The sequence below is a fragment of the Aquimarina macrocephali JAMB N27 genome (assembly GCF_000520995.1).
In the GTDB taxonomy this organism is placed as follows: Bacteria; Bacteroidota; Bacteroidia; order Flavobacteriales; family Flavobacteriaceae; genus Aquimarina; species Aquimarina macrocephali.
In genome coordinates this window covers 1-53,907 of the sequence record NZ_JACA01000056.1, presented here as the reverse complement: position 1 = coordinate 53,907, position 53,907 = coordinate 1, and the positions used below count along the sequence as shown (strand labels likewise).

The following is a 53,907-nucleotide window of genomic DNA, read 5'->3' as shown; positions in this document are numbered from 1 at the left end:
CGAATAATAGCAATTATAAACTAGAGCGAAAATCAATTATAAGTATCTGATAATATGTGGTGTAGTGAGATTGAAGTTGATTTTAAGATTACGCCTTTGGGATACTATTTTTTGTATCTTCACAAGAATTACCCTTACGAAATTTAGATTTTAGGCATCTATTAAAATGTAGATCATCTCTCATGATCTTACAAAGATGTGCATGTTTATCTATATAATATGTATAGAAAACAAAAATTGATATACCAGATATTTAGTTTTTACTAAACATGTTTAGAGAATTTTGCGTTTAGTTATAAACTATTTGATACTTAACCTTCTGTTTTAAAATAGAAGTTGACCCAATACAAAAATCTATAAAATATAAACAAATGAAAACAATACGTTACCGTTCGAACGGACAGGATGTTTATTTTTTGGAAGAAATTTTAACCATACTGGGATATCAAGTATATGTGTCTAATTTTTTTGGAAAAGATACGGATGCAGCCGTCAGAGATTTTCAGACTAGACATAATCTTGTAATAGATGGTATAGTAGGACTTAAAACCTGGTCCAAACTTATCGAAATCAAAAATGACTTTATTGCATTTAATGATAAACTCTTGTCCGAACAAGATGTGAAGGATTTTGCAGATCAGTTTGAATTAGAATTAGCAATGGTAAAAGCGGTTAATGAAATAGAAAGTAATGGAAAAGGGTTTTTGGTATCTGGCAGGCCAAGAATTTTGTTTGAAGGCCATATTTTTTGGAAAGAACTGGATAAACGGGGAGTAAATCCATCTCAGTATGTTTCAGAATATACTAAAAACGTATTATATGAAAAATGGACCAAAACATACTATAAAGGGGGAGCTGGTGAGTATGATCGTTTAGAAAAGGCTGCAGGAATGTCTGATGAACCAGCTTTTCATGAAGCAGCATATAGCTCGGCATCATGGGGAGCTTTCCAAATCATGGGGTTTCATTATGCGAACTTAGGTTTTTCTTCTGTAGATCATTTTGTTTCAGAAATGTATGATCATGAAAGAGAGCATCTTAAAGCTTTTGGTAAATTTATAGAAACTACATCTTTTAAAGGTAAAAAACTATTGGATTGGATAAAAGAAAAGAACTGGGCAAGATTTGCCGAAGGATATAATGGATCGGGGTATAAGAAAAATAAATATGATACTAGACTAAAAAATGCTTACATAAAATATAGCAATAGTTAGTTGTGATTGTATATTAGAATTAAATTTATTTTAGGTTTTTCAACTATATCTCAGTTTTTCTATTTTTGCTCTATGATTGATAATTTCGAGAATGAATTTTTTGGGATCGGTATTCAAAATGGTAAAACACCAGAGAATCTAGGTGTATTATGGCGTTCTGCACAAAATATGGGAGCTAGTTTTATTTTTACGATAGGCAATCGATATGCAAAACAAGCCAGTGATACTCATAATGCGGTAAAAGCCATGCCGTATTTTCATTATGATACTTTTGAAGATTTTTATCGACACTTACCTAAAGGAGCAATGTTGATAGGAGTAGAATTAACAGATAATGCGCAATCTCTCGAAACTTTTAACCATCCGAAACGTTGTGTGTATTTACTAGGAGCCGAAGACCATGGGTTGTCCAAAAATGCTATCGAGAAATCACAGTTTTTAATCAAATTTAAATCAGAACTAAGTATTAATGTTGCTGTAGCAGGAAGCATTATTATGTATGATCGTGGAGTTGATAAGCCAAGGTTTATAAGAACATAGTTCCTGTAATTTTTAAAATGAAGGTTTCATATATAATTTTTGTCACTACATTTATAACCACTATCCGTATTGTTTATGTTTAAAATAGTAGAAGATTTTATTGCTGGTTTTAGCTCCTGGGTATGGGATTGGCCTTTATTGGTATTGCTTATTGGAGGAGGAGTATTTTTTCTTATTTATTCTAGGTTTACACCTTTTTTCTATTTTAAACACGCGATCAATGTATTGCGAGGTAAATATGATAATGAGGATGCTCCTGGACAGCTTAGTCATTTTCAGGCCTTGTCTTCTGCTATTGCTGCAACGGTGGGCATGGGTAATATTAGCGGCGTGGCGGTGGCAATTGTCATGGGTGGACCTGGAGCTGTTTTCTGGATGTGGATCAGTGCTTTAATCGGTATGGCAACCAAGTTTTATACCTGTTCATTAGCGGTAATGTATCGATCTGAAGATGAGGAAGGGTCTTTGCTTAGTGGTCCGATGTATGTGATCACCAAAGGTCTGGGTGCTCAATGGAAGCCTCTGGCTGTACTTTTTGCCTTGGCAGGATTGGTAGGCACACTCCCTGCGTTTACGGCAAACCAACTCACTCAAACATTAGTAGATGTTTTAGATTGGAATGATGACTATAAATGGTATATCGGGATTGTATTAGCAGGTTTCGCTTCGCTGGTTATTATGGGAGGAATAAAAAGAATTGGTGTTGTAGCTAGTAGACTGGTTCCTTTTATGGTGGTTTTATATTTTATCACAGTGATCACTATTCTGGTTTTACAAATAGAAAAAATACCAGATATGTTTATGTTAATTTTCTCGGATGCATTTTCTGGAAAAGCAGCGGCAGGAGGAGCTTTAGGGTATTTGATTAAAACAGGAGTAAAAAGAGCCGCTTTTTCTAACGAAGCAGGTATAGGAACTGCGCCAATGATGCATGGTACGGCAAAAACTAATGAACCTATTAGAGAAGGGCTAGTGGCAATGATTGGTCCCGCAATAGATACATTACTGGTATGTACATTAACCGCTTTGGCAATACTTTCTACTGGGGTATGGCAAAGCTCTAATGGTAATGGAATATCTCTTACTTTAGAAGCTTTTAATTCTGTTCTTCCATATGGATTAGGAGATATTGTAGTGGTTGTTATGGTTTTGGTATTTGGGCTTTCGACACTGTTTTCATATTCGCATTATGGGACTACATGTTTAGGGTTTTTAACCAAACCGAAGTATGGTAAATATTATAACTATTTATATATAATGTCGATTATAGTTGCTGCAGTAGTAAAAATAGAATTTGCAATTAATCTTATTGACAGTGCTTTTGCTATAATGGCAATCCCTACAGTGATTTCTGGATTATTATTAGCCCCTAGAGTAAATGCCAGAGCTAAAATGTATTTTGAAAAGTATAAGATCTAATATCATTTTTTTGTATTACATTAGACCAGGTCTTTGCTTTACTTTATTTTCATAATGATAAACTCACTTCTCCTGTTTTCCTGATGCTCTTCCTCTGTACAATCTATTCCATCAGCACATTTGTTGATCAACCTTCTCTCTCCATAGGCTTTTCCGGGTATACGTCGCCAATCAATATTTCCTTTTCGCACGATATATCTTATTGTGGCTCTCATTCTTTTTACACTTAACTTTTTGTTGTACCAATGACTGGATCTACTATCGGTATGTGAGCGAACTTCAATCTTTAATTCTGGATATTTATTCATCGCCGAAATTATTTTTTGGAGTTCTACTTCGGCATTTGGACTAATCTCATAATCATCCAGACTAAAATAAATAGGTTCTAGTTGTAAAATTTCCCCAAGATCATCACCAACAGTAATCTTTACTGTAGAGGATAATAATTTTTCTGCATCAATATTTGTTAATGAAATTGGCAGATTATGAATAAATTCAAAAACATCTGTAGTTTCTAATGTAACTTCTTTTGGGATAAAATTTTCCAGCTCTGCCCGTATTACATATGGTTCATTGCAAGGAACTTTGATTTTGTATTTGCCTTTTAAATCAGAAACAGCCTGATGTGCTATGTTTCCATTTTTATCGAATACGATAACATCTGCTCTTATAAGTGGCTCCCCGGTTGCAATATCTGTGATCGTGCCTTCTGCATATTGCATACAAGAAGTGATCAGTTCCCCGACTTGCTTAAAACTGTAGATATCATCATTGCCTTTACCTCCTTTTCTGTTACTTGCAAAATATCCTATTTTGGTTTCTTCATTTAATACGAAGGTAAAGTCGTCTTTAGAACTATTTACAGGTTTGCCAATATTAAAAGCATTAGAAAAACCAGATTCATTAGGTACAGAAATAAAAATATCTAACCCTCCCAAGCCTACATGACCATCACTAGAAAAGTATAGTCTTCCACTGTCGCTGATGTAAGGAAAAGTTTCTCTACCCTCTGTATTAATCTTACTTCCTAAGTTTTTTGGTTCACCATATTTTCCATTTTCTAATACATCTACCACAAACAGATCAGACTGTCCCATAGTGCCTGGCATGTCACTGGCAAAATAGAGTTTAGTTCCATCAGCACTTAATGAAGGATGGGATACAGAATATTCGTCACTAGAAAAAGGTAATTCTACGATGTCAGTCCATATTCCACCTTTGAGGGTGGCCATGTACAATTTTAGTAAAACAACCCCCTTTTTACTTGTCCCTAATTTGTTGTTGGTATAGTTATTTCTCGAAAAGTATACTGTTTCTCCATCTTTACTAAAACTGGTGGATGACTCATGAAATTTTGTGTTTATTTTTCCTTTTAACTTAACAGGGTCTTCCAGAGTAATCTGATCTTCTTTAATGTTTGAAGAGAAGATATCTAAAAAAGGCATTTTGTTCCATTTATGAAGTTTTGAATCATTAGTGTTTTTACTTCTTGACGAAGCAAATACGATTTGATTTTTGTTGTTGAAACTAGGAGCGTATTCTGAATTTTTTGAATTAATACTAAGGGGGAATATGTCATATTTACCCGATTGCATTTCGATGAAATCTAGATAGTTCCTCTTTTCTATGAAAGATTTAGCACGTTTGTCATTTCCTGTAATAGCATAGAATTGATCCATAATATTATCGGCTTCCTTGTAACGTTCAACACTTTTTAAGCTTTGTGCATATCTAAATAAATATTCGGGATTTAAATCCTCTGGATAATTCTGGATTAATTTTTCATACCATACTACAGAATCTTCAAGATCCCCTGTGAAATAAAATGAATCTCCTAGTTTAGAATATAGGTTTTGAGAAGAATATCCACGTTGAGCCACATCTGTATATATTGCTCTGGCATCGATATACGCAAATGCTGTAAAACTTTGATCTGCTTTAGTTATACGTTTATCCTGATCTTGAGAAAAAAGCTGCGACGATGATAAGAGAATAAGTACCCAGAAAGAAATAAAGTTTCTTTTTATAAAGATTGAAGCAAAAAATAACATGTGATTTTTCAAACGATCCCAGAATTTAATGTTAAAAACTTGTTTCCACGGGGTATTTGAAAACATACTGGAACTAAATTTAAGAAAAATTCAATTAAAAAGTCAATTCAATACCTTTATTTTAATAACTACTTTTTGTAGGAAAATGTTAATAAGACAAGGATGTATGTAATAATTCTATGATCTGTTGTTTTCTTGTTTAATATTCGTCTACCTTTGTATTAAAATCAATCATATGGCTCATAAAGCTGGCTTTGTAAATATTATAGGTAACCCTAATGTAGGTAAGTCTACATTGATGAATGCTTTTATTGGTGAGAAGCTATCTATTATTACTTCTAAAGCGCAAACCACAAGACATCGTATTTTAGGAATTGTAAACGGGGATGATTTTCAAGTGATTTTATCAGATACTCCTGGGATTATAAAACCTGCTTATGAACTTCAGGAATCAATGATGGATTTTGTTAAATCTGCTTTTGAAGATGCAGATGTATTGATCTATATGGTAGAGATTGGTGAAAAGGATCTAAAAGATGAAGCTTTTTTTAATAAAATAACAAATGCAAAAATTCCTATTCTTCTACTCATAAACAAAATAGACCAGTCTAATCAGGAAAAATTAGAAGAACAGGTTCAATTTTGGAGTCAAAAAGTACCCAATGCAGAAATATATCCTATATCTGCTTTAGAGAATTTTAATGTAAAAGAAGTTTTTGGTAGAATAGTAGAGTTATTACCAGATTCTCCACCTTTTTATCCAAAAGATCAGTTAACAGATAAACCAGAACGCTTTTTTGTAAATGAAGCCATTCGAGAAAAAATATTAGTGCACTATAAAAAAGAGATTCCTTATTCTGTAGAGGTAGAGACAGAGGAATTTGTAGAGGATGATGATATTATTAGAATTCGTTCGGTAATTATGGTGGAGCGGGATTCTCAAAAAGGAATAATTATTGGTCATAAAGGATCTGCTTTAAAAAGGGTAGGTACTGAGGCACGTAAAGAACTGGAAAAGTTTTTCGGAAAAAAGATACATATAGAACTTTATGTAAAAATCAATAAAAATTGGCGTAGTAATGAACGTCAGTTAAGGCGATTTGGATATAATAATTGATTGCTACTGCCCTAATTAATATTACTTTAGTTACTATTTTTTATACCTTCTTCATTACCTGTAAGAAGATTATTTATTGATCGATGTTTATAATTTATCCTTAGCATAACGTTAAGGATATATATGTTGTTAACATTTGAAGCCTTAATCACAAAACAAGATCAATAATGAAAACTTTTAACAAGACTATTCTTATTTCCGCAGTTGCATTAAGCCTTTTTAGCGCATGTGATCCTGATGATTATCATGGTGGAGGGAATACTAATAAACTAACGTTCAAGAAAATTGGAGGGTTTACCAATGGAACGGGAGGTGAGGGATTTGCAGAGATTTCTGCTTTTGATCCACAAACAGATAAACTTTTTGTTGTAAATCCAAAAGAATCAGAACTTTCGGTTTGGGATATTTCTGATCCAGGCGCACCTGTACAGGGAGTAGATATATCTTTGATTGGTAACCCCAATAGCGTAGCTGTGAACAACGGAATGGTAGCTGTGGCTTTAGAAAATTCTTCAAACAAACAAGCCAACGGAACGATTGCAATTTATAATTCGGATTCACAAGAACTGCTACATACTTATCCAGCAGGAGCATTACCAGATATGGTAACTTTTAGCCCTAATGGAAAATATATTGTAGCAGCAAATGAAGGAGAACCTGATGATTTGTATACAGATGATCCAGAAGGATCAATAACTGTTATAGAGGTTGCTACCGGGCAGGTTTCGAACATCAGTTTTACAGCTTTTAATGATCAGACTATTGGTAATGATTTTCGGGTTTTTGGACCAGGAGCATCTCTGGCAAAAGATGTAGAACCAGAGTATGTTGCTATTTCTCATGATTCGAAAACAGCATATGTTACATTACAGGAGAATAATGGATTGGCAATCGTTAATCTAGAAACTAAAACGATTACTGATATTATTGGACTGGGGGTGAAAAATTATGGATTAACAAATAATCAAATAGACGCTAGTGATAAAGATGATATTGTAGGAAATTTTCAAAATTGGCCGGTTTTAGGGTTTTATCATCCAGATGCTATAACGTATACTAAGATCAGAGGAGGGCGATACTTAATAACAGCAAATGAAGGAGATTCTAGAGATTACGATGGGTTTTCTGAAGAAAAGAGAGTAAAAGACCTTACACTTGATCCTGTTGCTTTTTCTGATGCAGCTACTTTACAATTAGATGAGAATTTAGGAAGACTAAAAGTTACTACTGCAAATGGAGATGTTGATGGTGATGGAGATTATGATATGATTTATACTTATGGTGGAAGATCATTTACTATATGGTCTACATCTGGAGCAGTTATTTATGACAGTGGAGATCAAATAGGAAAAACGATTTTTGACTTGGATCCGAGTGCTTTTAATAATAACGAAGGAAGTGCAGCCGATAAAAGATCTGATGATAAAGGAGCAGAGCCAGAAGCTGTAGAAACCCTTAAAGTGGGAAGAAAAACACTGCTTTTTGTTGGGCTAGAGAGAACAGGAGGAGTTTTGGTGTATGATATATCCAGCCCCTCTAATCCGAAATTTTTAGAATGGTTAAAGAATGAAACAGATATTTCTCCAGAAGGATTGATTGTGGTAGAAGCAGAAGATAGTCCAACAGAAAATGATTTGATAATAGTAACTAATGAAGTATCTAATACAGTCGCTATTTATGAAATAAGTAAAAAAGATTAAATCAATATCGATAGAGGAATCCCTGTCATAATGCTGGTGAGAGGCTAAAAAACCTCGTTTTTTCACTAATAACAATAAAAACTTTGTTGTTTTACAGTAACCAACTTGACTGCAATACGTGGTATATTTGACTAAGTAATTATTTCACTGACTGACTATCAATTATGAAAAGTTCCATCGGCCTGAAACATTGGCCTTTGGGCTTTTTATTTTTACTTTCTTTCCTATTGTTAATCAAATCAAAACATTTATAGTATTGCTAAAATAAAAAGTCTAATTTTGCACAAAATTTAGAATAGATATCAATGAGTGGTATAGTGGCAATTGTAGGAAGACCTAATGTTGGGAAATCAACGTTCTTTAATCGGTTAATTCAAAGAAGAGAAGCTATTGTAGATGCTGTTAGCGGGGTAACTCGTGATCGACATTATGGAAAGAGTGATTGGAATGGAGTAGAGTTTTCATTAATTGATACCGGTGGTTATGTTGTGGGTAGTGATGATGTTTTTGAAGCCGAAATCGATAAACAGGTAGAATTGGCTATCGATGAAGCAGACGCTATTATCTTTATGGTTGATGTAGAATCAGGAATAACGGGAATGGATCAGGATGTTGCTAATCTACTTCGTAAAGTTGATAAGCCTGTTTTTTTGGTTGTAAATAAAGTGGATAATGGGCAGAGAGCTACAAATGCAGTAGAATTTTATAATTTAGGCCTTGGCGAATATTATACTATTGCCAGTATTAATGGGAGTGGTACAGGAGAACTTCTGGATGAGTTAGTAAAAGTACTGCCCGAGAAAGAAGACGATGAATCTAGTGAATTACCGCGATTTGCAGTAGTAGGAAGGCCTAATGCTGGTAAATCTTCTTTTATTAATGCTTTGATAGGAGAAGATAGATATATCGTTACCGATATTGCAGGAACTACCCGGGATGCAATTGATACCAAATATAATCGTTTTGGGTTCGAGTTTAACCTGGTAGATACTGCAGGAATACGACGTAAATCTAAAGTGAAAGAAGATCTGGAGTTCTATTCTGTAATGCGATCAGTTCGAGCGATTGAGCATAGTGATGTTTGTTTAATAGTTTTGGATGCTACCAGAGGTTTTGACGGACAAGTACAAAATATTTTTTGGCTAGCAGAGCGTAATCGTAAGGGAGTAGTGATCTTAGTTAATAAATGGGATCTTGTAGAAGATAAAGAGAGTAATACCTTAAAAGATTTTGAAAAATATATACGTAAAGAAACAGAGCCATTTACCGATGTTCCTATTGTATTTATTTCGGCTTTAACAAAGCAACGTATATTTAAAGCTATCGAAACTGCTGTAGAGGTATATAAAAACAGATCTAAGAAGATCAAAACCAGTGAGCTTAATGATGTTTTATTGCCGATAATTGAACGTAACCCACCGCCAGCCTATAAAGGTAAGTATGTGAAGATAAAGTATATTACGCAATTGCCAACACCACAACCTCAATTTGCGTTTTTCTGCAATTTACCTCAGTATATAAGAGATCCATATAAACGATTTCTCGAAAACCAACTTCGTAAAGAGTTTGATTTTCATGGTGTGCCAGTTTCGGTGTATTTAAGAAAGAAGTAGAGGCTTAGTTTTCTGATTCTGCTTTATAAAGTCTTTTGGGAATTATTTGTTGCATAATTACTTTTTCGTTCTGAATTTAGTTATTCAAACGATTTACTGCATTTTTTTTGCTTTTGATTATGCAATTTGGAACTAAACAGAAATAAAAATGATTACCAACTTCCTCCAGCACCACCGCCACCGAATCCACCACCACCGAATCCGCCGCCAAAACCACCACTAGAACCACTGCCAAAACTTCCTCCGCCATAACCTCCACGACCCATGTTGCTTAGGATAATTATATCCAGAAGACTACTTCCGGACTGGTTTCCTCGATTTCCTTTTCCACCATTGCCATTATTTTTTTTTGAAAAAGCTCTTATGATGATTATAAAAAAGAATACCATCAAAATTATTTCTAGTATAGGAAAGTCATTCTTGCTATTCTTTCTAGAGCCTTTAAAAGTGCCATCAAGAACCTGAAAGATAGCTGTTGTTCCTTTATCTAAGCCATTATAAAAATTCCCTTTTTTAAACTCAGGAGTAATGATTTGATCAATAATGGTTTTGGATGTAAAATCTGTGAGTTTTTCTTCTACTCCATATCCCGTAGCAATCCATATTTTTCGATCATTTTTGGCAACTAGAATAAAAACTCCATTGTCTTCTTTTTTTTGCCCAATCCCCCATTCATGAGCCCATTCTGCAGCATATAGACCAATATTCTCACCCTGTAATGAAGAAATAGTGGCTACTACAATCTGCGTTGAGGTTGTGTCGGTGTATCGGATTAATTTTTCTTCGAGAAGCTTTGCTTGAGGCGAAGAAAGCATTGTAGCTTCATCATATACTGATGTTTGTTTTTTTGGTTTAGCGGGGATTTCTCTTTGTGCATGTATTGTATGGAAGGGTATAGAAAATATTCCCAAAAACAATAAAGGCAATATGAATTGTTTTATTGTATTCATCTATCCTTTTGAGATTTCATCAGAGAGTTCATTGATATCGGTATGATCCCAAGGAAAATATTTCTGTAACTGTTCTCCGGCAAGAAGAACTCCGTCAATTAACCCTTGAGTGAAACCTCCTTTTTTAAACTGCTCAAGTATAGCATCTTTTGTGCTTTCCCAGAAATTGTCTTCAACAACATCATTAATGCCTTTATCTCCAAAAATAGCAAAACTGCGATCTTCTACAGCAACATAGATGAGCACTCCATTACGTTGGATAGTATTGTCCATTTTTAACCAATGAAAAACTTCGGTAGCTCTTTCTAAAATTTCTATTTCAGTATGTTTTTCAAGATGCACACGAATCTCTCCGGATGTCGTTTTTTCTGCACTCCTAATTGCAGCAACGACTTGTTGCTCTTGATCATAAGTGAGAAAATTTTCTACCTTAGACATTATTTAAAATTAAAATCAACATCTGGTGCTTTTTCTGCACCTCTATCAGCTTCAAACCGTGCCATTTCCTCAAGGCTTCCAAAAACACTTAAAATGATATTATTAGGAAATTTTCTCATAAATTTTGTATAATCACCTACAGCTTCGTTGTATCTGTTGCGCTCTACATTAATCCTATTTTCTGTTCCTTCTAGTTGTGTTTGCAGATTAAGAAAATTTTGATTTGCTTTTAGATCTGGATAACGCTCTACGGTTACTAATAATCTTGATAAGGCAGAGGTTAGTCCTCCTTGTGCCTGTTGAAACTGTGCTATTTGATCTGGTGTAATATTACTAGGGTCAATATTTACTGCAGTTGCTTTGGCTCTGGCTTCGATTACTTCTTTTAAAGTATTACGTTCAAAATCTGCAGCTCCCTGAACAGTTTTAACTAAGTTGCCAATAAGGTCACTACGTCTTTGGTAAGCACTTTCTACATTAGACCACGCTGTTTTTGCATCTTCTTGAAATGTAACGGCAGTGTTATAACGACTTCCAAAAAAGAAATACAGAATTACAATGATTCCTACGATTATTAATACTGGTATTAAAAGTTTTTTCATAACTCAAATTATAATAAGATGACTTTTTACAATTGTTCTTTAATCTTTAGCAATTGTCCTTTGATAGATTCTAGTTTTCTAATGATATCAAAACTGTCTAAGGCTTCTTGTTTTTGTTCTTTAAGATGAATTTTAGCACCTTCCAGAGTAAATCCACGCTCTTTTACCAGGTGATAAATTAACTCGAGATTCTTGATGTCCTCTGGAGTAAATTTTCGATTGCCTTTAGCATTTTTTTTAGGCTTTATAATATCAAATTCCTTTTCCCAAAAGCGAATTAAAGAGGCATTTACATCAAAAGCATCGGCTACCTCACCAATACTGTAATACATTTTTTTTGGTAAGTCTACATACATACTTATTCTTTTTGTTGTGTAAAACTTCCATCATCTTCAAAAATGAGCTTACTTTCAGGGAAATCCTCTTCTGTTAATAATTTAATTTCCTTTAATGCTCTTTTTTTCTCATCAATAAATGGATATACTTCATCGATCTGCTTTGCAGAATGTAACTTACCTTTAATAAAATTACCATCGGTATCAATCTCAACTTCTGCAATAGGAGCATATCCTTTAATGCCACTTAAATTAAACCGGGAGTAGGTACAGAAATTACCCAAACTGTATGCTATAAATTTATTTTTGTATACTTCAAAAGCTCTTGAAACATGTGGTCCATGTCCAATAATAATATCAGCACCAGCATCAATCATAGTATGTGCAAAACGATAAACATCACCACGATCTTCACCATAAAAACGTTCTGTTTTTCTGGGAACATGAGTGTATTTAAGGCCTTCTGCACCTCCATGAAAAGAAACAATCACGATATCTACTTTTTGTTTGAGTTCGGTTACGATTTTTTTAGCATTGGTTAAGTTATGAATTTTTATGCAATCCTTGTTAGGGGCAAAAGCACAAAATCCATACGTGATACCATCTTTTTCAAAAATTGTAGAAGGCTGAGCAAATACTCCTGCATAAGCAATATTGTGCTTTTCGAGAGTTTTAGAAGTGTTCTTAATTCCTATTTCACCAAAATCACCAATATGATTATTAGCGATACTCATTACATCAAACCCTGTTTCTTCAAGATATTTTCCAAAATATTCTGGTGATCTAAACGAATAACATTTTGATGGATCAGAACAGCGTTTCGCATTTTCTCCTTCATCAGTAAGCGTACCTTCTAAATTACCAAAAAGCAAATCTGCTTGACTAAGTATCGTATTAACATCATCAAAAGGACCTTTGCCTTCGGGAGGTAAATAACTGTCATTAGGGAAATCGGTTCCCATCATGATATCACCAACGGCCATGATTTTAATATATTTAGGCTTTGCTAATTTTTGTTGGGTATTTTGGACTATTACGTACATCGAGTCCAATACTTCTTTTGAATATTTTTGAGCTTGTATAGAAGAACAAAAACCAAAAACGAAGACAATAAGAAATAGTTTGCGCATCAATATTTAATCTAGAGTTTCATTAATAAGATTAGAAGCTTTAAGCATTTGATCAAATTCTTCAGAAGTTAAACTTCCATAATAAAAATTTCTAGGATTAATCTTTTCTCCATCTTTAAAAATCTCATAATGTAAGTGAGGAGCAACAGATCTTCCTGTACTTCCTACATAGCCAATAACATCTCCTCGTTTTACTTTCTGGCCTTTCTCTACATTATATTTACTTAGATGTGCATATAAACTAACATAATTAAAGCCGTGATCAACACGTATATGTTTTCCATAACCAGAAGAATTAGCATCTGCACGGGTTACTACACCATTACCAGAGGCATAAACAGGAGTTCCTGTACTAGCCGAAAAATCCATTCCATAATGAAATTTTCTTGCTTTGGTAAAAGGATCACTTCTCCATCCATAACCAGATGCCATACGTTTTAAATCCGAGTTTTGTATGGGCTGTATAGCAGGAATTGTAGCTAACAGTTCTTCTTTTTTCTCTGCCAAAGATGCAATTTCATCAAGGGATTTTGATTGAACTACAATCTGTTTGGTTAATTTGTCAATACGTTCACTGCTTTCAACAATAATATCAGAATTTTCAAAACCTTCTAGATTCTTATACCTGTTCACACCACCAAATCCGGCATTACGTAATTCACCAGGAATAGGGTTAGCTCCAAAATAAAGGCGATATATATTATCGTCACGTTCTGCGATTTCTTTTAAAATATTTTCATCACGCTTCAATCTTTGATTCATTAAATCATATTGAAGCTGCATATTCTCAAGCTCTCTTTTATAAGCTTTTTCTTTAGGAGTCTCTAATTGAGGGATGTTAAGATAAATAAGAAGAAGGACAAAACCAGCTAAAAAAGAGCTAATAACTCCTAATGCAGCTATACCAAATTTACGCCCTTTCTTTTGCTCTATTCTTCGATAAGAAAGCGTCTCACTATCATAGTAATATTTAACCTTTGACATAATCTAAAATATGCTATTTTTGCAGGATATTAACCAATACATGGTTTATAATAAACCAAGACATCGCAACAAATATAACAAATTGTTGCAAAGTCCGGAAAAAACTGACAAATATCGAATTAGAATCTTTTTTTAAAACAACGCAAAATAGTGATCGCGATTGTATTAAGTGTTTTATTTCGAAAAATAGTAATAAATAGAATTCATGAAATCCCAAGAAATAAGAAATCAATTTTTAGAGTTTTTTAAATCCAAAAAACATGGCATCGTGCCTTCGGCACCTATGGTGATCAAGGATGACCCTACTTTAATGTTTACTAATGCCGGGATGAACCAGTTTAAAGAATTCTTTTTAGGTAATGGTATTCCAAAAAGTAATAGAATAACAGATACTCAAAAATGTTTGCGTGTAAGTGGTAAACATAATGATTTGGAAGAAGTAGGTATGGATACCTATCATCATACCATGTTTGAAATGCTTGGGAATTGGAGTTTTGGAGATTATTTTAAAAAAGAAGCAATCCAATGGGCCTGGGAATTGTTGACCGAAGTATACGGTATAGATAAAAATATTCTTTATGTTTCTGTTTTTGAAGGCGCCAAAGATGAAAATCTGGATATGGATAAGGAAGCCTATGATCTCTGGACAGCTATTGTTCCAGAAGAACGTATCATCATGGGGAATAAGAAAGACAATTTCTGGGAAATGGGAGATCAGGGACCTTGTGGTCCTTGTTCTGAGATTCATGTAGATATCCGTTCAGATGAGGAAAAAGCTAAAATTCCTGGTCGGGATTTGGTGAATATGGATCATCCACAAGTGGTAGAAATCTGGAATCTGGTTTTTATGCAATATAATCGAAAAGCGGATGGGTCATTAGAGAAGTTACCAGCACAGCATGTAGATACCGGAATGGGATTCGAACGTTTATGTATGGTATTACAAGGAGTGAAGTCAAATTATGATACTGATGTTTTTACGCCCATAATTCGAGAAATTGAAACGATTACCAATTCTACATATGATAAAAATAGCTTGCCAACCGATGAGGATGGAAAAGTAAGTGTTGCAATTCGTGTTATTGCCGATCATGTAAGAGCTGTGTCATTTTCTATTGCAGATGGCCAACTGCCTAGTAATACAGGAGCAGGATATGTGATCCGAAGAATTTTGCGTAGAGCTATTCGATATGGCTTTACTTTTCTGGATACTAAAGAACCTTTTATCTATAAGCTGGTAGAAACACTTAGCAAACAAATGAGTAAAGCTTTTCCCGAATTGAAAGCTCAGAAAAACTTAATCACTAATGTGATTAAAGAAGAAGAACAATCTTTTTTAAGAACATTGGATCAGGGACTAGTATTGTTAGAAAATGTAATCAAGAATACCCAAGGAAATATAATCTCTGGAGAGAAAGCTTTCGAGCTGTATGATACTTTTGGTTTTCCGATTGATTTGACAGCTTTAATTTTGAGTGAGCAGGGATATGAATTAGATGAAAAAGGATTTGAAGTAGAACTCCAAAAACAAAAAGATAGATCCAGAGCGGCATCACAAGTAACTGCCGGAGATTGGAAAATATTACTAGATGATACTACTACAGAAAATTTTATTGGATATGATCATCTTACAACAAATGTAAAAGTAACCCGTTATCGCAAAGTAAATAGTAAGAAAGATGGAGAGCTGTATCAGTTGGTATTTGATAAAACACCATTTTATCCTGAAGGAGGAGGACAGGTTGGAGACAAAGGATACTTAGAAGTGCCTAATGGTGATGTTGTATATATAATAGATACCAAGAAAGAAAATAATCTTATTATTCATTTTACTAAAAACTTGCCTAAACATATAGATGAGACTTTGACAGCTGTAGTAGATGAAAAACAACGTTCAAGATCTGCTTCGAATCATACAGCAACACATTTGATGCATCAGGCATTGCGTACAATTCTGGGTACGCATGTAGAACAAAAGGGATCGATGGTTCATAGTGGTAATTTGCGTTTTGATTTCTCTCATTTTGCTAAAATGACTACTGAAGAATTGAAAGAAGTTGAGCATTTTGTAAATGCTAGAATCCGTGAGCAGCTTCCACTAGAAGAACAGCGTAATATTTCTTATGATCAGGCAATAGCAGAAGGTGCTATTGCACTATTTGGAGAAAAATATGGAGACACCGTAAGAGCCATACGATTTGGAGAATCTATGGAACTTTGCGGAGGTACTCATGTAAAAAATACCAGTAGTATATGGCATTTTAAAATTGTATCAGAAAGTGCAATTGCGGCAGGGATTCGTAGGATTGAAGCAATTACGGGAGATGCAGCAAAAGAATACTTTACAACTCAATCAGAAGCGTATGGAGAAGTAAAAGCAGTTCTTAAAACAAAGGACCCTTTAAAGACCATTGTGTCATTACAAGAAGAAAACACAAGTCTGAAAAAACAAATTGAAGCCCTTCTTAAGGATAAGGCCAAAAACCTGAAAGGAGATCTAAAATCAGAATTTGAAGACGTAAATGGAGTTAAATTCCTGGCTAAAAAAGTAGATTTAGATGCTGCAGGGATTAAAGACTTGTCTTTCGAATTAGGAGGTGAACTTGAAAATATTGTAGTGTTCTTTGGATCGGATCAGAAAGGTAAGGCTTTGTTATCATGCTATATTTCGAAAAATTTGGTAGATGAGAAAAAATTGAATGCAGGACAGATGGTTCGTGAACTTGGTAAGTATATTCAAGGTGGTGGTGGTGGACAACCATTTTTTGCTACAGCAGGAGGAAAGAACCCTGCAGGTATAGAAGAAGCATTAGATAATGCAAAACAATATTTGAAATAATCTTATAACTATAAAACTCTTCCTCTTCGGAGGAGGGAGAGAGTAAGGAGACTTATGAACCTACAGACCAAAATAAGACTACAGTCTCAAGAACCAAAAATTGATTATAATTCAGAGTTTTTACTGTTAGGATCATGCTTTGCAGAAAATATAGGAGAGAAGTTCGAATACTTTAAGTTTAAGAATAAGATCAATCCATTTGGGATATTATTTCATCCTAAGGCTATAGAAACATTTTTGTGGATGGCTACTCAGGGAGAAAAATATACCGATACCGACTTGTTTTATATCAATGAACAATGGCATTGTTTTGATGCACATTCTTCTTTAAGCAATGCTGATCAAAATGTAGTATTATCTAATTTGAATAATGCATTAACAGCTACAAGAGAGAGTATTATATCTGCGACACATATTTTTATCACTCTAGGTACTGCATGGGTATATCGATTAAAATCTCTGGATATGGTGGTAGCGAATTGCCATAAAATTCCGCAGCGAGAGTTTGAAAAAGAATTGTTATCTGTAGAAGAGGTCAATCAATGCCTTCAGAATTGTATACATTTAATTAAAGGTGTTAATCCATCAGTAGAAATTGTATTTACCGTTTCTCCTGTGCGGCATAGTAAAGATGGGTTTGTAGAAAACAATAGAAGTAAATCTCATTTAATCACATCGATACATCAAATTATTCATGAGAATAAAAATCTAAGCTACTTTCCTTCTTATGAAATCATGATGGATGAACTTAGAGATTATCGATTTTATGATTTAGATATGATTCATCCTAGTAGTTTGGCTATCCACTATATCTGGGAACGTTTTTCCGAAATTTGGATTTCTGAAAAAACTATTCAAACCATGAATAGAGTTGAGGAAATCAAAAAAGGAATGATGCATAGGCCGTTTAATCCAAAAAGTGAACAACATGTGTTATTCTTACAGAAGCTAGAAGCAAAAAAATACCAGTTATATAAAGAATATCCTCATATGATTTGGGGGTAAATAATTATTTATATTTAAAATAGAAGAGGTTGCTATAATACATATAGCAACCTCTTTTATAATGTGTTTAATTACTAGGAATAAACAGTGGTGATAAAGTCACTGTTGCATTACCTCGAGCACCAACGTGATTAGTATAAGTTGTGTTTTTTTGAATAGTATATAAAGAGTCTACATAATCATCATTGTTAGTATACCATTCATCTGGCATTGCTTGTATAATAGCTCCTGCTACTTGTCCAAGTACATTTACCCATGGTTGTCCAGAAACAGTACCAATGATTTGAAAAATACCATCAACAATAATGGTAACCAATTGCTTAAAGTTGTAATTATCATCTTTTTCGAATAATTGGATATTTGCTGCCTGGTATTTATAATCGTCCCAGAAAAGCATGATTTGGTTAGGATAATATGTTGTGCCTTCATAGTCCAGATAATACATAGGTATGATCTTTACTTCGGCTTCATTACTGGTATTTTTTATTCCAGAAGTGATAGCATAAACCTCTGCAGCACCACTGATCCAGGGTTCCTCATCTTGATTTAAACGTATTTGATCTAATTTGGTTGTTTCAAGTCCCGAATTGGCTTTTGAAGAAGGGCTTAAGTCCATTTTAGCAGACCTAAAACGATCATTTTGTAATCCGGCAGTTTGTAACTGCTTATTCATATAATCAACCTCTGCTCTTAAGGTTTCATAGCCTTTGGTTTCTATAACAAGTACCGGTACATTAGGTGCATCTTTAACGTCAAGAAAAACGGTTTCTCCATCAAGAGTATATGCTTCAATTTTCGACCATGATTTTTCATCACCTTTGGGAGCAAATGATACCAATAGATCAGCATAATTTACCGATTTATTACTTGGTCTTTGTAGCCATAACTCTGGGATTTCTATATTGTCTGGAGTTTCATTAGATTTAAGCTGATTATCTGCTTTATCTACTACCTTTTTTAAAGATTGATACGATTTCTGATCCGATATGAAAGCGTTTTCTTTTAATAATTTAGATAGCTTAATGCCTGGTGTGTGATCTTTGGCTAATGCTTCTACAATATTAGTCTTAAACTCTGTATTGGTGAGTAAATCAATGAGATCAAATGCGATCCTTTTTTTGTCTATACTATTCGTGTCTCGAACTACGTTAGTTTCGTTAACGACTGTTTCTTCGGTTTCACAATTAAAAAATAACAAGGAAACGAGAACTACATTTAAAAGTAAAAATGATTTTTTCATAATTAATATACTTAAGTTAGTTTTGTCTTTTAAAATTATGAAAATGATATTGTATTTACTTGATTTATAGTGGATTAAATACTCAAAAGAAATGTGGTTAAGCCATAAAAAACGATAAGTGTTTTTTTGTTTTTTATATATTTATTATGCATGCATATAAAATTACATTTATTATTTAAAGTGTTGATTGTGAGGCGCTTGATGTTTTATTGTTGTTTTCGTTTAGGAATTTTAGAAAAACACACACCCTTATGATAGCAAACTAAAAATTCTAGAAGCTATGATTTTTGATGAAGTAATTTAAAAAAAAAGAAATGGTATTCTATACTGTAAACTCCGAGTTGATTACGGTATCAATACCACTATTGATTAAATGTTGAATTTTAGGTCTTTTGGACTGTATGTTTTTAAGGTGTTCTAAAACCTGTGAAGCAAATGTTGAATCTCTATCATAAACTAATTCATAAATCTCTAAACAAAGTAACCAATCATCAATATGCTCTTTTTCTAAAATTTCGAATGCAGCTTCTAGCGAAAACATAGCATTTTTTCCTTCCCTAATGTTTTTAACAGACGAGTATAAAGAATGTAAGTCTTTTTCCTTTTCAGAATATGTTCTTTGCGCAGTAACCGATGAAGGATTATGGGTTACTAAATCAAATGAGTTATCATCTGCAGGACCAGAGAAAGCTGAAACTATTTCTTTTCCAACAGCCAGATCAAAAGTACCCCATTCTGGTTTAAAAAGATATTCGTCTTTATATTTAATGGTGCATTCGCTAAACTGAATTAAAATTAATTCACCTTTAATGTTCCTTATCCCAGTAATATTCGTTCCTGCAATAGTGATTCCACTTTCGAATTCGAATTCTATGTATTCCCCATCATAAAAGTTATAAGCTTTCAGATCCCTTGGAGACATGTTTTCTATAGCAAGATTGATACCCTTTAATTTTCCAAGAGGAGATCTGAGTCCGTTAGAATGAGTTTCTATGCCATGACCTATAAGCTCTTTTTCTCTAAATGAAAGTGCTGTCGGGCCATTAGTTTCAAAATAAATAACCTCATTATCCTCATTTTTTATCATTCGGGTAAATACTCCTGAGACTTGTAAACCAGTACTTAGCTCTATTGTTCCTAAATTTTGTGATTCAATTAGTTTTGCAAGCCCTCTGTGTCCGCCTTTTCTTAAAGCCATAGTATCTGCAAACTCTTCTAACACCTGACATAAATAGGCAAAATCTGGCGTTACAAAGAGTTGAGGTTGTGGTTTGGTGATGTCAAAATCCTGAAAAGCAGCATCAGGAGAGTAAGGCAGTTTTTTTACATTGTTAGTCATACACCACTCACTTTCTCCAATCGAGGAAAGTAATCCGGCACCATAAATCCTGGGCTCATCTACTGTGCCAATTAGACCATATTCAACTGTCCACCAATGTAGGTTACGTATCAAAGCCATTTCTGAAGGATTTTCTTTCTGGTTTTGTAGTTCCTCTATTTTTCTTTCTGCTTCCTCTATCTCTTTTGGATCCGTACCATATGCTTCTTTTAGAATAGAAAGTGTACGCACGGCTTCATACATATCATAATCTTTTTTAGAAGAGATAGCTTTACAACCAATTTTTCCGAAACGACGCAAGTATTCTGCATAATCAGGATTAGCAATGATAGGAGCGTGTCCTGCTGCTTCATGAATTATATCAGGAGCAGGAGTATATTCGATATTTTCTAATTGCCTGATATCTGATGCAATAACAAGAATATTATATGCCTGAAATTCCATAAATGCATTAGGAGGAATAAATCCATCAACAGCTACAGCCGCCCATCCAATTTCTTTTAGGATTCGATTCATTCCATACATACTTGGTATTTCATTGATCGAAATTCCGGTCTTTTTAAGGCCATTTAGATATGAATTATGGGCAACTTTGGTAAGTGAAGTAGTATTTTTACGCATAACATACCTCCAAACTGCTTGATCTATGGGTGTGTATTCTTCATAATTTTGTGGTTTTATGAACTGTTTTAAGTGTGCAGGAAGCCTGTCGATTAAGGGATTAGATGCAATATTTAGAGACATATAAAGAAATTAATTTTTGATCAAGACAATTTAATTGGAAAATTAATAGTTTTATTTTGATATTGAAGTATTCTTAAATAGTTAAATTTGTTTTATCAATTTTAAAAAATAGATGGTTGTGAGAATTAAGCTGATAGTATTAGGATTATTATTAGGTACATTAGGAATCAATGCCCAGGTTACTAATGATAGAGAACCTACAAGTTGGAGTATGCAAAACAAAAAAAGCATAGTTCCGATGCTTATGAAAAGTTTTGATTTAAATAGAATCAATGCAGAAGATGCTAAGAATGATTCAGATAAATCAAGACCATGGAGATTTGGTTATGAACTTAAAGTAAACCTAGGTCTTAAAAATTCGGGAGTATGGGACGAATTACCTAATGGAGATAGGATATGGCGTATTAATATTATATCTAAAGGTGCCAAGACATTAAATTTCATTTTTGATACCTATAAAATACCTCGAGGAGCTACGGTGTATCTTTATAATAATGATAGGTCTGATCTTTTAGGTGCATATACAAATATTTTTAACAGACCTGATCAGATGCTAGGTACATGGATGGTAGAAGGAGATAATGTTTGGGTAGAATATTTTGAGCCTGCTTCTGTTGTTGGTAAAGGTCAGTTAAACATTGCTAAAGTAATTCATGGGTATCGCTCGATTACAAATACTCAAATTCAGCAAAAAATAGATGAATCAGGAGATTGTAATCAGGATGTAGATTGCTCTGTTGGAGAGGATTTTGACGAGTTAAAAGATAGATTGAAGCATGCTGTCGCTTTTGTACTGATGGACGGTTTTGTTTGTACAGGAACATTGATTAATAATACGAAGAATGATAAAGCGCCATATTTTTTGACAGCTAATCATTGTAATGCTGGTAATGAATCTACGTGGGCATTCCGTTTTAATTGGATTAGTCCTAACCCTTCCTGTGCTACTGTTACAGGTAGTACAGATGCTGCAGTAAACCAAACAACAAGTGGAGCTACACGATTAGCTTCGAATGCAGAATCTGATTTTAAACTGTTGAATTTAGATGGAGGTTTAGATGAGTCCTGGGATTTAGAATGGGCTGGATGGGACAAAAGAGATATTGCAGCAAATTTTGCAGTTGGGATTCATCACCCTAGTGGAGATATAATGAAAGTATGTAGAGAAAATGTAGCTCTAGTACAAGTAAAGACTAATATTGGAGGCTTAACTGCTCCCGTTGATTCCTGGCAGGTAACGGATTGGGACCTTGGAGTTACAGAAGGAGGATCTTCTGGTTCTGCTCTTTTTAACCCAAGTGGTAGAATAGTAGGGCAACTTGCAGGAGGAGGAGCCGCTTGTTCGGGAACAAATGATAATGATCTTTCAGATTTTTATGGTAGGTTTAATGTTTCGTGGAGTTTTGGTAACTCAGATTCTAACAGACTTTCTAATTGGTTAGATTCTGATAATACTGGAAGAGAAACATTAGATATGCTTTCTCAAGAAAATGATGGTACCCCACCGCCACCAATTGATCCAGAGCCTGAACCTGAAGAAGAAAAGGTGTTAGCCGTTTCTTTTAATGCTTCTGATGCTATAATTAGTATTACTAATACAGTAGAGGGTAAATTAGAATATTATCTTTATAACATTTCTGGAATGGTTGTAGGTTCTGGGAAATTGTCTGAGGAAAAAGGACAAATTGATATGTCAGATAAATCAACAGGAATGTATTTTATTTATGTTAAAAATACATCTGATGGTACTTCTTTTACTAAAAAAGTAATTGTAAGTAAGCAATTCTAGATATAGAATAATAATATTTAAAGAGTTATTCTTTGGATCTTACACCAGAGAATAACTCTTTATTGTTACTGTCTTTTAGGACTAGAGAATCTTCTGTCAGGATTCTGGTTTTAACTTCAACAAGAGTTTTAAAAAATTCTTTTTCTATTGCTGCATTTTTTTCACAATACATTTTTGTTGCAATAGGGAAGCTAAAAGAAATAGTTCCGTTTTCTTCGGTATACTTAGATGAAAACGTGTTACAGCCAGCGTGGCCATAAGCAGAGCTTTGTTCTTCGTCAAAAGTGATGTGTAACTTTCTCTCAGAAACATCTTTCCCGTTAAGAAGAGTGATGAAAAAAGTTGCCTTTTTAGTAACCTGACTTTCTTTTTCCTGATTTTTGACTGCTGCATTATTTTTGTTGGCACAACTATTTGTGTTTGAAAATACCACGAAAAACAAAATGATCATTAAAAATTTCATGAGTCTAGATTCTTTTTATGGTTAATATAGTATTATTTATAAGATAAATTGGTCGTATTCTCTGTTTTTGGTAACAAAAATGTATGTTATATGAGATTAAAATTTATTTTTGAGTGGAAAACAAAATACCTACCATAAAATGAATATAGTTAAGGTTTTTCATACCAGCTTCACTTTATTAGGTGAGCCTGTCGAAAATAATTACTATGTGAATTTTTCTGACCAATAAAAATGATAAATCGAAACAGATGAGACCCGAAAGCAGAAAACAAGAAATTATAAATGCAGCGGCTATTCTTTTTAAAGAAAAAGGATATAGTGCGGTAACTATGAGAGATTTGGCAAAAGCTATGGGGATTAAAGCTGCAAGCCTGTATAATCATATTCAGTCGAAACAAGAAATATTGTCTACTATCATAATTGGACTTGCAGAAGAATTTACTGTGGGGATGAATAAAATTGTAACTTCTGATGAAAATACAATCCAAAAACTGGAAAATATTATTGACTTGCATATAGATGTGACTTTACGAAATGCAGATGGTCTGGCTTCACTTAATAATGATTGGATGCATCTTGAAGAGAGTAATCTGCAATACTTTGAGAAAATGCGAGAAGAATATGAAGATAATTTTAGGGATATAGTAAAGAAAGGATTAGAAAAAGGAGAGATTAAACCCTATAATGTTGAAATTATGGTTTTTTCTACACTCTCTACCTTAAGAACATTGTATTTGTGGTATCCCGAACAAAAAGAGATTGATTCTGATATCTTGAAACGCGATATGATATCGGTGCTGCTTAAAGGGGTAGCATGATCAATATTTTAGTATAGTAATAAAATTAACAAATAATTATTTGTGTATCAAACTAACAATTGTTAGTTTTGTTTAGCTATAACTATATAGTTAAATTAAGATATGACTGATTTTTATTCTATTCGCGTTTCTGAGTTAATTAAAGAAACTAAGGATTGTACATCTATTACTTTTGATATACCAGAAGAGCTTAGGAGTGCATTTTTGTTTAAGCAAGGTCAGCATCTTACTCTAAAAACATCTATAAATGATGAAGAGGTAAGACGCTCTTATTCCTTGTGTTCAAGCCCTGTCGAAAATAAATGGCAAGTGGCGGTTAAACGAATTGATCAGGGATTGTTTTCTAACTTTGCAAATGATGTACTTAAAGAAGGAGATGTTATAGAAGTAATGCCTCCTATGGGAAACTTTTTTGTTGAAGTAGCCCCGTCAAAAGCTAAAAACTATATTGTTTTTGCTGCAGGAAGTGGTATTACACCTATATTATCCATACTAAAAACTCACCTTGCTTCTGAGCCAGAAAGTACTTTCAAGCTCTTTTACTTGAATCGGAACGCTAAATCGATTATCTTTAAAGAAGAGATAGAAGCACTTAGAAATAAGTATTTTGGCAGAGTAGAGATATTCTATTTTTTAACAAAAGAACAACGGGATATACCATTGCTTAATGGGCGATTTACAGAAGAAAAGATACAAGAACTTACTGATAAAGTAATTGATATATCCAGTGTAGATGAATGCTTTGTCTGCGGTCCTGAAGAAATGATCTTTTTGATTAGAGACGGATTGGTGAATGCAGGATTGTCAAAAGAGAAAATTCATTATGAACTTTTCTTTTCAGGTGTTTCTGAAGAAGATAAGAAAAAAGCAGCAGAAGTAGTTGATCATAAATTTGATGGAACTGAAGTTACTATTATAGACGGAGGAAAAGAGTTTCACTTTGCAATGGATGATGATCACGATAATATATTAGATGGAGCATTGGCCTCTGGAGCAGATTTGCCTTTTGCTTGTAAAGGTGGAGTGTGCAGTACTTGTAAATGTAAAGTTATTGAAGGAGCAGTAGAAATGAAGGTGAACTATGCACTAGAAGAAGATGAGGTTGCTAAAGGTTTAGTATTATCTTGCCAGGCTGTTCCTACCACAGAAAAAGTAGTGGTTGATTTTGATGTATAAAACTCAAGTGTTATGAGCGAAAAAGAAATAAAAAACCAAGGGACGGAGCAGAGTCGAAGTCTAGAAGAAATCTTTGAGCAAAAAATTGCCAGAGATGAAAAGATCGAGCCTAAAGATTGGATGCCAGAAAAATACCGGAAAACTCATATTCGGCAAATTTCTCAGCATGCACATTCCGAAATTATTGGAATGCTGCCAGAAGGAAACTGGATTACTCGTGCACCTTCCTTAAGGCGTAAAGTAGCTTTAATAGCTAAAGTTCAAGATGAGGCCGGGCATGGATTATACCTATATAGTGCATGTGAGACTTTAGGGATTTCTAGAGAAGAACTATATGAACAATTGCATACAGGTAAAGCAAAATACTCTAGTATATTTAATTACCCTACAATCACTTGGGCAGATATGGGAGCAATTGGCTGGCTGGTAGATGGTGCAGCAATTATTAATCAAGTACCACTATGTAGTACTTCTTATGGGCCATATGCAAGAGCTATGGTACGCGTATGTAAAGAAGAGAGTTTTCATCAACGCCAGGGGTATGAAATAATGATTACGTTGGCGAATGGTACTCCAGAACAGAAAGAAATGGCACAAGATGCATTAAATCGATGGTGGTGGCCATCGTTGATGATGCTAGGACCTATAGATGCAGAATCTGTGCATACTGCTCAATCAATGAAGTGGAAATTAAAAAGAAAAACTAATGATGAGTTACGTCAGCAGTTTATTGACCAAACCGTTCCGCAAGCAGAATTAATAGGACTTACTATTCCAGATCCAGATTTAAAATGGAATGAAGAAAAGGGGAGTTACGATTTTGGAGAAATAGATTGGGACGAATTCTGGCAAGTAGTAAAAGGTCATGGACCTTGCAATAAGGAACGTATGACAGCTAGAGTTAATGCCTGGGAAAAAGGAGAATGGGTAAGAGACGCAGCTATGGCTTATGCCAAAAAACAAGAAGATAAAAAGCTTAAAAAAGCAATATAATAATTCTGAATTCAGAATTCAAAATTCATAATTATGAAAAATAACTGGCCACTTTGGGAAGTATTTGTAAGAAGTAAAAATGGTTTAGAACATCGTCATTTTGGTAGTATTCATGCAGCCGATGCAGAAATGGCTTTAGAAAATGCCAGAGATGTGTATACTCGAAGAAATGAAGGAGTAAGTATATGGGTAGTAGAATCTAAACATATTACAGCATCAAACCCTGATAATAACGGAGAATTATTTGAACCCGCTCAGGATAAAGTGTATAGACACCCTACGTTTTATACATTACCCGATGAAGTAAAGCATATGTAATTTTTGCAACTGCAAGAATTACAATTCCTGTGAATACAGGAGACTTACTATTTGAAATTAAAGCTATTTAAATAAGATACCCAATTTTATGGGCTGTATTATGAAAAACGAGAATAAAATACAATATATCTACGGTGTAGCAGATAATGCCTTGATCCTCGGTCAACGATTGTCAGAATTGTGTGGTCATGGACCAAACCTGGAAACAGATATTGCAATGACTAATATGGCATTGGATTTATTAGGTCAAACACGAAGTTATTATCAATACGCGGCTCAGCTTTCGGGAGAAGGGAAGACTGAAGATGATATTGCTTTTTTGAGAATAGAAAGACAATACAAAAACGTACTTCTTGTTGAGCAACCAAACAAACACTTTGGATATGTGATTACAAGACAGTTCTTCTATGATGCTTTTCATTTATTATTATTAGAAGAATTGCAAAATAGTGATGATGAAACATTAGCAGCAATTGCAAAGAAAGGAATTAAAGAAGTGAGTTATCATCAAAGATTTTCTTCTGATTGGATGAAAAGATTAGGAGATGGTACAGAAGAAAGCCATCAAAAAATTCAGGAAGCTGTTGATGACTTGTGGAAGTTTACAGATGAACTATTCCATATGACAGATGATGATAAGATTGCTGTAGAGAATGGAGTTGGAGTTAATACTGAAGCTTTGCGAGAAAAATACGATCAAAGAATTAGAGAAGTATTTGAAGAAGCTACTATTACCATGCCAGAAACAAAATGGTTTCAGAAAGGTGGTAAACAAGGTATTCATAGTGAACATATGGGGTATTTACTTTCAGATTTACAATATATGCAACGTACCTATCCTAATATGAAGTGGTAAAATAATATAGAATACTGAGTTTAGAATATTGAATGATGAAGAGAAATAAAACTTCAACCTTTGGTGTTAAATATTCGATATTCAATATTTATTATGACAATAGAATTAGAGAAACATATCGATCCAACGCTGATTCCAATTTTGGAAAAAGTTCATGATCCCGAAATTCCGGTATTGTCTATTATGGATATGGGAGTCGTTCGCTCTGCTCAAATGATAGAAACTATTGCTCAGGTTACAATTACTCCAACGTATAGCGGTTGCCCCGCGATGGATGTGATAGGAGACGATATTATTAATGCTTTTGCAAAAGAAAATATAGAAGCCAAAGTTACTTTGGTTTTATCACCAGCATGGACGACCGATTGGATTACTCCAAATGGTAGAGAAGCACTAGAAAAATATGGGATTGCTGCACCTTTAAACGAGAAAGCTGATAAAGAAGCACTACTTGGAGGTAAAAAAATAGTAAAGTGCACCCAATGTGGCTCAACAAATACAAAAATGATAAGTCAATTTGGTTCAACAGCGTGTAAAGCACTGTTTCAATGTAATGATTGCTTAGAACCTTTTGATTATTTCAAATGTCTTAAATAATGATGCTCGGATTAAGAACAACAATATATAAAGTTAGTGATCTGGATAAAGCCAAGAAGTGGTATTCAGAAGCGTTTAATACAAAGCCTTATTTCGATGAACCTTTTTACGTGGGATTCAATATAGGAGGATATGAGCTTGGATTACTTCCAGAAGAAACCTCTTCAGAAGCAAAATCAGATGGTGTGCTTTCATATTGGGGTGTAGAAAAGATTGATGCAACATATCAAAGATTACTTGATTTAGGAGCTACAGAACATGAGAAACCAACAAATGTAGGAGGAGAAATAGTAGTGGCGTCGGTAAAATGCCCATGGAATAATAGTATCGGAATAATTTATAATCCACATTTCAAAATAGAGAACTAAATATGCCTTCAATCCAATTGCACATTGATAATGGAATAGCGAAAATAACGTTAAACCGTCCAGAAACTTTTAATAGTTTTAATAGAGAAATGGCCTTGTTGTTACAGAAAACATTAGATGAGTGTAATACTAATGATGAAGTAAGAGCCATTATGCTTACTGGTAACGGAAAAGCATTTTGCGCTGGTCAGGATCTTAAAGAAGTAACTTCTCCCGAGTTGAATCCAGGTTTTAGAAAAATATTAGAAGAACATTACAATCCAATAATTCAAAGGATAAGAACTATCGAAAAACCGATTGTGGCAGCTGTAAATGGAGTTGCTGCAGGAGCAGGAGCTAATATTGCATTGGCATGTGACATCGTTATAGTTTCAGAAGCTGCAAGTTTTATCCAGGCATTTAGTAAAATCGGACTAATTCCGGATAGTGCAGGAACTTTTTTTCTACCTAGATTGATTGGCTTCCAAAAAGCTTCTGCCTTAATGATGTTAGGTGATAAAGTGAGCGCAAAAGAAGCAGAGCAATTAGGAATGGTTTATAAAATGGTTGAAGTAGAAACTTTTGAAGAAGAGGCTATTAAATTAACTTCAAAACTAGCACTAATGCCTACCAAAGCGTTGGGATTGACCAAAAGATTACTAAATCAATCCTTGGTAAATACGCTTGAAGAGCAATTAACAATGGAGTCAGATTTACAGATAGAATCTGCAGAAAGCGAAGATTATGCAGAAGGGGTAAATGCGTTTATTGAAAAAAGAAAACCAATATTTAAAGGTAAATAAATAGAAATATCCAATAACGAATAAAAGAATATCGAATACTAAAGTTTTAAGTGTGAAAAACTATAAATACGATTTAGAAGAAAGATTGATTAAATTTTCAATTGATGTTATTCTAGTTTTTGGAAAATCAGAAGATAATTTTGCTTCTCAACATTTATCTAAACAATTAATACGTTCTTCAACTTCTGCTGCATTAAATTATGGAGAAGCTCAAAGTGCTGAGTCACCGAGAGATTTCCTTCATAAAATGAAAATATGTTTAAAAGAACTAAGAGGATCACTTGTGAATTTGAAAATTCAAAAAGGAACGAATCAAGTTATAGATATTGATAAGTTAGAATTAATTATAAAAGAAAATAATGAACTCATAGCGATTTTCGTATCTAGTATTCGAACATCGCAAAATAAAAATAAGTAATGAATGCTAATAGACTTACTGAAAATAAATATTTCAGTATTCAATATTTAACATTCGATATTCGAAATTAATTATGATTGTTGGAGTAATAGGATCAGGAACAATGGGAAGTGGTATCGCTCAGGTAGCCGCTACTTCTGGTTGTGAAGTAAAATTGTTTGACACGAAACAGGAAGCGTTAGATAGAAGTAAACAAGCTTTAGAAAAAATTCTTTCCCGTTTAATTGAAAAAGGAAGGATTGATCAAGCAGAGAAAACACGTATTCAAGGTAATATTTCTTATGTTGATTCTTTAAAAGACCTTAAAGATGCAGATCTCACAATCGAAGCTATTATAGAGAACCTGGATATTAAAAAGAAAGTATTTTCAGAATTAGAAACATACGTTTCTGAAAATACAATTATCGCATCCAATACCTCTTCTTTATCTATAGCATCCATAGCATCTTCATTAAAAAAACCAGAGCGATGTATAGGTATCCATTTTTTTAATCCAGCTCCCTTAATGAAACTGGTTGAGGTAATTCCTGCAGTACAAACTTCGACTCAGGTTACAGATAAAGTAGTGAGTATCATCAAAGATTGGAAGAAAATAGTAGCCTTAGCCAAGGATACTCCTGGATTTATTGTGAATCGTGTAGCACGGCCTTTTTATGGAGAAGCTTTACGTATTTATGAAGAAGGCTTGGCAGATGTAGCTACTATAGATTGGAGTTTAAAAACTTTGGGTGGATTTAGAATGGGCCCTTTTGAGTTAATGGATTTTATAGGAAATGATATCAATTATACGGTTACAGAAACTGTTTTTAAAGCATTTTACTACGACCCCCGATACAAACCTTCTTTTACGCAAAAGAGATTGTCTGAAGCAGGATATCTGGGAAGAAAATCAGGCAAAGGGTATTATGAATATGGCGAAAATGTAATAAAGCAAAGCCCTAAAGAAGATAAAGTACTGGCGCAATACATCTTTGATAGAGTATTGGTGATGTTGATTAATGAAGCAGCAGATGCACTGTTCTGGAATATTGCCTCGGCAGAAGATATCGATATTGCAATGACCAAAGGAGTAAATTATCCAAAAGGATTGTTAACCTGGGCAGATGAAAAAGGAATGGATTGGTGTGTCAATATGCTAGACAATCTTTATAACGAATATCACGAAGATCGATATCGATGTAGCCCGATATTAAGAAAAATGGTGAGAGAGAATCGAACTTTTTTTAATAAAAAACTAGTTGCAGATAATTAATCTACCCGTATGATAAAATCAGAAAGAATTCCTCATAAGATGTTATCTCAAGATGCTTTTAGCCAATGGTTAGGTATCGAAATTATCGAAGTCGAAAAAGGAAGATGTAAAGTAGGGATGACGATTAGGAAAGAAATGTTGAATAGTATGAATAAAGCTCACGGAGGAATATCTTATAGCTTGGCAGATACAGCTTTTGGTTTTTCGGCAAATACTCATGGTAAATATGCAGTATCTATAGAAACCTCGATCAATCATATCGAAGCTTTGGAAGAGGGAGATTATTTAACAGCAGAAGCTACAGTTGATATTACTAAGACCAAAGTAGGTTTTAATATTGTAGAAGTTAAAAGAGGAAATGATATCGTTGCTCTTTTTAAAGGAGTAGTATACAGAACCAGTAAGGACTGGGAAGAATAAATATTAAAAGTGAAACCGTTTACTGTAAAAGTGAACAATTTTATTATTCCGATTCTTTGACTTAACACAGAATAAACTAAAGATCAGAATCTCTAATTGAAGCAAAATAGAATTTAAAATATAAAACCGTAAAATGATAAATGTAAAAGTGATTCGGATATATAAGATTACACTTTAGAATTTATGATTTAACATTTAAAATTTAAACTTTTGAAAGAAGCATATATAATAGACGGAATCCGTACTCCTATAGGAAGTTATAAAGGAACATTATCAGCAGTGAGAACTGATGATTTAGGAGCTTTGGTAATAGAAAAGTTAGTAGAAAATAATCCAAATATTCCAAAAGAGGCCTATGATGATGTCATTTTAGGATGTGCTAATCAAGCCGGTGAAGATAATCGTAATGTAGCCAGAATGGCTGCATTATTAGCGGGATTACCTTTTACCGTTCCGGGAGAAACGGTAAATCGTTTATGTAGCTCGGGACTGTCTGCAATAATTCATGCAAATAGAGCAATAAAAGCAGGAGATGGTGATCTGTTTATTTCGGGAGGAGTAGAAAATATGACACGTGGCCCATACGTAATTGCAAAATCATCATCAGCCTATGGTAATGATTCTAAAATGTATGATTCTAGTTTTGGATGGCGATTTGTAAACCAAAAAATGCATGACCTATACGGTACAGACGGTATGGGAAATACTGCAGAGAATCTGGTAGAGAAATATAATATCTCAAGAGAAGATCAGGATACTTTTGCATATTGGAGTCAGATGAAAGCGACCAATGCCCAGAAATCCGGGAGACTAGCTAAAGAGATTACTACAGTCGAAATTCCACAACGCAAAAAAGATCCAATCCTGTTTTCTGATGATGAGTTTGTAAAACCAACAACGACCAAAGAAGTGTTAGCAAAATTACGCCCGGCCTTTAAAAAAGAAGGAAGTGTAACTGCAGGAAACTCTTCAGGATTAAATGATGGAGCAGCAGCTACTATTATAGCATCAGAAGACGCAGTAAAAAAGTATAACTTAAAACCACTGGCCAGAATAGTAAGTTCTGCAGTAGTGGGAGTAGAACCCAGAATTATGGGAATTGGCCCTGTTCAGGCATCTAATAAAGCGTTAGAGAAAGCAGGAATTACGATGGATGATATTGATGTTATAGAGCTTAATGAAGCTTTTGCTTCACAAGCATTGGCATGTATACGAGAATGGGGATTAGCAGATGACGATTCTAGAATAAACCCTAACGGGGGATCTATTGCAATAGGGCACCCATTAGGAGTGACTGGTGCTAGGATTGCATATTCTGCAGCTTTAGAATTACAACAACAAAATAAACGATATGCTCTAATTACAATGTGCGTGGGAGTAGGTCAAGGGTATGCTTGTGTAATTGAAAATACAAATATCTGATTTATGAAAAAACTAGAAAGCTACATAAACGGAAAATGGACTTCGGGTTCTGGAGATGGAATCGTAATGCACGATGCCGTAACAGGTGAAGTTATCGGTATGTCTTCAACAGAAGGATTAGATATCCCCGAGGTATTACAATACGGAAGAACCAAAGGAGGAGAAATTCTTCGAAAAATGACTTTTCAACAACGTGGTAATATGCTTAAAAAACTAGCATTATATCTTACCAAACGTAAAGAAGAATTTTATGAACTAAGTTACCGTACGGGAGCAACCCGAGTAGATAGTTGGATCGATATCGAAGGAGGTTTTGGTAATCTTTTTGCCAACGCATCATTACGAAAACTATTCCCTAATCAACCTTATCATGTAGAAGGAGATCCTATAGATTTGTCTAAAGGCGGACGATTTATGGCACATCATATTTTGGTGCCTAAAAGAGGGGTAGCAGTACATATCAACGCTTTTAATTTTCCTATTTGGGGAATGCTGGAGAAATGTGCTGTTAATTGGATGGCAGGAGTTCCTGCAGTAGTACTGCCAGGACCACAAACCGCATATTTAACTGAAGCAGTAGTGCGAGTAATTATAGATTCAGGAATACTACCAGTAGGAGCATTGCAGCTTCTTAGCGGAATGACCAAAACGATTCTGGATACAGTAGAATCTCAGGATGTAGTAACTTTTACAGGTTCTGCACATACAGGAAGAATGCTGAAAGCGCATCCAAGATTAGTAGAAGAATCTGTTCCTTTTACTATGGAAGCAGATTCATTAAATGCTTCGGTGCTAGGAAAAGATGCTGTACCGGGTACACCAGAGTTTGACTTATTTATCAAAGAAGTTAGAAAAGAAATGACTGTAAAATGCGGTCAGAAATGTACCGCCATACGTAGAATTATAGTACCTTCTGATCTTATCGAAGATGTGCAGATTGCTTTAGGTCAACAGTTAGATAAAGTTACTGTTGGAGATCCAAGATTGAAAGAAGTACGAATGGGGGCTTTGGCAAGTCAACAACAAGTAGAAAGTTTTAAGAATAATATCTCCGAAATAGCCAAAACTGCTCAGATGGTATATGGTGATTTAGATAAACTTGAAACAGTTGGAGCTGATGCTCAAAAAGGAGCATTCGTGAGTCCGATTTTGATGAGAGAAGATCATCCATTCAAAAATACAAACGCTCACACTATTGAAGCATTCGGCCCGGTTGCAACCATTATGCCTTATGATACTCTTGAAGATGCTATTACATTATCTCAAATGGGTAAAGGATCATTGGTATCTTCTATTTTTACATACGATGATAAAATAGCCAAAGAATATATAGTAGAAGCAGCTTCTCATCATGGTCGTATCCTAGTTGGTAATCGAGAAAATGCAAAACAGAGCACTGGTCATGGTTCGCCGCTACCATTGCTTACACATGGAGGCCCAGGACGTGCCGGTGGTGGCGAAGAAATGGGGGGAATACGAGGAATCAAGCATTTTATGCAACGTTGTGCCATCCAGGGAACACCAACCACACTTACAGAAGTAACAGGTATATATCAAGCTAATTCTGCATATAAAGAATCAGAGAATCATCCGTTCTCGTATCATTGGGAGGATATTGAGCCGGGGATGTCACTAAAAACTCATAAGCGTACTATAACCGATACAGATATCATTGGTTTTGCAAATCTTACCTGGGATCATTTCTATGCCCATACCGATATCACATCTTTAGAAGGAAGTATTTTTGAAAAACGTACCGCCCACGGATATTTTATCCTTGCAGCAGCTGCAGGTTTGTTTGTGTATCCTAATAAAGGTCCGGTAGCAGCGAATTATGGATTAGAAGAATGTAGATTTTTAAGACCGATCTATCATAATGACACAGTATATGTTAGACTAACCTGTAAAGAAAAAGTAGATCGTGATGTTGCAAGTGCAGAGCACCCTAGCGGAATTGTAAAATGGTTTGTAGAGGTTTTTGATACTGAAGACGAGTTAGTAGCTATTGCTACCATTTTAACGATGGTGCAGAAAAAACAAACCTCTCTTGTAGAAATGACTGAAGCAAAAATTAAGGAATGTTTACATAAGCTAACCACAGATGCTAAACCAAAATGGGGAATCATGACACCCCAGCATATGGTTGAACATCTGGAGTATACATACAAAATTGCTTCTGGAGAAATTCAGGATTTCGAGATTGCAACGCCAGAGAAGATTCTGGATAAAGTACATAATAGTTTATATAATTATGAAGCTTTTCCTAAAAACACAGACTTTCCATTGCTTAAAAAAGGAGAGTTAGAAGAGCTAAAGCATCCTGATCTTGAAACAGCTGTAACAAAGCTGAACGAAGCAAGAGAAGTGTATAAAACATATTTTAAGGAAAACCCAGATGCAATACTAAAAAATATTGTTTTCGGAGAGTTGAACAAATATGAATGGTATCTGTTAGAAAGAAAACATTTAAACCATCATTTTGATCAATTTAATTTGTTGGATTAAGAAGTTTTAGAAAAGAAAATATAAACCATAAAATTTAAAATTTAAGTTGACACAACCATACGTAAACATAAACATAGAAAATCAGGTAGGAACCATTGAGTTTTTTCATCCTGCTCATAACTCTTTACCAGGAGATATTTTGGCTAAGCTTGCTCAAACAATTACTGATGCTGGTAATAATGATGACATCAAGGTAATTGTATTAAAAAGTGGAAGAGACAGAACGTTTTGTGCCGGAGCCAGTTTTAAAGAATTGATCAATATTAATGATGCCGAAACCGGAAAAGTATTTTTCTCTGGTTTTGCTAATGTGATCAATGCTATGCGTAAATGTCCAAAATTTGTTATTGGGCGAGTACAAGGAAAAACTGTTGGTGGTGGAGTTGGATTAGCTTCTGCAACCGACTATTGTATGGCGACAAAATATGCATCCATAAAATTAAGTGAACTTAATGTAGGAATAGGACCATTTGTAGTAGGACCTGCGGTAGAACGTAAAATTGGATTGTCTGCGATGACGCAGATAGCGATTGATGCCAATTCATTTTATGATGCAGAGTGGGCTAGAGATAAAGGGTTATTTACCAAAGTTTTTGAAGATATAGAAACATTAGATGCTGAAGTAAAAGCTTTTGCAGAACATTTATGTACCTACAATCCAGAGGCAATGAAGGATATGAAACAAGCATTTTGGAAAGGAACAGAGGATTGGGATACACTTTTGGCAGATAGAGCCGTAATTAGCGGAAGATTGGTCCTAAGTGACTTTACAAAAGAAACATTGAAACGATTTAAATAATAAATTCCTGCCTACGCAGGATTAAGTTATGATATACAGCTTTAAAGGATATATACCCGTAGTACACGAAAGTAGTTTTGTGCATCCGTTAGCAGCAGTAACCGGTAATGTTATTATTGGTAAAAACTGTTACATCGGACCAGGAGCCGCGATACGTGGAGATTGGGGAGAGATTATCCTTGAAGATGGAGTTAATGTCCAAGAAAATTGTACGGTACATATGTTTCCGGGTAAATCTATTGTGCTTAAAGAAAGTGCACATGTAGGACACGGAGCAGTGATTCATGGAGCAAATTTGGGACGTAACTGCCTAATTGGGATGAATACTGTGATTATGGATGATGCAGAAATTGGAGATGAATGTATAGTGGGGGCAATGTCTTTTGTGAAAGCAAATGCAGTTTTTCTAAAACGAAGTTTGATTGTTGGTAATCCAGCGAAGGTAATTAAAGAAGTGAGTGATGAAATGATAGCCTGGAAAACAAAAGGAACAAAGTTGTATCAACAATTACCAGCAGATTGTTATGAGTCACTTAAAGAAGTAGAACCTTTAAGAGAGGTTCCGAAAGATAGAACTAAACAAGAAGCATTTTATAAAACGCTGGAAGAGTTTAAGCAAAAATAGATAATTACGAATGTTACACCAAGCTTGTTGAAATATAATCAATGAAGGATATAAAAAAGTCTTCGACAAGTTAAATGTAGCATAAACGAATAAAATTAATATATTACAAATAATAAACTAACAAACATTAGTTAACCAAGATGTCGACAGTAGAATTAAAAATGCCCAAAATGGGTGAAAGTATATCAGAGGCTACCATTCTTAACTGGTTAAAGAATGTAGGTGATACGGTAGAAGAGGATGAGACGATTTTAGAAGTAGCTACAGATAAAGTAGATTCTGAGGTTCCTTCTCCTTGTAATGGAGTGATTACAGAAATACGTTACCAACCTAATGAAGTAGTAGAAATAGGACAGGTAATTGCCGTAATTGATGCAAATGCAAAATCTGTAACACTGAGCCAAAAATCTGAAAAGTCAAAAACGATTGGAAAATCACAAAAAATTCAGGAACCATTGGCTAATTCTGAATCAAGAAAAGCAAATAATTCTGAGTTCAAAACTTTAAACACAGGAGAAAATGATGGTTTCTTATCTCCTTTGATCATTAGTATTGCTCAAAAAGAAAATATAACCGTAGAAGAACTACAAAGTATTGCAGGTACAGGAGTAGATGGTCGTATACGTAAGAGTGATGTGATGCTTTATCTAAAAAATAGAAAATATCCTTTACCAAGCAGACCACAACCACAAGCACCAAAATCAACTTACAATGCACCTCCAATCTCTTTTGTAGAAGGAAAAGATCGTATTGTAGAAATGGATCGTATGCGAAAAATGATCGCAGATCATATGGTGTATTCTAAACATACCTCACCTCACGTAACCAGTTATATTGAAGTTGATGTAACTAATATTGTGAATTGGAGAAATGAAGTAAAGGTAAAGTTTAAGGAAAAACATGGGGAGAAATTAACATTCACTCCAATTTTTGTAGAAGCCGTTGCTAAGGCAATTCAGGAATACCCGATGATTAATGTTTCTGTAGATGACAAGAAGATTGTGGTACATAACGATATTAATGTTGGTATGGCAACTGCACTGCCTAATGGTAACTTGATCGTTCCGGTAGTTAAAAATGCTGATGAGAAAAACTTACTTGGATTAGCTAAACGTGTAAACCACCTGGCTAATAGTGCAAGAAATAATGCCTTAAAACCAGACGAAATACAGGGAAGTACTTTTACTATTTCTAATGTAGGAACCTTTGGAAGTTTGATGGGAACACCAATTATTAATCAACCCGAAGTTGCTATTCTTGCTTTAGGGATTATTAAGAAAAGACCCGAAGTAATTACTACAGAAAAAGGAGACGAAATTGCAATTAGAAGTATGATGTATTTATCCTTGTCTTTTGATCATAGAGTAGTAGATGGGTTTTTAGGAGGATCATTTTTACGTAAAGTAGGTGATGAATTGGAAGCTTTTGATATAAATAGAGAAATATAATAATAAATGCACAAGGGATAGAAGCTGGCTACCATGTAGCGCGAATAGCCCGACCCACTGGGATGTGCCCAAAACAATAATAATGGAGCAAAAAATCAAAATTACAACAACCTCAGATTCAAAATTAAAGGATATTGATTTTGATAATATTCCTTTGGGAAAAGCCTTTACCGATCATATGTTTATCTGTGATTATGAAGATGGAGCTTGGCAAAACCCACGAATCGAACCGTTAGCATTAATTCCTACGCATCCTGCAGCAATGGCTTTGCATTATGGGCAAGCAATTTTTGAAGGAATGAAAGCAACAGTAGGTAATGATAATACTCCGTTGTTATTTAGACCAGAAGAAAATGCAAAACGATTTAATCATAGTGCGGCCAGAATGGGAATGCCTTCTGTACCCGAAGAACTTTTTGTAGAGGCAGTAAAACAAATTGTAGGAATAGAGCATGGATGGATACCACCACAAGAAGGAAGTGCATTGTATTTACGCCCATTTATGTATGCAGATGAACCTTTTATCGGGATGCGAGCAGCATCAAGTTATAAGTTTATTGTAATCTGTTCTCCTGCAGGTCCATTCTTTACTAAAAAAATCAGATTATATGCTGAAACCGAATATATAAGAGCAGCAGATGGAGGAACAGGGGAAGCAAAAGCAGCAGGAAATTATGCAGCGGCAATTCTACCTACCGAAAAAGCCAAAGCCAAAGGATATGACCAAGTATTGTGGCTGGATGCCAATGAACATAAATATATCCAGGAAGTAGGAACGATGAATATCTTTTTTAAAGTAGGTGGCAAGTTTATTACTCCAAGAACCAATGGATCTATTTTAAAAGGAATTACACGGGATAGTGTGATCACTTTACTAAAAGATAAATGTTTTGAAGTAGAAGAACGCCCGATTACGATCGATGAGGTTATTGCGTATTCGAAAGAAGGAAAACTGGAAGAGGCTTTTGGGACAGGTACAGCAGTTGCTATTGCTATGGTAGAAGCTATTGGATATAATGAAGAATTGATCACATTACCCGATACAAACCCTGTAAGCCAGGATATGAAGGATACTTTGGATGAGATTAAAATTCAGAAAAGAGAAGATAAACATGGTTGGATTATACCCGTACCTGTTAGAGAGAAAGTAAGATAAAAGTTTTGTCATATTGAGCCCTTAAATAAATCTGGAACAGTGCCTTTAAAAATGGCTTTACTCATGAGGTTTAGAAAAGATTTCGACTGACTTAACCTGACCTGAGATTGATAAATGAAGAATTCGGAATTACAATTATTAGTAATTCAAAAATAAAAAAAAATGTTAGCAGAAAAGACCATAGCAAAAGAAGCATTACAAAAAGCGTTCATGACACTTTGTAAGGCTAAGTCGATGACCGAGTTGTATGAAGAGAATTTCAAAACTGTTTCTAAATATGTACATGCAACCTCAAGAGGGCATGAAGCAATCCAAATAGCTACGGCAATGCAATTATTGCCTCAGGATTATGCGTTTCCGTATTATCGTGATGATGCCATGTTATTAGGAATCGGAATGCGACCTTATGATTTGATGTTGCAATTGTTGGCTAAAAAAGATGATCCATTTTCTGGAGGTAGAACATATTATTCACATCCTAGTATACGTGATGAGGATAAACCAAAAATCCCACACCAATCATCAGCAACAGGAATGCAAGCAATACCTGCAACGGGAGTAGCATTAGGGATGCAATACAAAGAATTAGTAGGGATAGATCATGTTTCTGGAAACGATTCTGGCAAGAGTGAGGTAACAAAGCTACCTCTGGTAGTTTGCTCTTTAGGGGATGCTTCGGTAACCGAAGGGGAGATTGCAGAAGCTTTTCAGATGGCTGCTTTAAAGCAATTACCCATTTTGTATTTGGTACAGGATAACGGATGGGATATTTCGGCTAATGCAGAAGAAACACGTGCGCAAAGTGCTTTTGAATATGCAGCAGGATTTAATGGATTAGAAGCTATTTCTATTGATGGAGCTAATTTTACCGAAAGTTACCTGGCGATACAAGAAGTAATCAAGACGATTAGAGAAGAAAGAAGACCGATTCTGGTACATGCTAGGGTACCGTTATTAAATCATCATACTTCGGGAGTACGAATGGAATGGTATCGTGATGATCTAGAAGAGGCTCGCTCTCGTGATCCATATCCGGTATTAAGAAACCAATTACTTTCATCTGGTTTTACAGAAGATGAAGTGTTGACTATCGAAGCAGAAGCAAAAGCAGTAGTAGCCAAAGATTTGAAAGAAGCAATGAAGGCTGAAGATCCAAAACCAGAAGATCTGTTTACTCATGATTTTGCACCAACACCAATTACAGAAGAGAAAGGAGAACGATCTCCGGCAGATAAAGAAGAAGTAGTGATGGTAGATTGCGCTCTGTTTGCTGTAGAAGAATTAATGAGAGAGCATAAAGAGTGTTTACTATATGGTCAGGATGTAGGAGGAAGATTAGGAGGTGTATTTAGAGAAGCGGCTACGCTGGCACAAAAATTTGGAGATGAGCGTGTGTTTAATACTCCTATCCAGGAGGCCTTTATTGTAGGCTCTACCGTGGGAATGTCTGCAGTTGGATTAAAACCTATTGTAGAAGTACAGTTTGCCGATTATATCTGGCCTGGATTAAACCAATTATTTACAGAGGTGAGTAGATCATGTTATTTGTCTAATGGGAAATGGCCGGTATCGATGATTCTTCGGGTTCCGATTGGAGCATATGGTAGTGGAGGACCTTATCATTCTTCTTCTGTTGAATCTGTAGTAACCAATATTCGAGGTATTAAGATAGCATATCCAAGTAATGGAGCAGATCTTAAAGGATTGATGAAAGCTGCATATCACGACCCAAACCCTGTAGTTATTTTAGAACACAAAGGATTGTATTGGTCAAAGGTAAAAGGAACTGATGCCGCCAGAACTATAGAACCATCAGAAGATTATATTTTACCTTTTGGAAAAGCTAATGCTGTACAACGTATATGGCCACAGGAAGAAAAAGAGACTATGACTATCGTAACCTACGGAATGGGAGTACATTGGGCTCTTAATGCTACAAAGGATATGAAAGAAGTAGTTGAGGTTATTGATTTACGCACATTATATCCTCTTGACGAGGAAACGATCATGGAATCGGTAAAGAAAACAAAGAAATGCCTTGTTGTAACCGAAGAGCCAACCAATAATTCTTTTGCAAGAGCTTTATCGGGTAAAATCCAGGAAGAGTGCTTTAGATATTTGGATGCTCCTGTAATGACAATTGGGTCAGAAAATATGCCAGCTATTCCTTTAAACAGTACACTTGAGCAAACCATGATTCCCTCTACAGAAAAGGTAAAAGAGAAGATAGACGAATTATTAAATTATTAAGCAATTAATAGTAATAACCCTGGTGACTTTTATTTAAAGCAACCAGGGTATATTTTTTATCCCCACATACAGAATCTACCGTTGCATTCTCCAATGCCGCAAAAACCATTTCGACAACATAGGTCTCCCATTTGGTAACAATTAGGCCCGGATCCACTAATAGATTTTTGAAGCTCTTTACTTAGTTTTTTTATCCCATTTACATTTAAAATATTTTTCATTTTTGGAGGTTTTAAGAGTTTATATTCAATAAATTAATGATGGTATAAGATATTAATAATAAGTGTTTTTTACTTGAAGAGATATGATAAGGTTGTGTAAAATTATTACTGCATCGATATCACCTAAATCACTTTCGTGATGAAATGCATTATTTTTTCAATAATTTTCTAAACGCTTCAGCATCTCCATGAAATAGATCATAATCTACGTCACCTTTGATTCCTTTTAAATCTTTAAGATCTGTACGTTGCCAGATAATCCAGCCTTCATTTTTCCAAGTTTTAGGAACTTTTGGAGTTTTTTTGGTATACTCGGCAATCCATAATTTATATTTAGCAAAATCGGGATGGTCAAGGTATTTAATTCCAAAATAAAAATTAGAATATATAATTGGGGCCACTCCCCATTCTTTTTCTACAATTTGTAACCAGAGTAAAGTGTTTTTTTGGTACTCTTTTTTGGTCACAGGGGCTTTAATCCCTAATTCTTCCAGATCTAAAACAGGAGGTAAATCTCCCGGTTCTAATTTACCAACTGCTGCTATAAAATTTTGAGCTTGCTTTGTAGGATCGTAGCCGGTTTCATAAAAATGATAAGCACCTCTGTAGATACATTTACTTTTTGCAGCTGCTCTGTTTGTTTTAAATTTTGGATCTTTAAAATCATCACCTTCAGAAGCTTTGATATAAACAAAATTAACACCGTCTTTCTTAATGTCATCCCATTTGATGTCACCTTGAAAATGAGAAACATCCATTCCTAAAATAGAAGGATCTGTTTCGAGTCTTTGATTTTCTGAATTGCACAAATTGCTTTTGTCTGTTGCACAAGAAAGTAGTATTAACGATAATATAAAAAGTTGAATAGTAATTTTTTTCATGAATTCTATTGGTTAAGTCTTAAGAGTATTTGATTGTATAAAGTTTTAGATTACTGTGAACTATTGGTAAAATCTTTGCCAAGTTTTTTTAAATTTTCCTCTTGGGTTTCTTTGATTTTACTTAATGCAGAAAAATGAAAGAACTTTTTAAGTAAGAAACTCATGAAATAAAAATATAATAGTGGCAAAATAAGAAAAAGAACAATGAGGTTACTAATCATATTTATAATAAGTTTCATCAATTCTTTTTTACCTTCTTTCAAAATTTCAAAAGCTTCAGAAAATCCTTCTCCTACATCCACACTAACATCTTCAACTTTATCAACAACTGCATCTTCAACTTTTTTAAAGAGACCTATTTTTTTATGACCTTTTTCTTTAGCTTTCTCTAATTGCCTTTCTTTTCGAGCTTCTTGTTTTGATTTAATGTGCTTTCTCTTTGCTTCATATTTATTTTTGATAGATGAAAGGTGCTCATGTAATGAAGAACCAAGATCTAGTTCCATAGTATCAGATACATAGTGTATTCCATTAACGTATAAAGAAAGTCCCGGATTGATGAGTAATGCTATAATAAGCAATTTCAAAGCTACTTTTTTATATTTTTCAAAAAATATACCTATAAGGAAAAACACAGGAAGTAATTTAAACAGTAATGATTTACCCATATTTACCAATATGGTTTGAACAGCAATTACAATGTTGGCAAAGGTTAAATAATTGATTGCCCGTGTAAAAATATCAGAAAGCTCTATTGCCAGTCCCCCCACTAAGAGAATACCCGAATGGTCAATACCTGTAGTAATACTTTTTAATTCCATGGCTACACCAAGGCCTAGCATCATATCCCCATTTACATCAGATAAAAAATCAATAGCTGGATCCACTAATAGGTTACTAAATCCCAAGATGATAATAACCAAAGAGATAATGATAACCCAGATTTTATCATTCTTAATAAGGTTGGATAGTGTTTGGTTGATATCCATAGTAATATTGAAGTTGGTTCGTTTTGTGTAGTTTAAAGGTAGAGAATTTTTGAAGTAAAAAGTATAGGTATTTATACGTAATTATTATGAATGTATTGGTATTACAAGGATTGTTATTTATCGGGGCTTCTTATAAAAGTTTCTATGCTTAAAACCATTCAGTAAAGCCCTGTTACCTTCCAATTCGTAACAGGGCACTATTATCACTTATAAAAAATTCTATGTCTGTCGTTTTTACTTTGTATTCCTTCTGAGCCAGGAGGATATAAAGCTTTACTCATGGCCGTGATGTAATTAGATAACCATTTTGTTACTAGTGTATTGATTTTTCTTTTTATATTTTTTTCTTTAGTATTGGTAAGTTGTGTTTTCATAATATTACTTTTTTTGAATTGTTATTTATGTGCCTCGTGATGATTCATATCCGCGTGAGTCAATTTTTTGAAAAGAATTTGCATAATTTTCTGTTCGTTTCTTTGTTGTAGAGTTCACAATGAACTTTCCTGTTTCTTTGGTTTTATGTAAAAACCATTGTGATACATTATTTCTCATGATTGTTGTTTAAAAGGTTAATAGAACCGATAAGGTTATCTTATCAGTTTTTTAGGTATATGTTAATTGTGCATTGTATTAGATGATCTGTAAATTGGTGGCAATTAGATGCTTGAGGAATACCGTATTCCTCATGATGTTTTACCAGAATATCCTTCGAAAATTTCTATATTGCTTATTCAATTAGAACTATAAAACATGGATAGTATATCAACAATTATTTTAGCTTTATCTCTTATTATTATAATGCTTGGAATGGGATTGTCTTTGGTTGTTGATGATTTTAAAAGAATATTTATATATCCTAAAGCAATACTGTTAGGGTTGACTAATCAAATACTAATTTTACCAGTGTTGGGATTTGCATTGGCATCCTTATTCCCGATACAGCCCGAAATTGCAATTGGAATTATGATCTTAACTGCATGCCCTGGAGGACCTACTTCTAATTTAATATCTCATTTGGCAAAAGGAGATATAGCATTATCTGTTACTCTTACTGCATTAAGTAGTTTGATTACTATTTTAACTATACCTTTTATTATAAATTTTGCACTTCTTCACTTTTTGGAAGAAGGACAAATGATTAGATTGAATGTGATGACTACCATTATTCAGATATTGGTAATTACCATTATTCCTGTAGGTATTGGTATGTTGATTAGAAAATATAATGAACGATTTGCTTTAAAAATGGCTAAACCTGTTCGACGAGCTTCTGGGATTGTACTCATACTTGTAATTGCGGGTATCACAATTAAGGAAAAAGATAATATTGTGTCTTATTTTCAACAAGCAGGAGTAGTAGCTTTATGTTTAAATGCTATTACAATGATTGTGGGATATTATTCTTCTAGATTATTTAGAATTAAAGATAAAAGAGCCATTTCAATTGCAATTGAGTCGGGGATTCAAAATGGGACTTTAGCAATAACTATTGCTGTTGTTTTATTAAAAAACACTTCGTTTGCAGTTGCTCCGGCGGTATATAGCTTATTAATGTTTTTTACAGGGGGTGTTGCTGTCTATTTGGGTATTAAGAAAAGTAATACCCAGAAAAATTAGTAGTACTGATCCCGCAGGACGGGATGTACACCCAAGAGACAGTCGGATGCACTAGCAATTGTGCTACAGTACATACTATACTATAGAGGTTCTGGTATTAGAACCTAATACATTTAGTTTTCTTCAATATGTCAATGAACTATATCAATAAAAAAAGACGCCTTATTAGGGCGTCTTTTTTATATCTCGATTTGTTTATAAGTTATATTCTTATAATTATCTTTTCTATATAATAGACACCTTTTATGTTCACTCCAGAACAATACCTCCATTGTTTATTAAAAAGTCGGGTTAACATATGTTGTGAATTACTAGGTGTCATTTTTATTTCTTTAAGTTAAATACGTACTATTGATATTAATCTAAGTTCGTAATTGTTTCGATGCAAAGATCAAAACAATTTTTTAAAAAGCAAATATTTATTCAAGTTATTTTATTGATAATCAGTTAGTTGTAGTCATTTTGAAACATAGGAATTCCTGTCCGTCTTTCAACAGATTTTGGATAGTTGCAGTAATTGTCTGTCTCCCTGTTGCTTACTTTCCAAATGGTATTTTTTATGTGCTAATTAATTTCTATTCATATGTTTAATTTTTTTGCTGAGTTTTTTCAGATTACTTAATTTATTAGATTAAAATGTATTGTTACTTTATAATATTCTACACTTTAGGGGGATTATTTCGACTAGATTTTCTGTATTCGCTTCATTTTACATCAAAAAGATTCAACAAAAAAAGCGTCCAATTTCTTGGACGCTTGAGTTATATTTAGTCTTTGTTTTAAATCACTTCAAAAAAAATCAAAAATAACTACATAGCATCCTATTATGTTGGGATAATATAATTACCCAACGATATTTACATTGTTTATACAATGTTTTAGGATTAATATGTAGTCTGTTGTTTCTCATTTTGTTATGCAAATATTACTAGTTTCTCTGTTGTTTTCCAAATATTTATTGAAATTAACTCTATTTTCACATACCTACTTCTTAATTCCGGGCAATCCATTAGGCTTTTTGGTTTGCCAATGAAAAATTTCTGCTTTTTGTTTTTTTGGCCACTCTTCATCCAATGTATTGGCATTATACACCCTTCCGTTTTTGATTACATGAGTTAGTGTATTTGTGTTTCTGATATTTTCTAATGGGTTTTTTGATAAAATTAAAATATCTGCCAATTTTCCGATTTCAATACTTCCCAAATCAGTATCTAATCCTAATGCTTCTGCACCGAGTGTGGTGGCAACCCTAAGGGCATCATGATTTTTCATTCCACCACTACCCACAGACCACAATTCCCAATGAAACCCGAGTCCCTGTAATTGTCCATGACTTCCTATTCCGGCCAAGCCTCCTGCTTCTATCAGGTCTTTCATAAATACGGCATGTTTTTTAAACACATGTTCTTCTTCCATAAACCAACCTGGTCTTCTTCTGGATTTTTGTGCTAATTCTTTATATGGTGTGAAATATTGTATTTTTTGATCACCCCAAACATTCTCACGGGAGTAATAATAATTTTCTGCCCAAGGCCCACCATAGGATACTAATAGAGTAGGTGTTACTGCCATTTTTGAATCAGCTATGGTTTTTACGACATCTTTATAGATAGGGTAAATAGGTAAGGAATGTTCATGGCCTGGATAGCCATCTAAGAGTTGAGTCATATTTAATTTAAAATCCAACCCTCCTTCGGTAGTAGGCATTAGTTTTAGTTCTTTTGCAGCCATCATAATCCACTGTCGGTGTTTACGATTACCTACCAAATACATTTTGATACTCTTAGTATTATAATACTCACTATACTGTTTTAATACATCTTTTGCATGATCCAGACTTTCGATTTGATATTTCCAAAACCCAACTCCAGGACCTGTGCTATATACACGTGGGCCATGAATCATACCAGACTCTACCATATCGGCATAGGTAAGAACATCGGTTGTACCGGTTTGCGGATCTCTGGTAGTGGTAACGCCATAGGCCAGATTGGCAGAATACATCCATACCTGGTTTTTATGTACACCCCAACTGGGCCACATGTGAGCATGAGTATCAACAAATCCGGGAACTAATGTTTTTCCAGAAACATCAATGGTATGGGTATCTTCAGGAATTGTTAAGCTCCCCGAAATACCAATAGCTTTAATTCTATTATTTTCTATAAGAATATCTCCTTTTTTAATAACATTGTACCCTTTCATGGTAACAATACGCCCTCCTTGCAATAATAAAGTTCCTTTGGGTATATCCTTTTTATAGTTTACATTGATTTTGAATTCTTCAGCTTCAAATTTTGGATCTTTCTTTTTTTCTTTATCTTCTTTTTTGTCTGTTTTTGTAGTATCTGATTTTTTCTCTGTTTCTTTAAGTTCTTCTTCTTTTTTCTTGGCAGCAGCTATGCTATCATTAAACTTTTTCCCTGCTTCTAAATCATATCTAAAATGACTTGCCCCCAGAGACCAATGTACTTTTTTACTATTCGAGGACCAGGTAGGAAACTCTCCACCTATAACTGTTAATTTCATAGCCGGAAATGCAGCTCCACTAACTTTGGCTACAGAAACTGATGGTGTTTTACCATATCGAGGAATAAGCACAGTATAGATATCATTATTGATTAATGCAAGTGCTGTTTTTCCATCTGGCGAAATTTGTATTTCTGATGGTTTAGAAGCTTTACTTTTATCTCGCCATCCTTCTTCTGATGATGGTAAGGCATTTGATATATAATTGCTAAGATTACCTTCATGATGATCTTTACCAAAGATATCCTGAGAACCATGAGTAGTGATTCCGGTTAATTTTAGATGCTGCTTTTCATCAGATCCATCCCAACGAATAGAAACCAATCCTTTTTCATTATTACTTAGGTAAATACGATTATCTATTTTGGTAAAATGAGGGTTTTGTCTTCCTTTTGTTTTATCTATCAAATTGATAGCACCTCCATTGGCCTGTATCCATACCAAATCTTCCTGGGTTCTATTCGAAAATGGGTCAATGGCATCATCATATGTTTGAGCAACTCCTCGATGAAATGCAATTCTATTTGAAGAATAAGACCATGAGGGTTTTGTGTAAATACCTGGTTGTTTGGTTAATTGTACAGGTGCAGAACGACCATCGAGACTTACTTTAAATAAATGACCTCCTCCTTGTTTCCAGGTAGTGAATACAATATATTTTCCATCGGGAGACCAGGTGGGTTGTGCTTCTGTATACTTATTTGTGGTTAAACGTTTGGGAGTACCATTGGGTAAATTCATTACATATAATCGATTCAGTGCAGTAAACGCCAGTTTAGAGCCATCTGGAGAGGGCTTGGCATCACGAATCTGGGTTACCAGCACATTTTCAGTATCTTTTATTGGGTATTTAAAAGCTAATTTTGGACCTAAATCAAGATTTATATCTGCCTGAAAAGGGATTTCTTTGGCAGTATTATTTTCTACAGAAACGGCATATATTTTTCCGCCATAAGAAACAATTAGGCTCTTATTGTCTGGAGTGAATGACATTGCTGGTAACACTCCCAAAGGAGCAATCGATTCTTGCTCATCACGTTGAACCGGGTATGCTAACCATCGTTCTTTTCCAGTTTTTAAGTTTCGTAATACAAGACCAGTTTCTTCTTCAAAACGAGTACCATACACTAACCAGTTACCGTCATTGGATAAAGTAGGAGTAAAAGCAGAACCATATCTAGAAGTTACTACTGCCATATCACCATCTTCCATATCATAAGTCCCTATTTGATATTGTGGTAATTGTGCATTGTAATCCCAGGAACCTTTACGTTGTGAGAAATACAATAATTTACCATCTGCACTAAAAGCAGGATCAATAGCTTTGATGTTTTTGGGTTTTTCAAACAATTGACTTCCAGAGCCACCTTCTTTATGATAAATATGTAGTTTAATATTTCTACGTCCTTTGCCACCTACAATATATTCTCCATCAGTTGTCCATTCTGCAGAAAAGAAATTATGCTTTTCTTCTTTAGTAATTTGTTTATCTTCTTGAGTAGCAAGATCCAGAGTCCAGATATTATCAGAACCACTTTTATCCGAGATAAAAACCAAAGACTTACCGTCGGGACTATATCTGGGATGTACATCATATGCCATACCACTGGTGATTTGCGTTGCTTTACCGCCATTAATAGGAATAGAATAAATATCACCCATAAGATCAAAAACAATAGTTTTTCCATCTGGACTTACATCTAGTGAAATCCAGGTTCCTTGATCAGTTGTAAATGATATTGTACGTTCGGGCTCTAAAGGAAGCTCCTTAGTTGCTTTTTTGATTGAATCTTTTTCCTTTTTAGCACTTTGAGAAAATGTAGTGAGAGTACATAAAAATAACAGTAGGGAAGTAACCCTTAGCGTGATGTGTGAGTTCATTGATTGTGAATGTTGAATTGTTTTTGAGAAGTAAATATAAACAATAAATTGATGGACTCTGTTATTAACCAAGGTGTTAAATACTTAATTTTTGTGAAACATAACATATGCTTTTAAAGATTGAAGAAGATTTGTTAGACTCTCTGAGAGTAGTAAAAATACGAATTGTATTATTTATCCTTAATCATAGAAATTCTGATCTAAAAGGAATGATTATACCATGAAAACAGATCACTTTTGTCAAATAAATAACTGATAAGTATCATAATTAGAGTTGATGTATCTAAGCGTTTAAAATAGTATTAATAAATACTTTTGACTCATTAATAATACAAACTCAACATTATGAAAATAAACAAGTTAAAAACCCTATTAGTTTTGGCTATAGGAACAGTAATCATCTCTTGTGAGAATGAGCAAACAGAAAATCTGGATTTAAATCAAGATGTCAAAGATGAAATGATTATAGATTATCTAACCGGACGTAAAAGTTCGTCAGATTGTCATTTTGAATACGAAGGTGTCGAAGGACCCGAATTTTGGGATTCTCTTTGTAGTGGAGCCTGGACAGATTGTGGAGGCAATACACAATCACCAATCAATATTGAAGATAGTTCTGCTATCGAAAATCAAGGCCTGGGAGATATTGCCACTAGTTTTGGATCAAGTACAACCGAGATTGTTAACAATGGACATACTATTAAATTTATTTATAATAGTGGTAGTACATCTACTATTAACGGTATTACTTATACTTTGAAACAATTTCACTTGCATACAGGTAGTGAACATACCGTTGATGGAGTGCGATCTCCTATGGAAGCTCATCTTGTTCATCAGGATCCTATTACGGGAGATTTGGCAGTAATCGGAATATTCTTCGAAGAAGGAGCAGAAAATGAAATGCTTAGTAATTTTATGAATGATCTTCCTGTAAATGGAGGAGGTCATTATAACAGCAGTTTTACCTTTAATGTAGAGGATATACTTCCTGCCGATATGAATTATTATACATATAACGGATCCTTAACCACACCTCCTTGTTCAGAGATTGTAACTTGGTATGTTTTGAAAAACCCTGTAGAAGCTTCTCAGGAGCAATTACATTCGTTTGAAACTATCATGCATGAAAACTTCAGGCCAGTACAAGCATTAAACGGGAGGGTTGTTAGTACAAATAATAACTGAAATTGATTTTTTAAACATTTTGGAGTACCCTTTTTTCAATTGAGTTAATTTGAGAAAAACAAGAGTTGTCATTTGGCGGCTCTTGTTGTTTTTTGATAGTATTAAATAATAGAATCATAGTATTTTGATGTAATAGATTCTATTATAAAGTCCATAAATACAAATTTGTAAGTAAGCATTTGTCAAAAAAATAATTGATAAATATCAGGTTTTAGATTGATTAATTCTAGAATTTGAATGATGATAAGAAAGTATTTTTGAAGCATCATTAACCGCAAATCTACTCAAACTCATGAGAACCAGGAAAATACCCTTATCTCTAACCTTATATAATATCTTCTATTACTGTTTTAAATTTCTATTTGTAGAAAAAGACAAAACCACACTACATTTTTATAAGAACACATAGCACTTTTATAAAAGAGTGAATTCAATTTGTGAAAAAATAATGAATTACGTTCAGAATAGGTGTAGTCTATAGTATTAGCTCATAATCTCTTGATAGTAAAACTTTTATTTCATTTTAAAAAATAATGTACTAGGGGGAGATCATGATTAATACGTCATAATAAATAGACACAACCATTTTAATTAGTAATCAAATTAAAACCTATGAATACTCAAAAAAATGCAAGTATTAAGACAAAGATTATTATTCCCCGACCCCAATGTCTTTTTTAGACATAAAAGATTTTTCTCTTTTAAAATCTTAAACTAATTTTTTTAAACACACAATCTTAATTAATTAAAACTCAACACATGAAATCAAGGAAGAGTATATTCCTCCTTATTCCTTTTTTGTTGTTTTCGATACTCGTTAACGCACAAAATCAGAATGACCGAGAGAATATTAAAAAACAAACCGATTTACAAGCCCTACAAAAGATTATTAGCAGATCTAATACTATAAACAATGCCAATAAGGCTAAAGTTGCAAATCAAAAAGTACCTCTTACAAAGACCACAATAGATGGTCGGCTAGGAGTTTTTTATTCTTTTAATGAAAAAGGAGAACCCATTTATGCTTATGATGATAATGTCGATGCTGCCGCTTCAGGACGTACAAACAAAATTTGGACGGGAGGATCATCAGGTCTTAATCTTACTGGTGCCGGCATTGAAATAGGTGTATGGGAAAGTGGTTATGCCAGGCCGACTCATCAGGAATTTGGGGGCAGAGCTTCTAATGGAGGTGATGGAGGATCTGTTACTAGTCATGGAACACATACAGGAGGTACATTAATCGCCAGTGGTACCGACCCAGCAGCCAGAGGAATGGCCTCTGGAGCAACTGTCAAAAACTATACAGCCTCTGGGATGGTAACAGAAGCGGCTTCATTTGCTGCTGCCGGAGGAATTTTGGCTAATAATTCAAATACACCAAGTGGTTCGGCGGGAGTTTATGACGCTACTGCTCGTGATATGGATGAAGTTGCTCATAATGCTCCATTTTATCTGCATTGTAAATCTGCAGGAAATAGTGGGAATAATTATGGAGTAGTAAAAACAAACCAGCTGGCAAAGAATTTACTGGTTGTCGGAAATTGTAATGATATCCTAAACTATACAGGACCTTCTTCTGTAAGTATGTCTTCATCTAGTTCTTACGGCCCTTCTGATGATTGGAGAATTAAACCAGATATTACTAATAATGGTACTACGGTATATTCTTCTGATAATGCCAGTGATACAGATTATGGTAGTAAGAGTGGTACTTCGATGTCTACTCCAGCAACTGCAGGTACTATTGCTTTGTTACAGGAACACTATAAAAATATCAACGGAGTTTACATGAGAGCTGCCACAGCTAAAGGATTGATTATTGATACTGCTGATGAAATGGGAGCCAATGATGGTCCTGATTTTGCAAGTGGATGGGGGCTGGTTAATGCAGAAAGAGCTGCTCAGGTTATCAGTAATAATGGTAACACATCTATTATGGATGAGTTAACATTAAATAATGGAAGTACATATACCAGAACTATCATTTCTGACGGATCTACACCATTAGCTTTGACTATCGTATGGAACGATCCTGCTGGAGCAATTGGTTCAGGAAATACACCTGTATTGGTAAATGACCTGGATGTTCGTATAACTGGTAACAATACTACATATTCTCCCTGGGTAATGGTACCTAATGGAAGCTTTAATAATTATAGTGATGCTGCGCAAAAAGGCGATAATTTTAGAGATAATGTCGAAAAGATAGATGCCGTTTTAGCTGCCGGAACATATACAGTTACAGTTACTCATAAAGGTACACTAACTAATGGTTCTCAGGCTTTTTCATTAATTGCTAATGGTGTAGTTGTTAGTACAGATACACAGGCTCCAAGTGTGCCAGCAAACCTTACTGCTTCTAATACTACTACTAACAGCACAGATTTGTCCTGGACTGCATCGACAGATAATGTAGGAGTTACCGAATATGAGATATTTCAAGGAGCTGCAAGTATTGGTACATCTGTAACCACCAGTTTTAGTGTAAATGGATTAACAGCAAATACTGGATATAGTTTTACGGTAAAAGCGAAAGATGCTGCAGGTAATGCATCTGGAAGTAGTAATGTAGTTAATGTAACTACATTAACACCTATCCCGGATACACAAGCACCTTCTACACCATCGGGATTAACTAGTGCGAATATAACGCAAACAACAACCGATTTATCCTGGACTGCTTCTACAGATAATGTAGGCGTTACTGAATATGAGATATTTCAGGGCGGTAGTAGTATAGGAACATCGACAACCACTAGTTTTAATGTTACCGGTCTTACTGCTTCTACAGCATATAGCTTTACAGTAAAAGCTAAAGATGCTGCGGGTAATGTATCAGGGAACAGTAATGTTGCTAATATTACTACTACAGCTACTCCAGTA

At 34.4% G+C, this 53,907-nt stretch carries 46 protein-coding genes; 30 read left to right on the top strand and 16 right to left on the bottom strand.

Annotated elements, in window-relative coordinates; translation table 11 throughout:
• Positions 1-371 precede the first annotated feature (371 nt).
• The 3 genes from Z054_RS0124925 to Z054_RS0124915 all read left to right on the top strand — a co-directional run bounded on the left by Z054_RS0124925 (position 372) and on the right by Z054_RS0124915 (position 3,173).
• The gene (locus tag Z054_RS0124925; RefSeq protein WP_024772734.1) at positions 372-1,214 is read left to right on the top strand and encodes an N-acetylmuramidase domain-containing protein; all 843 of its coding nucleotides are present in this window, start codon (positions 372-374) and stop codon (positions 1,212-1,214) included.
• A 72-nt stretch (positions 1,215-1,286) separates the two neighbouring features.
• On the top strand, positions 1,287-1,754 hold the full coding sequence (locus Z054_RS0124920) for an RNA methyltransferase (RefSeq protein ID WP_024772733.1): 468 nt from the start codon (positions 1,287-1,289) through the stop codon (positions 1,752-1,754).
• A 75-nt stretch (positions 1,755-1,829) separates the two neighbouring features.
• Complete coding sequence (locus tag Z054_RS0124915) at positions 1,830-3,173, top strand: alanine/glycine:cation symporter family protein (protein WP_024772732.1); 1,344 nt, start codon at positions 1,830-1,832, stop codon at positions 3,171-3,173.
• Positions 3,174-3,211: 38 nt separating this feature from the next.
• On the opposite strand, the gene Z054_RS0124910 is transcribed toward Z054_RS0124915, so the two are convergent.
• A complete protein-coding gene (locus tag Z054_RS0124910) occupies positions 3,212-5,290 on the bottom strand; it encodes an OmpA family protein (RefSeq protein ID WP_241461451.1) in 2,079 nt (692 codons plus the stop codon).
• Between the two features lie 169 nt (positions 5,291-5,459).
• Here Z054_RS0124910 and era point away from each other — a divergent pair, with 169 nt between their 5' ends.
• From era to der, 3 genes are all read left to right on the top strand, one after another.
• The gene (era, locus tag Z054_RS0124905; RefSeq protein ID WP_024772730.1) at positions 5,460-6,341 is read left to right on the top strand and encodes a GTPase Era; all 882 of its coding nucleotides are present in this window, start codon (positions 5,460-5,462) and stop codon (positions 6,339-6,341) included.
• A gap of 167 nt (positions 6,342-6,508) precedes the next feature.
• Complete coding sequence (locus Z054_RS0124900) at positions 6,509-8,041, top strand: choice-of-anchor I family protein (protein ID WP_024772729.1); 1,533 nt, start codon at positions 6,509-6,511, stop codon at positions 8,039-8,041.
• A 305-nt stretch (positions 8,042-8,346) separates the two neighbouring features.
• Positions 8,347-9,654 (top strand): ribosome biogenesis GTPase Der, encoded by a 1,308-nt coding sequence (gene der, locus Z054_RS0124895; RefSeq protein WP_024772728.1) that lies wholly within the window; start codon positions 8,347-8,349, stop codon positions 9,652-9,654.
• A gap of 152 nt (positions 9,655-9,806) precedes the next feature.
• On the opposite strand, the gene Z054_RS0124890 is transcribed toward der, so the two are convergent.
• Genes Z054_RS0124890 through Z054_RS0124865 form a run of 6 tightly spaced genes read right to left on the bottom strand, consistent with a single transcriptional unit; the run spans position 9,807 to position 14,093 of the window.
• The gene (locus Z054_RS0124890) at positions 9,807-10,604 is read right to left on the bottom strand and encodes a TPM domain-containing protein (protein WP_024772727.1); all 798 of its coding nucleotides are present in this window, start codon (positions 10,602-10,604) and stop codon (positions 9,807-9,809) included.
• Entirely contained in the window at positions 10,605-11,042 is a 438-nt protein-coding gene (locus tag Z054_RS0124885) for a TPM domain-containing protein (protein WP_024772726.1), read from the bottom strand.
• Positions 11,042-11,644, bottom strand: a complete 603-nt coding sequence (locus tag Z054_RS0124880; protein WP_024772725.1) for a LemA family protein — start codon at positions 11,642-11,644, stop codon at positions 11,042-11,044. Before Z054_RS0124880 ends, Z054_RS0124885 begins: the two co-directional genes overlap by 1 nt.
• 26 nt (positions 11,645-11,670) lie before the next feature.
• On the bottom strand, positions 11,671-12,000 hold the full coding sequence (locus tag Z054_RS0124875) for a MerR family transcriptional regulator (protein ID WP_024772724.1): 330 nt from the start codon (positions 11,998-12,000) through the stop codon (positions 11,671-11,673).
• 2 nt (positions 12,001-12,002) lie between these two features.
• A complete protein-coding gene (locus Z054_RS0124870; RefSeq protein WP_024772723.1) occupies positions 12,003-13,109 on the bottom strand; it encodes a CapA family protein in 1,107 nt (368 codons plus the stop codon).
• 6 nt (positions 13,110-13,115) lie between these two features.
• Entirely contained in the window at positions 13,116-14,093 is a 978-nt protein-coding gene (locus Z054_RS0124865) for a M23 family metallopeptidase (RefSeq protein WP_024772722.1), read from the bottom strand.
• Positions 14,094-14,298: 205 nt separating this feature from the next.
• Here Z054_RS0124865 and alaS point away from each other — a divergent pair, with 205 nt between their 5' ends.
• Both alaS and Z054_RS0124855 read left to right on the top strand, forming a co-directional pair.
• Complete coding sequence (gene alaS / locus Z054_RS0124860) at positions 14,299-16,932, top strand: alanine--tRNA ligase (RefSeq protein ID WP_024772721.1); 2,634 nt, start codon at positions 14,299-14,301, stop codon at positions 16,930-16,932.
• A gap of 54 nt (positions 16,933-16,986) precedes the next feature.
• Positions 16,987-17,937, top strand: coding sequence for a GSCFA domain-containing protein (locus tag Z054_RS0124855; protein ID WP_024772720.1), 951 nt, complete (start codon positions 16,987-16,989; stop codon positions 17,935-17,937).
• A 67-nt stretch (positions 17,938-18,004) separates the two neighbouring features.
• On the opposite strand, the gene Z054_RS0124850 is transcribed toward Z054_RS0124855, so the two are convergent.
• Positions 18,005-19,177 carry a DUF3103 family protein gene (locus Z054_RS0124850; RefSeq protein ID WP_024772719.1) on the bottom strand — a complete coding sequence of 391 codons (1,173 nt, stop codon included), beginning with the start codon at positions 19,175-19,177 and terminating at the stop codon, positions 18,005-18,007.
• 322 nt (positions 19,178-19,499) lie between these two features.
• Positions 19,500-21,260 (bottom strand): aromatic amino acid hydroxylase, encoded by a 1,761-nt coding sequence (locus Z054_RS0124845; RefSeq protein ID WP_024772718.1) that lies wholly within the window; start codon positions 21,258-21,260, stop codon positions 19,500-19,502.
• 118 nt (positions 21,261-21,378) lie between these two features.
• Between Z054_RS0124845 and Z054_RS29205 the strand changes: the two genes are divergently transcribed.
• Positions 21,379-23,049 (top strand): T9SS type A sorting domain-containing protein, encoded by a 1,671-nt coding sequence (locus tag Z054_RS29205; RefSeq protein WP_024772717.1) that lies wholly within the window; start codon positions 21,379-21,381, stop codon positions 23,047-23,049.
• Between the two features lie 25 nt (positions 23,050-23,074).
• On the opposite strand, the gene Z054_RS0124835 is transcribed toward Z054_RS29205, so the two are convergent.
• Positions 23,075-23,512, bottom strand: a complete 438-nt coding sequence (locus Z054_RS0124835; RefSeq protein ID WP_084050582.1) for an META domain-containing protein — start codon at positions 23,510-23,512, stop codon at positions 23,075-23,077.
• Positions 23,513-23,760: 248 nt separating this feature from the next.
• Here Z054_RS0124835 and Z054_RS0124830 point away from each other — a divergent pair, with 248 nt between their 5' ends.
• The 18 genes from Z054_RS0124830 (at position 23,761) to Z054_RS0124745 (ending at position 41,715) form a co-directional block, all read left to right on the top strand.
• A complete protein-coding gene (locus Z054_RS0124830; protein ID WP_024772715.1) occupies positions 23,761-24,330 on the top strand; it encodes a TetR/AcrR family transcriptional regulator in 570 nt (189 codons plus the stop codon).
• Between the two features lie 102 nt (positions 24,331-24,432).
• Complete coding sequence (paaE, locus tag Z054_RS0124825; protein WP_024772714.1) at positions 24,433-25,506, top strand: 1,2-phenylacetyl-CoA epoxidase subunit PaaE; 1,074 nt, start codon at positions 24,433-24,435, stop codon at positions 25,504-25,506.
• 12 nt (positions 25,507-25,518) lie between these two features.
• Entirely contained in the window at positions 25,519-26,499 is a 981-nt protein-coding gene (gene paaA / locus Z054_RS0124820) for a 1,2-phenylacetyl-CoA epoxidase subunit PaaA (protein WP_024772713.1), read from the top strand.
• Between the two features lie 33 nt (positions 26,500-26,532).
• Positions 26,533-26,817 (top strand): 1,2-phenylacetyl-CoA epoxidase subunit PaaB, encoded by a 285-nt coding sequence (paaB, locus tag Z054_RS0124815; RefSeq protein ID WP_024772712.1) that lies wholly within the window; start codon positions 26,533-26,535, stop codon positions 26,815-26,817.
• A 100-nt stretch (positions 26,818-26,917) separates the two neighbouring features.
• A complete protein-coding gene (paaC, locus tag Z054_RS0124810; RefSeq protein WP_024772711.1) occupies positions 26,918-27,673 on the top strand; it encodes a 1,2-phenylacetyl-CoA epoxidase subunit PaaC in 756 nt (251 codons plus the stop codon).
• A gap of 93 nt (positions 27,674-27,766) precedes the next feature.
• On the top strand, positions 27,767-28,270 hold the full coding sequence (gene paaD, locus Z054_RS0124805) for a 1,2-phenylacetyl-CoA epoxidase subunit PaaD (RefSeq protein ID WP_024772710.1): 504 nt from the start codon (positions 27,767-27,769) through the stop codon (positions 28,268-28,270).
• Complete coding sequence (locus Z054_RS0124800) at positions 28,270-28,638, top strand: VOC family protein (RefSeq protein ID WP_035093485.1); 369 nt, start codon at positions 28,270-28,272, stop codon at positions 28,636-28,638. Before paaD ends, Z054_RS0124800 begins: the two co-directional genes overlap by 1 nt.
• A gap of 2 nt (positions 28,639-28,640) precedes the next feature.
• Positions 28,641-29,420 carry an enoyl-CoA hydratase-related protein gene (locus Z054_RS0124795; protein WP_024772708.1) on the top strand — a complete coding sequence of 260 codons (780 nt, stop codon included), beginning with the start codon at positions 28,641-28,643 and terminating at the stop codon, positions 29,418-29,420.
• A gap of 52 nt (positions 29,421-29,472) precedes the next feature.
• Positions 29,473-29,838, top strand: coding sequence for a four helix bundle protein (locus Z054_RS0124790; protein ID WP_024772707.1), 366 nt, complete (start codon positions 29,473-29,475; stop codon positions 29,836-29,838).
• Positions 29,839-29,911: 73 nt separating this feature from the next.
• The gene (locus Z054_RS0124785) at positions 29,912-31,090 is read left to right on the top strand and encodes a 3-hydroxyacyl-CoA dehydrogenase NAD-binding domain-containing protein (protein ID WP_024772706.1); all 1,179 of its coding nucleotides are present in this window, start codon (positions 29,912-29,914) and stop codon (positions 31,088-31,090) included.
• A gap of 9 nt (positions 31,091-31,099) precedes the next feature.
• Positions 31,100-31,510: a PaaI family thioesterase gene (locus tag Z054_RS0124780; protein ID WP_174412250.1), complete on the top strand. Its 411-nt coding sequence runs from the start codon at positions 31,100-31,102 to the stop codon at positions 31,508-31,510.
• A gap of 210 nt (positions 31,511-31,720) precedes the next feature.
• A complete protein-coding gene (gene pcaF, locus Z054_RS0124775; RefSeq protein WP_024772704.1) occupies positions 31,721-32,932 on the top strand; it encodes a 3-oxoadipyl-CoA thiolase in 1,212 nt (403 codons plus the stop codon).
• 3 nt (positions 32,933-32,935) lie between these two features.
• Entirely contained in the window at positions 32,936-35,437 is a 2,502-nt protein-coding gene (paaZ, locus tag Z054_RS0124770) for a phenylacetic acid degradation bifunctional protein PaaZ (protein ID WP_024772703.1), read from the top strand.
• 46 nt (positions 35,438-35,483) lie between these two features.
• Positions 35,484-36,236 carry an enoyl-CoA hydratase/isomerase family protein gene (locus Z054_RS0124765; RefSeq protein WP_024772702.1) on the top strand — a complete coding sequence of 251 codons (753 nt, stop codon included), beginning with the start codon at positions 35,484-35,486 and terminating at the stop codon, positions 36,234-36,236.
• Positions 36,237-36,264: 28 nt separating this feature from the next.
• Positions 36,265-36,861, top strand: a complete 597-nt coding sequence (locus Z054_RS0124760) for an acyltransferase (RefSeq protein ID WP_024772701.1) — start codon at positions 36,265-36,267, stop codon at positions 36,859-36,861.
• A 140-nt stretch (positions 36,862-37,001) separates the two neighbouring features.
• Positions 37,002-38,309 carry a dihydrolipoamide acetyltransferase family protein gene (locus tag Z054_RS0124755; protein WP_024772700.1) on the top strand — a complete coding sequence of 436 codons (1,308 nt, stop codon included), beginning with the start codon at positions 37,002-37,004 and terminating at the stop codon, positions 38,307-38,309.
• Positions 38,310-38,391: 82 nt separating this feature from the next.
• Positions 38,392-39,465, top strand: coding sequence for a branched-chain amino acid aminotransferase (locus Z054_RS0124750; protein WP_024772699.1), 1,074 nt, complete (start codon positions 38,392-38,394; stop codon positions 39,463-39,465).
• 162 nt (positions 39,466-39,627) lie between these two features.
• A complete protein-coding gene (locus Z054_RS0124745; protein ID WP_035093483.1) occupies positions 39,628-41,715 on the top strand; it encodes an alpha-ketoacid dehydrogenase subunit alpha/beta in 2,088 nt (695 codons plus the stop codon).
• 4 nt (positions 41,716-41,719) lie between these two features.
• Here the strand turns inward: Z054_RS0124745 and Z054_RS31910 are convergent, their stop codons facing one another.
• From Z054_RS31910 to Z054_RS31900, 5 genes are all read right to left on the bottom strand, one after another.
• Positions 41,720-41,872, bottom strand: a complete 153-nt coding sequence (locus tag Z054_RS31910) for a hypothetical protein (RefSeq protein WP_161635338.1) — start codon at positions 41,870-41,872, stop codon at positions 41,720-41,722.
• Between the two features lie 213 nt (positions 41,873-42,085).
• Positions 42,086-42,817 (bottom strand): glycoside hydrolase family 25 protein, encoded by a 732-nt coding sequence (locus tag Z054_RS0124735; RefSeq protein WP_024772697.1) that lies wholly within the window; start codon positions 42,815-42,817, stop codon positions 42,086-42,088.
• Positions 42,818-42,867: 50 nt separating this feature from the next.
• Positions 42,868-43,806 carry a hypothetical protein gene (locus Z054_RS0124730; protein WP_024772696.1) on the bottom strand — a complete coding sequence of 313 codons (939 nt, stop codon included), beginning with the start codon at positions 43,804-43,806 and terminating at the stop codon, positions 42,868-42,870.
• 203 nt (positions 43,807-44,009) lie between these two features.
• Complete coding sequence (locus tag Z054_RS31905) at positions 44,010-44,180, bottom strand: hypothetical protein (RefSeq protein ID WP_161635337.1); 171 nt, start codon at positions 44,178-44,180, stop codon at positions 44,010-44,012.
• Positions 44,181-44,205: 25 nt separating this feature from the next.
• On the bottom strand, positions 44,206-44,358 hold the full coding sequence (locus tag Z054_RS31900) for a hypothetical protein (RefSeq protein ID WP_161635336.1): 153 nt from the start codon (positions 44,356-44,358) through the stop codon (positions 44,206-44,208).
• Positions 44,359-44,556: 198 nt separating this feature from the next.
• Here Z054_RS31900 and Z054_RS0124715 point away from each other — a divergent pair, with 198 nt between their 5' ends.
• Complete coding sequence (locus Z054_RS0124715) at positions 44,557-45,423, top strand: bile acid:sodium symporter family protein (RefSeq protein ID WP_024772695.1); 867 nt, start codon at positions 44,557-44,559, stop codon at positions 45,421-45,423.
• Between the two features lie 984 nt (positions 45,424-46,407).
• Here the strand turns inward: Z054_RS0124715 and Z054_RS0124710 are convergent.
• Positions 46,408-49,833: an amidohydrolase family protein gene (locus Z054_RS0124710; protein ID WP_024772694.1), complete on the bottom strand. Its 3,426-nt coding sequence runs from the start codon at positions 49,831-49,833 to the stop codon at positions 46,408-46,410.
• Positions 49,834-50,178: 345 nt separating this feature from the next.
• Here Z054_RS0124710 and Z054_RS0124700 point away from each other — a divergent pair, with 345 nt between their 5' ends.
• Positions 50,179-51,021 (top strand): carbonic anhydrase, encoded by an 843-nt coding sequence (locus Z054_RS0124700; protein WP_024772693.1) that lies wholly within the window; start codon positions 50,179-50,181, stop codon positions 51,019-51,021.
• A 759-nt stretch (positions 51,022-51,780) separates the two neighbouring features.
• Positions 51,781-53,907, top strand: a 2,127-nt coding sequence (locus tag Z054_RS0124695) for a S8 family serine peptidase (protein ID WP_024772692.1), incomplete at its 3' end; no start/stop codon positions are given.

Bases quoted from the DNA above. Each gene is read 5' to 3' on its own strand.
- Z054_RS0124830 (WP_024772715.1), top strand. From the start codon at position 23,761: ATGAGACCCGAAAGCAGAAAACAAGAAATTATAAATGCAGCGGCTATT.
- era (WP_024772730.1), top strand. From the start codon at position 5,460: ATGGCTCATAAAGCTGGCTTTGTAAATATTATAGGTAACCCTAATGTA.
- alaS (WP_024772721.1), top strand. From the start codon at position 14,299: ATGAAATCCCAAGAAATAAGAAATCAATTTTTAGAGTTTTTTAAATCC.
- Z054_RS0124750 (WP_024772699.1), top strand. From the start codon at position 38,392: ATGGAGCAAAAAATCAAAATTACAACAACCTCAGATTCAAAATTAAAG.
- paaD (WP_024772710.1), top strand. From the start codon at position 27,767: ATGACAATAGAATTAGAGAAACATATCGATCCAACGCTGATTCCAATT.
- paaA (WP_024772713.1), top strand. From the start codon at position 25,519: ATGAGCGAAAAAGAAATAAAAAACCAAGGGACGGAGCAGAGTCGAAGT.
- Z054_RS0124735 (WP_024772697.1), bottom strand. From the start codon at position 42,817: ATGAAAAAAATTACTATTCAACTTTTTATATTATCGTTAATACTACTT.
- Z054_RS0124715 (WP_024772695.1), top strand. From the start codon at position 44,557: ATGGATAGTATATCAACAATTATTTTAGCTTTATCTCTTATTATTATA.
- Z054_RS0124900 (WP_024772729.1), top strand. From the start codon at position 6,509: ATGAAAACTTTTAACAAGACTATTCTTATTTCCGCAGTTGCATTAAGC.
- Z054_RS0124910 (WP_241461451.1), bottom strand. From the start codon at position 5,290: ATGTTTTCAAATACCCCGTGGAAACAAGTTTTTAACATTAAATTCTGG.
- Z054_RS0124700 (WP_024772693.1), top strand. From the start codon at position 50,179: ATGAAAATAAACAAGTTAAAAACCCTATTAGTTTTGGCTATAGGAACA.
- der (WP_024772728.1), top strand. From the start codon at position 8,347: ATGAGTGGTATAGTGGCAATTGTAGGAAGACCTAATGTTGGGAAATCA.
- paaZ (WP_024772703.1), top strand. From the start codon at position 32,936: ATGAAAAAACTAGAAAGCTACATAAACGGAAAATGGACTTCGGGTTCT.
- Z054_RS0124870 (WP_024772723.1), bottom strand. From the start codon at position 13,109: ATGCGCAAACTATTTCTTATTGTCTTCGTTTTTGGTTTTTGTTCTTCT.
- Z054_RS0124880 (WP_024772725.1), bottom strand. From the start codon at position 11,644: ATGAAAAAACTTTTAATACCAGTATTAATAATCGTAGGAATCATTGTA.
- Z054_RS0124915 (WP_024772732.1), top strand. From the start codon at position 1,830: ATGTTTAAAATAGTAGAAGATTTTATTGCTGGTTTTAGCTCCTGGGTA.
- Z054_RS0124925 (WP_024772734.1), top strand. From the start codon at position 372: ATGAAAACAATACGTTACCGTTCGAACGGACAGGATGTTTATTTTTTG.
- Z054_RS0124885 (WP_024772726.1), bottom strand. From the start codon at position 11,042: ATGTCTAAGGTAGAAAATTTTCTCACTTATGATCAAGAGCAACAAGTC.
- Z054_RS31905 (WP_161635337.1), bottom strand. From the start codon at position 44,180: ATGAAAACACAACTTACCAATACTAAAGAAAAAAATATAAAAAGAAAA.
- Z054_RS0124855 (WP_024772720.1), top strand. From the start codon at position 16,987: ATGAACCTACAGACCAAAATAAGACTACAGTCTCAAGAACCAAAAATT.
- Z054_RS0124875 (WP_024772724.1), bottom strand. From the start codon at position 12,000: ATGTATGTAGACTTACCAAAAAAAATGTATTACAGTATTGGTGAGGTA.
- Z054_RS0124800 (WP_035093485.1), top strand. From the start codon at position 28,270: ATGATGCTCGGATTAAGAACAACAATATATAAAGTTAGTGATCTGGAT.
- Z054_RS0124920 (WP_024772733.1), top strand. From the start codon at position 1,287: ATGATTGATAATTTCGAGAATGAATTTTTTGGGATCGGTATTCAAAAT.
- Z054_RS0124835 (WP_084050582.1), bottom strand. From the start codon at position 23,512: ATGAAATTTTTAATGATCATTTTGTTTTTCGTGGTATTTTCAAACACA.
- Z054_RS0124780 (WP_174412250.1), top strand. From the start codon at position 31,100: ATGATAAAATCAGAAAGAATTCCTCATAAGATGTTATCTCAAGATGCT.
- Z054_RS0124890 (WP_024772727.1), bottom strand. From the start codon at position 10,604: ATGAATACAATAAAACAATTCATATTGCCTTTATTGTTTTTGGGAATA.
- Z054_RS0124710 (WP_024772694.1), bottom strand. From the start codon at position 49,833: ATGAACTCACACATCACGCTAAGGGTTACTTCCCTACTGTTATTTTTA.
- Z054_RS0124755 (WP_024772700.1), top strand. From the start codon at position 37,002: ATGTCGACAGTAGAATTAAAAATGCCCAAAATGGGTGAAAGTATATCA.
- Z054_RS0124745 (WP_035093483.1), top strand. From the start codon at position 39,628: ATGTTAGCAGAAAAGACCATAGCAAAAGAAGCATTACAAAAAGCGTTC.
- Z054_RS0124785 (WP_024772706.1), top strand. From the start codon at position 29,912: ATGATTGTTGGAGTAATAGGATCAGGAACAATGGGAAGTGGTATCGCT.
- Z054_RS31900 (WP_161635336.1), bottom strand. From the start codon at position 44,358: ATGAGAAATAATGTATCACAATGGTTTTTACATAAAACCAAAGAAACA.
- Z054_RS0124730 (WP_024772696.1), bottom strand. From the start codon at position 43,806: ATGGATATCAACCAAACACTATCCAACCTTATTAAGAATGATAAAATC.
- paaE (WP_024772714.1), top strand. From the start codon at position 24,433: ATGACTGATTTTTATTCTATTCGCGTTTCTGAGTTAATTAAAGAAACT.
- Z054_RS0124865 (WP_024772722.1), bottom strand. From the start codon at position 14,093: ATGTCAAAGGTTAAATATTACTATGATAGTGAGACGCTTTCTTATCGA.
- paaB (WP_024772712.1), top strand. From the start codon at position 26,533: ATGAAAAATAACTGGCCACTTTGGGAAGTATTTGTAAGAAGTAAAAAT.
- Z054_RS0124795 (WP_024772708.1), top strand. From the start codon at position 28,641: ATGCCTTCAATCCAATTGCACATTGATAATGGAATAGCGAAAATAACG.
- Z054_RS0124850 (WP_024772719.1), bottom strand. From the start codon at position 19,177: ATGAAAAAATCATTTTTACTTTTAAATGTAGTTCTCGTTTCCTTGTTA.
- Z054_RS0124845 (WP_024772718.1), bottom strand. From the start codon at position 21,260: ATGTCTCTAAATATTGCATCTAATCCCTTAATCGACAGGCTTCCTGCA.
- Z054_RS0124760 (WP_024772701.1), top strand. From the start codon at position 36,265: ATGATATACAGCTTTAAAGGATATATACCCGTAGTACACGAAAGTAGT.
- paaC (WP_024772711.1), top strand. From the start codon at position 26,918: ATGAAAAACGAGAATAAAATACAATATATCTACGGTGTAGCAGATAAT.